Here is a 56,939-nt window from a genome sequence, read left to right on the forward strand (position 1 = left end):
GGCGTGCGTGGTCGTGGCGCTCCCGTGACGTAGCTGTCCCATACGGCTTCCTTCCATTCCAACGAAAGGATCGCACCATCAAACCGTGGGATCAAACACCTAGAAATAAGGGTCGGCGCGGACTGACTCGGCAAAGCCATTATGGCCGAGCCAGCTCAGATGGGTAGCTTGTCGTTAAAGATGCGGTGGGAGCATGGCAGCCGTAACGGACCAGCTGAACGAACGACCGCGATTATCGACTGCTCATTCCAAAGCGGTCAGGCAGCCTTCCACCATTATGCGACGCTTCGCTCGATACGTATCAATTCCCAAAACACGCGAAATAGTGTTTCTTCGATATCGGTCCGGAAATGGCTGATACAGCAACTCGCCAAGAAGAGGTACGATGACGGCCAGTATTATGCTATTGTCAACGGGAATTGGCGAAGAGCATATTCGAAGACGGCGACTGGATCGTGCAAGCGCACCACATACAGATTAGCAGCCAGCCAACTCCACAGCGTACCGCCGATGACACGTATTTGCGCTACGCCCCAACGGTGTGTTTGCAACGTTCTGCGCGCCAAGCCAGCCTCGCAGCATGGCTCTATCCCGCAAGCGACGCCGGCGCATCTCTCCCGGCTGGTCGCACGATCTCGATGACCTGCACGACTACATCCCGTCGGCCGTCCAGATGCGTGCATCGCGTCGGATACGTCCTGTCCCCGAACCGATCGTCGTTACCGACGACTGGCCGGAACAGGTTCCGATCACCGACACCGAACTTCGCATTATCGAAGGCCATCTTGCAGACGAGCTGGATGCCTCGTTCGGTCCGTTGCGATGAACTGAGGAGTAGCGCGTCATGACCACCACCCCGGCGCTGGACGAGGAGACGCTCATGCCGGCCACGGCTCGCGCCGCGCTCTACCTGCGGGTCTCGACCCCTCGCCAGGCGGATCATGACCTCTCGATCCCCGATCAGCGCCGCCAGCTCGAAGCCTATTGCCGCTCCCGCGGCTGGGAGGTGGTGGCCGCGTTCGTCGAGCCGGGCGTCTCCGGCACCGATGATCGCCGGCCGGCATTTCAGGACATGATCGACTCCGCGATGGAGAAGCCAGCGCCATTCGACATCATCGTCGTGCACAGCTTCTCCCGCTTCTTTCGCGACCAGTTCCAGTTCGAGTTTTATCTGCGCAAGTTGGTCAAGAACGGCGTGCAGCTCGTGTCGATCACTCAGGTGCTGGGTGACGATCCCGCGAGCGAGATGATGCGCAAGATCATGACGCTGTTCGACGAATATCAGTCGAAGAAGACCGCCAAGCACACGTTGCGCGCGATGAACGAGAATGCCCGCCAGGGCTTCTGGAACGGGGCCCGTCCGCCGATCGGCTACCGGGTTGTGGCCGCCGAGCAGCGCGGCACCAAGACCAAGAAGAAGCTGGAGATCGATCCGATCCACGCCGAGACCGTCCGGCGTATCTTCCGCCTTGCTCTGAATGGCGCCGACGGAAGAGGGCCTATGGGCGTGATGGCGATCGCATGCTGGCTCAACGAAAACAACATGCGCACTCGCTATGGCGGACGCTGGGGCAAGGGCATGGTCCACGAGGTGCTGACCCGCACCACCTATATCGGCCAGCACCGCTTCAACACCTATGATGCGGAGAAGAGGCGCCGCAAGCCGCCCGAAGAGCATGCGATCATGGAGGTGCCCCCGATCATCAGCGTCGCCGAGTTCGAGGCGGTCCAGCGTTCCTTGAAGGCGCGCAGCCCCAAGATGATGCCGCCGCGCGCGGTCGGGGGATCGACGCTGCTGACCGGCATCTGCTTCTGCGCCAGTTGCAATGGCGCCATGACGCTCCGGACGGGCACGAGCCGGAGTGGCCAGGAGTATCGATATTACACCTGCGCCACCAAGGCGACGAAGGGTGAGACCGGCTGCAAGGGCGTTTCAGTCCCCATGCACCAGCTCAATCAGGCGGTCGTCGAACATCTGGAAAAACGGCTGCTCGATCCTGCTCGTCTTGAGACGCTCATGGATCAGCTCCTGAACCGGCGTGACGATTGGGCGGCGGAACGCCGTCTGCATGTTGCCGAGATGGAGCGCCGCGCGACCGAGGCGGACGCAAAGCTGACGCGGCTCTACGAGGCCATCGAGAACGGCCTGGTGGATGTCGGTGACGCATCGCTCAAGTCGCGGATCACGGAACTGACCACCATCCGCGATCAGGCACGCGGCGATGCCGAGCGGGCGGTGACCCATATCGAGCGGATTGGCCCGCAGATCACCCCGCAGACGCTCGGCACGTTCGCCCGAGCCGTTCGCCGCAAGCTGCGGCACGAGGACGGTACCTATGCCCGAAATCAGATTCGCGCCGTCGCGCAGCGGGTGGAAGTGGTCAGCAAAACTGACGTTCGTATCCGCGGAAACCGCACCGAGTTGCTGCGGACCCTCACCGCCGCCTCTGACGTAGAGGCGGCGGCGCTAGGGCCTCGCGGTTTTGGACCGAAATGGTGCCGCTTACAGGACTCGAACCTGTGACCCCCGCATTACGAATGCGATGCTCTACCAACTGAGCTAAAGCGGCCCGGGCGCCGGAGCGCCGGATCGGAAGCGGGCGCATATCAGCAGGCGTGGGGGCTGGCAAGCGTCCTGTCGGCGTCCGGTGGCAGCTTTTTCGCGGGCCCCGCCCCGACTTTCGTCGGTCGACCCGCAATCGGGGCGTGCGGCGGCTTCACGCATCGTTTACCACGGAGGGCGTAGGGTAGCGATGGGCAGCGACGCCCGCGAAGGATCGGATATGGACAGGGCGCGCGGACCGGAGGAACAGCCGGAGCGGGAGGAGTTCGACCGCGAGGGGGTGGGCCAGGCGCCCGAGCCGCGGCTCGGCATCGGCGGCGACGAGCGGCGGATGCACGTGCGCGCCTACAATCACTGGGTGTCGATGCTCAACGGCCGCGCCTATCCCACGATCGAGGAGCTCGATCCCGCCAGCGTCGGCGACTTCGGCCCGCACGGCGTGCTGCTGGACTTCTCGAGCGACGAGGCAGACCCGCGCATCCGCTTCATCGGCCATGCGCTGCGCGAGCAGTGCGGCGTGTCGTCGGGTATCCGGCGGATCGCCGACGTGCCGCAGGAATCGCTGCTCGCCCGGCTCACCGAGCAATATCCGCGCATCCTCGCCAGCCGCGCACCGATCGTGTTCGAGGCCGAGTTCCAGTCGAAGCGCGGGCACCTCACCCTGTACCGCGGCATCCTGATGCCGTTCTCGTCCGACCAGCAGCGGATCAACTATCTCTACGGCGTGATCAACTGGAAGGAAGTCGCCGACCCGGAGATGCACGCGCGGCTCGCCGCGGAGATGGCCGACGCGCGCAGCGTCGTCGCCCCCCGCCCTACCCCCGTCGCGCCGATCTGGGCGGACGGGCCGAGCGCCGGTTTCGCAGATCCCGCTCCGGTGGCGGGCGCCGGCGAGACGCTGCTGCGCGCGGCGCCGTCGCTCGGCACGCTGGCGATCGATGCCGGCGACGCGCCGTTTGTCGTGCTGCTCGCCCGCGCTGCCGGCCCCGGCCAGGTCGAGGTCGTCGCGCAGCTTCGCGATCCGATGCTGACCGAAGAGGCGATCCGCCACGCCGGCGACCTCTGACGCGCTGCAACATCGTCTTCGCACCCGCCACAAGCCTTGAGCCGGCGGGTGGGCGGGCGCATATCCCCCGCCATGACCGATACGGATAAGGTGCCGCAGGCCATTGCGGCGAGGTTGTTCGAAGGCGCGCTTCCGGGCGAACTCGAAGGGCTCGGAACCGAGGAACGGGAGGCGGCGGTGCGGCTGGTGGCCGATGCGGCGCGTGTGCGTCCGCCCGGCACCGCCTCGATCGCGATCGACAGCGTTACCAGCGACGGCCGCCGTCGGATGCGGCTGGCGGTGGTCAACGACGACATGCCCTTCCTGGTCGATTCGATCGCGGCGACGATCACCGGCCACAACCTGCCGATCGAGCGGATCGTCCACCCGGTCCTTCCGGTCCTGCGCGACGAACGCGGCGCGATCCGCGGCATCGATGCCGGGGGCACGCCCGAATCGATGGTCTATGTCGAGATGGACCGCGTCGACGCCCGGCTGCGGCGCGAACTGCACGACGAGATCGAGCGCAACCTGGGCGACGTCCGCGCCGCCGTCGGCGACTGGCAGCCGATGCAGCAGGCGATGCGTGACGACGCCGAGCGCACGCCGGACGCGGAGACCCGCGCGTTGCTCGAATGGTTCCTGGATCGCAACTTCACCCTGCTGGGGCACCTGCGCTGGTTCGCGGGCGAAAGCGACCGCGACTGCCTGGGCATCGCGCGCCGGCCGATCCGCGAGCAGATCCTGGCCGAAAGCTCGCGCGAGCGGGCGCTCGCCTGGTTCCGCGACGGGCAGCAGCCGCTCCTGCTGCTCAAGTCCAACGCGCTCTCCACCGTCCATCGCCGCGCGCCGCTCGACCTGGTGGTACTGCCGATCCGCGACGGCGGAGACGTCGTCGGCCTGTCGATCCACGCCGGGCTGTGGACCAGCGCCGCGCTCCACGCAGCGCCGATCGACGTGCCCGTGCTGCGCCGCAATCTGTCGGAACTGGAGACGCAGTTCGGCTTCGATCCGACCGGCCATGCCGGCAAGTCGCTGGCACATGCGATGACCGCGCTGCCGCACGACCTTACCACCGCCTTTGCCGCCGACGCGCTGGAGACGCTGGCGCTCACCGCCATGTCGGTGGCGGACCGGCCGCGTTCGCGCGTGGTGCTGATCCGCAGCCCGCTCGGCCGCCACCTGTTCGCCTTCGTCTGGCTGCAGCGCGACGACCTGTCGACCGGGCGCCGCAGCGCCATCGGCGACCTGCTGTGCGAGGCGGCGCACGCGCGGCTGCTCAACTGGGCGATCGCGCTGGAAGGCGACGCCGCGCTGATCCGCTACATGCTCGACCTGCGCGGCGACGGCCGGATGCCCGATGCGGCCGAACTCGACGCCCGCGTCGAACGGATGGTGCGCGGCTGGAGCCCGGCGCTCGAATCGGCGCTGGGCGAGATCGCCCCCGCCGGCCATGCCGCACGGCTGGCGCTGCGCTTCGCCAACGCGCTGCCGGTCAACTATCGCAACGTCACCACCGCCGAGGAAGCGGCGCACGACGTGCTGCGGCTGGGCGCGCTCAGCGACACCGGCAGCCGCTCGGTGCGGATCCTTCCGTCTGCCGACGGCGGCACGCTGCGCATCAAGATCTATCGCCAGGGCGCGGCGCTGCCGCTGTCGGACGCGGTACCGGTGTTCGAGAACTTCGGCTTCCGCGTGGTGGAGGAAATCCCGACTCGGCTGACCGACGACGCGCACTCGTACATCCACGACTTCGCCGTCGAGCTGCCGGGACAGGACGCGCACGATTTCGACGTCGCGGTGGCTGAGGAGGCGATCGCGGCGGTACTGGAGCTGCGCGCCGAGAACGACGCATTCAACCGGCTGATCGTCGAGGCGGGGCTCGCCCCCTCCTCCGTCGTGCTGTTCCGCGCCTGGTTCCGCTATCTGCGCCAGGCGGGGCTCACCTATCCGTTGGGAACCGTCGTCGACGCGCTGCGCCGCGCCCCCGCCGTGGCGCGCACGCTGGTCGCCCGCTTCGCCGCCGTCCACGATCCCGCGAACGCCGACGGCGACCAGGCGGCGGAAGCGAACGACGCGATCGAGCGCGGGCTCGACGCGGTGTCGGGCATCGACGACGACCGCATCCTGCGCGCCTTCCGTGCGGTGGTCGACGCGACGCTGCGCACCAACGCCTTCGCTCCGGCCGCGGCCGAAGCGCTGGCGTTCAAGCTCGACAGCGCGAAGATCCCCGGCCTGCCCAAGCCGCTGCCGTGGCGCGAAATCTTCGTCTATTCGCCGCGCGTCGAGGGTATCCACCTGCGTGCCGGCCCGGTCGCCCGCGGCGGCCTGCGCTGGTCCGACCGACGCGACGATTTCCGCACCGAGATCCTGGGCCTGATGAAGGCGCAGCGCGTCAAGAACGCGGTGATCGTGCCGACCGGCGCCAAGGGCGGCTTCTATCCCAAGCAGCTCCCCGCCCCCGGCGATCGCGACGCCTGGCTGGCGGAGGGCACCGAAAGCTACCGCATCTTCATCCGCACGCTGCTGTCGATCACCGACAATCTGGTCGAGGACAAGGTGGTGCACCCGGAGGGAGTCGTCATCCTCGACGGCGACGATCCCTATTTCGTCGTCGCCGCCGACAAGGGCACCGCGACCTTCTCCGACGTGGCGAACGCGCTCGCGATGGAGCGCGGCTTCTGGCTGGGCGACGCCTTCGCCAGCGGCGGCAGCCACGGCTACGACCACAAGGCGATGGGGATCACCGCGCGCGGCGGCTGGGTCTCGGTCCAGCGCCACTTCCGCGAGATGGGCGTCGACGTGCAGGCCGATCCGGTCACCGTCGTCGGCTGCGGCGACATGTCGGGCGACGTGTTCGGCAACGGCATGCTGCTGTCGAAGACGATCCGCCTGCAGGCGGCGTTCGACCACCGCCACATCTTCCTCGATCCCGATCCCGACGCGGCGAAGAGCTGGGAGGAACGCCAGCGGCTGTTCGATCTGCCGCGCTCCAGCTGGGACGACTACGACAAGGCGCTGATCTCGGAGGGCGGCGGCGTGTTCCCGCGCACCGCCAAGACGATCCCCCTGTCCGAGCCGGTGCGCCGGATGCTGGGCACGGAGGAGACCGAACTCGATCCGTCCGCGCTGATCTCCGCGATCCTTCGCGCCCCGGCGGACCTGCTGTGGTTCGGCGGCATCGGCACCTATGTGAAGGCGGCGCAGGAAGCGCATTCGGAGGTCGGCGATCCCGCCAACGACCGCATCCGCGTCAATGCCGAGGCGCTGCGCGTCAAGGTGGTCGGCGAAGGCGCCAACCTGGGCGTCACGCAGGCGGCGCGCATCGCCTTCGCGGCGAACGGCGGGCGCATCAACACCGACTTCATCGACAATTCGGCCGGCGTCGACTGCTCGGACAACGAGGTCAACATCAAGATCGCGCTCAACCGGGAGATGCGCGAAGGCCGGCTCGCGTTCGAGGACCGCAACGCGCTGCTCGCCGAGATGACCGACGACGTCGCGAAGCTGGTGCTGGAGGACAACCGCCTGCAGACGCTGGCGCTGTCGTTCATGGAGAGCGACGGCGCGGTCGCGGTGCCGAGCTACGTCCGCGTGATCGAGGTGCTCGAGGGCGCCGGCCGGCTCGACCGCGCGGTCGAGGGGCTCGCCCCCAACGACGAGTTGCTGCGCCGGGCACAGGAAGGACAGGGCTTCACCCGCCCCGAGCTGGCGGTGCTGCTCGCCTCGGCCAAGCTCGCGCTGCAGGACGCGATCGAGGAGCGCGGCCTGGGCGCATTGCCCGAGCTGCTGCCCGACCTGTGCGGCGCCTTCCCCGCCGCGATGCAGGAGCGGTTCGGCGACGCCATCGAGCAGCACCGGCTGCGCGGCGAGATCGTCGCCACCAAGCTCTCCAACCGCGTCGTCAACCGGCTGGGCGTGCTCCACCCGTTCGAGCTGGTCGAGGAGGAAGGCGCCGCAGCCGGCGACCTGGCGGCGATGTTCGTCGTCGCCGAACGGCTGTTCGACCTGCCCGCGCTGTGGGCCGAGATCGAGGCGGCGGAGATCGGCGAGGAGGCGCGGCTCGCGCTGATCGACCAGGCCGCCGCCGCGACGCGCACCCACATCGCGGACCTGCTGCGCACCTGCCGCCCGGGGACCCACCCGGCCGACGCGATCGCCCGCCTGCGGCCGGCGATCGAGCGGCTCGCGTCGCAGACCGAGTCGCTGCTGCTGAGCGAAGCCAAGGCGCAGAGCGAGCGCATCCGCGAGCAGCTGACAGCGGCCGGCGCGCCCGAGCATCTCACCGCCAAGGTCGTGCGGCTGTTCGACCTCGACGGCGCGATCGGTCTGGCCGAGCTCGGCGCGCAGCGCGGCGTCGACGAGGTGACGCTCGCCCACGCCTTCACCCATCTGGGCGAGGCGCTGGGGCTCGACTGGGCGCATGCGGCGGCGGCGCGCATCAGCACCGGCGATCCGTGGGAACGGCTGATGATCGCCGGGCTGGCGCGCGATTTCGAGCAGCTTCGGCTCGATTTCCTCGCCCGCATCGGCGGCGACGATCCGCGCGCCGCGGTCGAGGCATGGATGGCCGACCACCAGCCGCGCGTCGCGCAGTTCGCCGCGCTGGTCGCGCGCGCCCGGCTCGCCCCGGCGCCGACCTCGGCGATCCTCGCGCAGATCGCCAGCCAGGCGCGGGTGCTGCTGGGCCGCTGACCGGCACGCTGCGGCGGCCCCACTCGGTCGCCGCAGCGCTGCCCTGCGTAACATTAGATTGCAATTGAGAATCGTTCGCGTATCGAGGGGCATCCTCCTCGAACAGCGAACCGCATGCCCGCAACCGCCCTTCGCCCCCGGCCCGATCCTCGCAAGAAGAGCCGCAAGGCGTTCTGGCTGCGTCAGCTCCACACCTGGCACTGGATGAGCTCGGCGCTGAGCCTGATCGGCCTGCTGCTGTTCGCCGTCACCGGCTTCACGCTCAACCACGCCGCCGACATCGAGGGCAGCCCCACGGTCGCCACTGCCGAGGCGACGCTGCCGACCGACCTGCTGCGGCTGGTGCGTCCCGACGGCGCGCCCGACGGCAAGCGGCCGCTGCCCGCGCCCGTAGCCGCCTGGATCGCCAAGACGCTGCCGCTCAGCCCGCATGGCGACGCCGAATGGTCGGCCGACGAAGTCTATCTGGGGCTGCCGCGTCCCGGCGGCGACGGCTGGGTCGCGATCGATCGCGCGACCGGCGCCGTCACCAGCGAGCGTACCGACCGCGGCTGGATCGCCTACCTCAACGACCTCCACAAGGGGCGCAACGCCGGCACCGCGTGGAGCTGGTTCCTCGACGTGTTCGTCGGTGCCTGCCTCGTCTTCTCGATCACCGGGCTGTTCCTGCTCCAGCTCCATGCCGCCAAGCGCCGCAGCACCTGGCCGTTGGTCGGCATGGGGCTGGTGATCCCCGCCCTCGTCGCCCTGTTCCTGATCCACTGAGCCCCGGAGCTTCGCCCATGCACGTCCGCCACCATCTCGTGCTCACCGGCCTGCCGCTCGTCGCGGTCGCGGGCGGCATCGCCGCGCCCGCCCAGGCGCAGACGCTCGACCTGTCGATCACCATCCCGCGGCTGTCGGTCGCCGAATACCACAAGCCCTATGTCGCGGTGTGGCTGGAGAAGGAGGGCGGCGGCGCCCGCACCCTCGCGGTCTGGTACGACCACGACATGAAGAACGGCGAGGGCACCAAGTGGCTGCGCGACGTGCGCCAGTGGTGGCGCGCCTCCGGCCGGTCGATGCAGTTCCCCGCCGACGGCGTGACGGGCGCGACGCGCGCGCCGGGCACGCACACGCTCCGCTTCGCCGCCGGCAAGGGGCCGCTCGGGCAGCTCGGGCCGGGCAAGTACACGCTGGTGGTGGAGGCCGCGCGCGAGGTCGGCGGCCGCGAGCTGCTGCGCCTGCCCTTCGCCTGGCCGCCCGTCGGCGGCGGCACCGCGCGCGCCGCGGGGACCAGCGAGCTCGGCGCGGTGACGCTCACCGTCCGCCGCTGACGCCATTCAACCGGGAGGGACCCACCATGCACCACAACCGCCTGCTCGCCGCCGCCGCGGCGCTCGCCCTGCTGCTCCCCGCCGCCGCGGGCGCGCACCGCCAATGGATGCTGCCGTCGACCACCGTCGTCTCGGGCGACGACGCCTGGGTAACGGTCGACGCCGCCATTTCCAACGACCTCTTCTACTTCGAGCATTTCCCGATGCGCACTCCGCCGGCGGTGATCCAGCCCGACGGCAGCGCCGGCAAGATCGAGAACTGGTCGACCAGCCGCTACCGCAGCACCTTCGACGTCCATCTGACGGAAAAGGGCACCTACAAGATCGCCGCCGTCTCGGACGGGGTGATGGGCAGCTACAAGCTGAACGGGAAGGAAGAACGGCTGCCGCGCGGGCTTACCGCCGACAAACTCGCCGGCGCGATCCCCGCCGGTGCGACCGACGTGCGCACCGCGACCAGCAGCAGCCGCAACGAGATCTTCGTCACCTCGGGCGCACCGACCACCACCGTGTTCCAGCCGACCGGCAAGGGGCTCGAACTCGTGCCGGTCACCCACCCCAACGACCTCGTCTCGGGCGAGGCGGCGACCTTCCAGTTCCTGCTCGACGGCAAGCCCGCCGCCGATCTGCCGGTGACGGTGATCCCCGGCGGCATCCGCTATCGCGACCAGCTCGGCCAGATCGACCTGAAGACCGGCGCCGACGGCAAGGTCGCGATCACCTGGCCAGAACCGGGCATGTACTGGCTCAACGTCACCACCGGCGGCGGGCGCCGCGGCTCCGAGGCCGGCGCTGCCGCAACGCCCGCCCCCACGCGCCGCGCCAGCTACATCGCGACTCTGGAGGTGCTCGCGCCCTGACGCCGGCGCGCGTCGCCATCCCCGCGCACGTGGACCCGGCGGCGTTCGCGCGCCGGGACCCGCACGCGCGCGTCGCCACGATCGGCGGCGAGACGATGGGCACCGTCTGGAGCGCAAAGATCGTCGGCGGCGATCCGCAAGCGACGCGGGCGCTCGCCGAACGGTTGCTCGCCCAGGTCGTCGCCGAGATGAGCCACTGGGCGCCGGACTCGGCGCTGTCGCGGCTCAACCGCGCGCCGATCGGCAGCTGGCAGCGACTGCCGCCCGCGCTCCTACGGGTGCTGGCTGCGGCCTGGGAGGTTGCCGGGGCGAGCAACGGCGCGTTCGATCCGACGACCGGCGCGCTGGTCGACCTGTGGGGCTTCGGCCCGGCTGGTCCGCGCAGCACCGTCCCGGACACCGCCGCGATCGACGCCGCGCACGCCGCCGCCGGCCTCGCCGCGTTCGAGCTCGACCCGCTGCTGCTGCGCGCCCGCCGGCGGCGCGACGCACGGCTCGACCTGTCGGGCATCGCCAAGGGGTATGCGGTCGATGCGCTCGCGGAGGCGTTGGCGGCGGCCGGCCATCGCGACGTGCTGGTCGAAATCGGTGGCGAGTTCGTCGGGCGTGGGCTGCGTCCCGATGGTCAGCCCTGGTGGATCGACGTCGAGCCGCTGCCGGACGCTGCCCTGCCCCCGCTGCGCATCGCCGCGCACGAGATCGCCGTTGCGACCTCGGGCGACTATCGCCGCCAGTTCGTCGCCGGCGGCACGCGCTATTCGCATACGCTCGACCCGCGCACCGGCCGCCCGATCGCCCACGGCACCGCCTCGGTGACGGTGCTCGGCTCCAGTTGCATGCTCGCCGACGCCCATGCGACGGTGCTCACCGTGCTGCCGCCCGAGCAGGCGCGGGCATGGGCGATCGAGCACGCGATCGCCGCGCGCCTCGTCGAGCGCTCGGGGCACCGCCTGGAGGAATGGCTCTCGCCCGCCCTCCAGGCGATGCTCGACGGACCGAGTTAGAAGTCGACCGACATCGATGCCTTGAACGTCCGCGGCATGCCCTGGAGCAGCGAAGAGTTGGACGAGTCGAACGCGCTCGCCCAATAGCGTTCGTTGGCGACGTTATCGACGTTGAAGCGGAAGGTGACCGGCCGCTGCGCGACGACCGCGACATAGCGCGCGCCCAGGTCGAAGCGCGTCCAGTCGCCGATCTCCAGCGTATTGGCGTCGTTCACCTGCTGCTCGCCCGTCTGCACGACGCGGCCGGTCAGCGTCAGCCCGGCGGCGAAGGGCAGATCCCATTCGACATTGGCGTTGACCGTATAGTCGGGGACGCCGCGCGCGGTGTTGCCGTCGAGCGCGCCCGCCTGCGTACGGCGCAGTTCGGCGTCGATGACCGTGCCGCCCGCGATCAGCCGCAGGCCGGGGGCTAGCTCGCCGTCGATGCCGATCTCGATCCCGCGGTGGCGCTGTTCGCCGTCGACGCCAATGGTGGCGCTGGCGCCGCCGGCATCGAGCGTGGCGATGGTGAAGGGGCGCGCGATCTGGAATGCGGCGATGCTGGCGTTGATGCGGCCGATCCCCAGCTTCGCGCCGACCTCGTACTGCACCGACTTGAACGGGTCGAAGATCTCGCCCGCGTTGCTCACGGGCACGTCGCCGACCCCAGGGTAGGTAACGCTGACGCCTGCTGTCGAGCCCGGCGCGAGCGATTCGATGCGATTGGCGTAGAGCGACACGCCATCGACCGGCTTCGCAACGATACCCACGACCGGCGTGACGGCATCGTCGGTCCGCGCGGACTGCAGGCTGCCGTCGCCGTAGGAATAGCCCTTGCTCGTGATGCTCTGCAGGCGGAGGCCGGCGGTCACCAGTACGCGGTCGTCGAGGAAGCCGATGGTGTCGGACGCGAACGCGCTGCCGAGCCGGCTGCGCGCGATCGGGAACGGATCGTCCAGGTCGCCGCCCGCGAACGTCACCGTGCCCGGAACCGCGAATTGCGGCGTGTCGTACAGGTTGGTGGGCGTGTTGCTGTAGAATTCATAGGCGGTGCGATTGACGCCCCAGATGTGGCTGCCGCCGACGTTGATCTGGTGGGTGATGCCACCGCTGGCGAGCCGCACGCGCAGACCGCCCTGCACCGACACGTTGGTGCTCGTGAACGGAATGAAGGACGCCCCCGCAAGGCCCGCGCCGGTTGCCGCGTCGTTCAGCGTGAAGCCGCTGTACCGGCCCTCTTCGTCGGTGTCGCGCGCGCCGCCCGTTACGTACAGCGTCGCGTCGTCGGCGACGTCGTACTCGACGCGGGCGCTGCCGAACACGTCGCGCAGGTCGGTGTAGGTGAAGGCCTGCCCGTAATTATGGTCCGCATCGGGCACGCGCGGGACGGCGGTGGAGACGATCACCTTGGGCCGCAGATTGCGCACCTCGTAGCGCTGGTAGGCGATATCGCCCGATACGCGCAGCGCCCCGCTCGACCAGTCGAGCGACGCGCCGATCACCGTGGCGCGACGGAACTCGTCGTCGACCGCGACGTCACCCGCGCGATAGGCACCGTTGATGCGGACGCCCAGCGCACGATCGGCGCCGAAGCGCCGCGACACGTCGAAGCTGCCGCCGAAATGCGCATCGCCGGCATAGTTGGCGGTGGCGCGGAACAGGTCCTCCTGCCCGGCACGCTTGGAGGTCAGGTTGACGTTGCCGCCGATGCCGGTCCCGCCCGGCGCGGCGCCGTTCAGGAAGGCGCTGGCGCCGTTCAGCACCTGCACCTGGTCATACAGTTCCGGCGCGATCAGCTGGCGCGGCGTGACGCCGTACAGGCCGTCCAGCGCGATGTCGTCGCCGAACAGCGGAAAGCCGCGTACGACGAACAGTTCGGCGGCGTTGCCGAAGCCATAGGTGGTGCGGAACGACGGATCGTTCTCCAGCACCTGGCCCAGCGTCTGCGGCTGCTGGTTGAGGATGAGGGCGCTGTTGTAGCTCTTGATGCTGAAGGGGACGTCCTCCGCCCGCTGATCGCCCAGCACGCCCACCCGCCCCTCGCGGGTCACCTGCGTCTCGTTGCGGCGCTGTGCGGTGACGACGACCTCGTCCTCAGTCACCGGCGTCTCGCTCGCGACATCCTGCGCGAAGGCTGGCAATGCGCCCGTCGCCAGCGCGAGCGCCAGACCCGAAGCCGCCGCGCGGTACCCCATCTTCCTCATCATACACCCCTTCTCGCGAGCCCCCCGGCCCGCATCTTCAAGAAACGTTTCAGCGGCGCTGCACCCGCATCGCCCAGCCGACCGCGGCGACCGGCACCGCCAGCGCGATCCACGACAGCAGGTCGCGTCCGCCATCGCCGGTCAGCGCGCTCAGCAGGCCGAGGATCGACAGCAGCGCGATCGCCACCGGCAGCGCAAAGGTCGACCGGATCATTCGGCCGGCACCAGCACGCCGCCGCTCTCCACCTCTCGCACGCGCTGCGGCAGCGGGGCGCGGCGCTTGCCGAGCCACAGGTAGAGGCCGGACCCCAGGATCACGATCGTGAAGCCGTCAAGCAGCGCCCACAGGATCTTGAGCGGCAGCGCGCCATAGTCGCCGAAGTGCAGCGGCCGCGACAGCGACAGCGCCTGGAAATACCAAGGCATCGGCCGCACGTCGGTCAACCGGCCGCTCTCCGCATCGATCAGCGCCGGCGTCAGCAGATGCTCGGTGAGCGGCGTGTCGCCTTGCAGGAACACCGCATAATGGTGCTTGCTGCTGTACGACCCGCCCGGGAAGGCGATGAACTGCGGATTGTTGCCCGGCCGCGCACGCCGCGCCGCCGCCATCGCCGCGTCGAGCGAGCCGTAGCGCGACGGCGGCAGCGCCTCGCGCCCGGCATAGGCCCGCGTCATCTCGGCCAGCTCGTCGCGCTGCCACAGCTGGGTGATCGGATCGGCCAGCGCGTTGACCACGCCGGTCAGCCCCACCACCGCCATCCAGGCGAGCGCGACGATGCCGAGCAGGTTGTGATAATCGAGCCACTTGATCCGCCGGCTGCGCGAGGTGCGCAGCGTGCCGAAGTCGAGCTTGCGCATGAACGGTGCGTAGAGGACCACGCCCGACACGATCGAGGCGACGAACACCACGCCCATCGCGCCCAGGAACAACATGCCCGGCAGCCCCAGGAACATGTCGGTGTGGAGTTGGAGCAGGAAGTGCATCACGCCGTCGTCGGAGGCGACCTCCGCCAGCTCGCCGGTGGCGCGGTTGTAGGTCTGCATCGTCATTTCCGACCCGGGCGCATCGGGGCGCGGGCCGGTGGTGATGGTCATCTGCGGGCGTTCGTTGTCGAACGCCATGAACAGCGGCACCTCGCCGGGACGTGCCGCCAGCGCCTTGGCGAGCATGGTGTCGAGCGGCAGCAGCCCGGGCCCCTCGCCCGACGACGGCAGTCCCGCCATGCCGGCGGCGACATCGGCGCCGCTCAGCCGGTCGATCTCGTCGTGGAAGATCAGCGGCAGCCCGGTGACGCACAGCATCAGCAGGAAGGCCGTGCAGACCAGGCTGGTCCACTTGTGCACCAGATACCAGGCGCGGACGGTGCCCCGCGTCATCGGTTCCTGCTTCCCGGGATCGTCGCCGCCGCCGCCCTCATGAGGCGGCGCTGTAGTCCAACCCGCATTTGCGAACAAGTCGCATTATTATTGAGATTGCGCCGTCACACCTCTGCCCAGCGCCGCAAGAGGTTGTGATAGACTCCCGTCAGCTCGATCACGGAGCGGTCGGCGTGACCAAGTTCGCCGGCAAGCCGCTGCACCGACTGGTCGAGTTCGAACAGGATGCGGCGCTCGCCGTCGTCGCGGACCATCGACTGCATCCAGAAAAAGGACGCGACCCGCCGCCCGCGCGTCACCGGCTCGACGCGGTGGAGGCTGGAGGCGGGATAGAGGATCAGGTGCCCGGCGGGCAGCTTGACGCTCTGCGCGCCGAACTGGCCCTCGATCAGCAGCTCGCCGCCGTCGTACGCGTCGGGGTCCTCCAGGAACAGCGTCGCCGACAGATCGCTGCGGATGCGGAAGTCGGTACCGCGCTGGATGCGCACGGCATTGTCGACGTGCGCGCCGAAGGTCTGGCCGACGCCGTAGCGGTTGAACAGCGGCGGGAACACCTTGGCCGGCAGCGCCGCCGCGACGAACAGCGGCGTGCGCCCCAGCGCGTCGAGGATCATGCCGCCCGCCTGCTTGGCGGCGGCAGAGCCTTCCGGCAGCTGTTCGTTGCGCTTGGCAAGCGCGGACTGGTGGCCGGAGGTGACGTTGCCGTCGACCCATTCGGCCGCATCGATGAGCCCGCGCAGCCGCTGGACGGCGTCGGCATCGAGCACATCGGGTATCGCGATCAGCATGGCACCCCCTCCCTTTTCGAACTGCGGCGCCGACACCGCGTGGCGATGCCGGCGCCGCCCCCCGGTTACATCCGGTAGCTGAGCGTCAGCACCGCCGAGCGTGCCTCGCCCGCGGTCGCCCAGCCGTTGTTGCGCACCCGCGTGTAATATTCGGTGTCGCCGACGTTCTTCACGTTGAGCTGCGCGGAGAAGTTGGGCGTGACGTCGTACGCCAGATAGGCGTTGTGGACGAGGTAGTCGTCGACCTTGAACAGCACCGTCTCCCGTGTGGGGCTGCTGTTGTTGAGGTGGAAGCTGCCCTGATAGGTCAGGCCATATCCCACGCTCAGCCCGAACGGCAGGCGATAGGTGGTGAACAGGCTGCCCGAATGTTCGGGCACGTTGGTGAGCGGATTGCCCGCCTGCGGGTCGAGCGTTCCCGGCGACGCGTTCTTGGCGATGCTGCGCAGCACCTCGCTGTCGAGATAGGTGTAGTTGGCCGTGATCGTCCACGCCGGGGTGATCCGCCCCACGGCGCCCAGTGCGATGCCGTCGACGCGCGACTTGCCGTCGAGCTGCTGCTCGGGAACCGTGGAGTCCGCGGTGGCGACCTTGTACTGGTCGCGCTCGTTGCGGAACGCCGCCGCGGTCAGCAGCAGCCGCCCGCCCGACAGCTCGGCCTTGGCGCCGATCTCATAGTTCTTGGCGCTTTCCGGCTTCACGTTGCAGGTGCTGGCGGTAGCGTTGTTCACGCCGGAGATCGTGCACGAACCGTTGACCGAGGTCTTCGACGGCGTCTTGGAGTTGCCGTAGGCAGCGTAGAGGCTCACCGCTTCGATCGGCTTGTAGACTGCGCCGATCCGGTACGAGAACAGGTCGTCCGAGTTGTCGACGCGGGTGCCCGGAGTCACCGTGCCGAGCGGCACCGCACCGGTGCTCGTCGCCTGCACGGTATCGGGGCGGAACCAGCCCTTGTTGTGCTCGTAGCGGACGCCGCCGTTGATCTCGAAATGGTCGGAGACCTTGGTCGCGTCGAACAGATAGGCGGCGTAGTTCTCCAGCTCGCCGCTCTGCTGTGCGGTCGGGATGAAGTTCACCGGCCCCGTGTAGACGTTGCTGCCATAGGTGAACCCGGCCGGGCCCGCGACGACGTCATTGGGGTTGGCGATCGAGATCAGCGGCAGGCTGGCGAACGGGTTGCTGCCGTCGGCGTTGCGCAGCGAGCTGCCGCTGCGCAGGAAGAACTTTTCCCAGCTGACGGCGGCGCCCAGCGTCACCGTGTGTTCGATGCCCCCGGTGTCGACCACTGCGCGCAGGTCGAGCTGGTTGAACGCCAGCTGGTTGCGCGTATCGCGCGTGTTCCCGCGCGGGCCGGAGGGCAGGTAATAGCCGGGCGGCGCGACCACCGCGCCAGTGCTGTTGATGCAGGGACCGCCTGCGGGAAGCACGGCATCCGCCAGGCAGTAGCTGCCCTGCGGCGGATCGACCAGCGTGAACTGGCGCACGTCCTGCCAGCGGGTCAGGTTGCGCAGGCTCAGCCGGTCGCTGAACTCATGCTCGAACGTCGCGGTCAGCTGATCGACGTTCGATTCCTGCGTGTCGATGTTGCGATAGCCATAATAGCTGCTGCGATCGACACCAGGGAGCGGCCCGTCATGGTCGGCGTTGACGTAGTAAGGCACGCCGTACTGCGGGATGTTCTCGTCCTCCTGGTGGAGGTACTGGAAGGTCAGCCGCGTCGGCCCCTCGATCCCGATCGTCACCGACGGCGCGACGCCCCAGCGGCGGTAGTTCTCGACGTCGCGGCCGGGCACGTCGTTCCGGTGCGCCATCGCGTTGAGCCGCACCGCGACGAGATCGTTGACCCGCACGTTGGTGTCGACGGTGCCGCGATAATAGTCGTCGGTGCCGATGCCGCCGGTCACCACCGTGCGATCGATGGAGAGCGGCCGCTTGGTGACCAGATTGATCGAGCCGCCGACCGAGCCCGACCCGGCGTAGACCGAGTTGGCGCCGTTCACGACCTCCAGCTGCTCGAGGTTGAACGAGTCCGTGCGGGTATATTGCGCGCTGTCGCGCACCCCGTCCTGAGCGATGTCGCTGTTGGCCGAATAGCCGCGCAAGTTGATCGAGTCGCCGTAGCCGCCGCCGCCCTCGCCCGCGCCGAAGGTGATGCCCGGCACCGTCGTCAGCACGTCGCGCAGCGTCAGCAGGTTCTGCTGCTCGATCGTCTCGTTGGTGATGACGGTGACGGTCTGCGGCGTGTCCCGGACCTTGCGGGTGTTCTTCGGGCTCTCCTGGCGCGGCGCATAGACCTGTCCGGTCACCACCACCTCGTCGGTACGGAGCAGCTGGTCGTCCGGATCGGCCGGCCGGTTCGCCGCTGCCGGATCGGCCATCTCGCCAGCGGTCGCCGGGCTCGACGCGATGAAACCGACGCAGGAAAGCGCCAGGAAAGGCGCGGCCGGAAGCCGCGGCGCGGTACGCTGTCGCATGGAAATCCCCCCAATGCAGAATGCTTGCGAGCACCTGCTATTGCGAGTCGTTCTCTACGTCAACGCTATTGCGAGCTATTCTCATTGCGATCGGTCAAAAAGGTGCCGAGCAACCATGATCGCAAGGCGCTTGCAAGGTTGGGCGGATCCTCGGCGTCGATGCGGGCGACGTCGATGCGCGCGATCAGGGCGTTGAGCGGCAGCGCGCGCGCGGCGGCTTCCTGCTCCAGCGCCTGCCAGAACAGCGGTTCGAGGCTGATCGAGGTCGAATGGCCGGCGATCGTCACCGATCGCTTGACCGGCCCGGCGAAGCCGCCGGGCGGCGGCTCCACCTCCTTCACGGCGTGTCGAACAGCGCCGCGAGCTGGTCGATCATCGTGCCGGCAAGCTGCTCGGCGTCCATGATCGTCACCGCGCGCGCGTACCAGCGCGTCACGTCGTGGCCGATGCCGATCGCCACCAGCTCGACGGGCGAGCGCCCTTCGATCCAGCCGATCACCTGCCGCAGGTGCCGCTCCAGATAGCTGCCCGAGTTCACCGACAGGGTGGAATCGTCGACCGGCGCACCGTCGGAAATGACCATCAACACCTTGCGATCCTCCGGCCGGGCGATCAGCCGCCCGTGCGCCCACAGCAGCGCCTCGCCGTCGATGTTCTCCTTGAGCAGCCCCTCGCGCATCATCAGGCCCAGCGCCTTCTTGGCACGGCGCCACGGCTCGTCGGCCTGCTTGTAGACGATGTGACGGACGTCGTTGAGCCGGCCCGGATGCGGCGGACGGCCTGCCGCCAGCCACGCCTCGCGCGACTGGCCGCCCTTCCACGCGCGGGTGGTGAAGCCCAGCACCTCGACCTTCACCCCCACCCGCTCCAGCGTGCGCGCGAGGATGTCGGCGCTGATCGCCGCGATCGAAATCGGCCGACCGCGCATCGACCCCGAATTGTCGATCAGCAGCGTGACGACCGTATCGCGGAACTCGGCCTCGCGCTCGATCTTGTACGACAGCGACTGGCCGGGGTTGAGGACGACGCGCGCCAGCCGCGCCGCGTCGAGCAGCCCTTCCTCCTGGTCGAAATCCCACGAGCGCGACTGCTGCGCCATCAGCCGCCGCTGCAGCCGGTTGGCGAGCTTGGTGACCACGCCCTGCAACTGCACCAGTTGCTGGTCGAGATAGGCACGCAGCCGGTCGAGCTCGTCGGAATCGCACAGCTCGGTCGCGGCGACCACCTCGTCGAACGCAGTGGTGAAGGCACGATAGTCGAACTGCGCAGGCTGATCGGACCAGTTGCGGTTCGGCCGGACCGGCATCATGCCGTCGCCTTCGTCACCCGGCTCGCCCTCGCCGTCCTCGGCCGCGTCGTCGGTGCGGTCCTCGCCTTCGCCCTCGCCCTGCTCGTCGCGGCGATCCTGCCCGCGCGCCTCGACCTCGCCCTCGCCGCCGGGCTGCTGCTCTGCCTCGCCCTCGTCGCCTGCGTCGTCCGGCTGGTCCTCGGTGCCGTCCTCCTCCTCACCGCCTTCGTCGCGGTCGTCGGGCTCGACCTCGCCCTGGACAAGCTCGAGCCCTTCCAGCAGGCGCGTCGTCCCGCGCGCGAACGCCGCCTGGTCGCCAACCGACGCCGCCAGCGTATCGAGCGCATCGCCGGCGCGCTCCTCGATCCAGTCCTGGACCAGCGCCATGCCAGGCGCGGCGGCAGCGGGCGGCAGCTTGCCGGTCAGCCGCTCGCGGATCATCAGCGCGACCGCAGTCGACAGCGGCACCTCGGCGCGGTTGCGGGCACGCGCGATCGGGTCCGAACGCAGCCGCATCGCCAGCGCCTGGTCGAGGTTGTCGGCGATGCCGGCATAGCCCTGCGACCCGAGCGCCTCGACCCGCGCGGTCTCGGCCGCATCGAACACCGCGCGCGCGACGGCGTCGGCCGGGGCGTTGCGCGCGTGCGTCGCGCCGTCGTGCAGCCGCAGCCGCAGCGCGAAGCCGTCGGCAAAACCGCGCGCCTCGGCGACCTGCTCCGGCGGCAGCGTGCGCGAGGGCATCGGCACCTTGATGTGCCGCCCGGACGCGGCCGGCGCATCGGCGGTGTAGCCGAGCTCCACCTCCGCATCGCCCGAAAGCGCGCGTGCCGTCCCCCGCAGCGCGTCGCGGAACTGGTCGAGAAGCGTGTCTGTCGCCATTACCAAAGCGTCTCGCATCCGAACGCCGCGAACTGCGGGTCCCTGGTGATCACGGTCAAGCCGTCGACGAGGCCCTGCGCCGCGATCATGCGATCGAACGGGTCGCGGTGGTCGCCGGCCATCAGCCCCGCCGTCCGGCAATGATCCTGGCGAAGCGGCAGGTGGATCATGCCATCCGCGATCACCGCCCCCTCGAACTGCTGCAGCGGCTCGAGCATCGCCGGCAACTGGCCGGACCGCACCTTGAGCGCGATCTCGAACGCGGAGACGGCGCTCACTGCCACGCGGTTGCCCCGCGCGCCGATCGCGGCGCGGGCAGGCGCCGACAGCTTCGGGTCGCCGAGCCACCACCAGATCAGAGCATGGGTGTCGAGCAGATAGGTCAAGCGTCAGAGATCCGCCAGCTTGCCTTCGAAGCGGTCGAGCTCGGCGTCGCCATATTCGGGCGCGAACCAGACGTCGCTCGGCACCGCTGCCCGCAGATGCGCGAACCGGCCGGGGCGCCGCGGTTCAGTCGTCGCCGGTGCGACCGGAACGAGCCGGGCGTAGGGCACGCCAGCCTTGGCGAGCACGATCTCCTCGCCCGCATGCGCACGGTCGATCAGCCGGGAGAAGTGGGTCTTCGCCTCGTGGACGTTATAGATCTTGTGCGGGTCGGCCTCGGCCATTGCGCGCCTCCACAGGGTGGACCAACCAATTAGTCCACCCCTGTTCCCGGTTCAACCCTTCTTCGCCACGCTTTCGGGCAGGTCCTTGCCGAACACGCGCTGGTAGTATTCGGCGACCAGCCCGCGCTCCGCCTCGTCGCACTTGTTGAGGAACGACAGGCGGAAGGCGAAGCCCACGTCCTTGAAGATCAGCGCGTTCTGCGCCCAGGTGATCACCGTGCGCGGGCTCATCACCGTCGAGATGTCGCCGTTGACGAAGCCGCGGCGGCTGAGCTCGGCGACGCGGACCATCTTCTCGACGGTCTCCTTGCCGCCGGCCTGGTCGTACTCGCCCGACTTGGCGAGGACGATGTTGGCCTCGGTCTCGGCGGGCAGATAGTTGAGCGTGACGACGATGTTCCAGCGGTCCATCTGGCCCTGGTTGATCTGCTGAGTGCCGTGATAGAGCCCGCTGGTGTCGCCCAGCCCGACCGTGTTGGCGGTTGCGAACAGGCGGAAATAGGGGTTCGGGCGGATCACGCGATTCTGGTCGAGCAGCGTCAGCTTGCCCTCGGTCTCCAGCACGCGCTGGATCACGAACATCACGTCGGGGCGGCCGGCGTCGTATTCGTCGAACACCAGCGCGGTCGGCGTCTGCAGCGCCCAGGGCAGCAGCCCCTCGCGGAACTCGGTGACCTGCTGGCCGTCCTTCAGCACGATCGCGTCGCGGCCGATCAGGTCGATGCGGCTGATGTGCGCGTCCAGGTTGATGCGGATCGACGGCCAGTTGAGCCGCGCCGCCACCTGCTCGATGTGGGTCGACTTGCCGGTGCCGTGATAGCCCTGCACCATCACCCGGCGGTTGTGTGCGAAGCCCGCCAGGATCGCGAGCGTCGTATCCGGATCGAACACATAGGCCGGATCGGCGTCGGGCACGCGCTCGTCGGCGACGCTGAACGCCGGCACCTCCATGTCGATGTCGATGCCGAAGACGTCGCGCACCTTCACGGTGCGGTCGGGCGCGTCGAGGACGGTGGTTTCGCTGCGGTCGGTCTGGAGGTCGGGGATGCTGGTCATGGAAGCCTTTCGTGCCCGCGGGGCTCGGGCACGCTTTAGGCGCAACGGGCCCGGTTACTCAACGGCCACCTTGTCCGGCAGAGCGAAGAGAGTGACGAACCGCTCGGCCGCCGCCCGGTTCCCCTCGACGCGCAGCATCCCCGCCGCCTCCGCCGCGGCCAGCGGCATGCCGCCGTAGACCACCGGCAGGAACGCAGAGGCGCCGCCGCTCAACACCGTGTCGGCGCCCTCGACGCTTCCCCGCGCGACCCGCAGCTCGCCGTCGCCGAGCCGCGCGACGAACGTCTCCTCGCCGACGCGAATGCCGACCGCGACCCGCCACGCCCCCACCCGCCCGGGCACCAGCAGCATCCGCAGCGACAGCAGCAGCGACACCGCCGAGAACGGCAGGCTCGGGTCGTGCGTCGGCGAGCGCAGCGCCCAGCGCGCGAGTGCCAGGATGACCGGCTCGCTCTCCCGCCCCCAGGCGGTGAGCTCATAGACCTGGACGTTGGCGGGCGACGGCAGCTTGTAGCGCCGGACGATGCCCGACGCTTCGAGCGAGGCGAGCCGCTGGGTCAGGATATTGGCGCTCAGCCCCGGCAGCCCGGCGCGCAGCTCGCCGAAGCGCCGCGGCCCCAGCAGCAGCTCGCGCATGATCAGCAGCGCCCAGCGTTCGCCGACGAATTCCATCCCCAACGCGGCACCGCAGGCATCATCATACCAGCGCTTTTCCACCTTAGTTATTTTTTGTGACTCCATAGTTGCCAAAGATAAGTACGGCGGGCATGCTGGTCAAACATCGAGTCGGGAGAGGGTTCGAACATGGCACGCGATATCTTCGTGAACCTGCCGGTGGCCGACGTGGCGCGGTCGACCGCCTTCTACGAAGCGATCGGCTTCGAGAAGAACCCGGACTTCTCCAACGAGCAGGCGTGGGCGATGCGCTGGACCGATGCCATCTACGTGATGCTGCTCGACAACGCCTTCTACGCCACCTTCACCGACAAGAAGATCCTCGACGCAAAGACGCACAGCGGCGCGCTGCTGGCGCTCGGGTTTGATAGTCGCGCGGATGTCGACGCGATCACCCAGGCCGCGCTCACTGCCGGGGGGCGCGAACTCCACGATCCGGAGGACTTAGGGTTCATGTACAGCCGCGCCTTCGAAGATCCCGACGGCCACGGCTGGGGCCCGTTCACGATGGATGTCGCGGCCGCGCCCGCCGCGCAGCCGGAGGAGGCGTGACATGTCGTTCCAGGCCTATCTCGACACGATCGAACGCACCACCGGCAAGACTCCGGCCGGCTTCACCGCCGACGGCGGCATCGCGCCGGGGGTGAAGGCGACCCGGATCACCGACTGGCTCAAGAGCGACTATGGGCTCGGCCACGGCCATGCGATGGCGATCTACGCGCTGCTGAAGGGCACCAAGCGGGAGGGCGACGCATGACCCGGCCCGTCATCACCGCCTACGACTGGGTGCCCGACTTCGCCAAGGGGCTGGTGCGCGACCTGCAGGTGCGCTGGGCGCTCGAAGAGGTCGGCCGATCCTATGACGTCCGCTACCTGTCGCAGGGCAGCCAGAAGGCGCCCGCGCATCGCGCGCAGCAGCCGTTCGGCCAGGTGCCGACCTATCAGCAGGGCGATCTGGTGCTGTTCGAATCCGGCGCGATCGTGCTCCACATCGCCCGGACCCACGCCGGGCTGCTGCCCGACGATCCGTCCGGGCGCGCCCGCGCGATCGAGTGGATGTTCGCCGCGCTCAACACCGTCGAGCCGCCGATCACCGACTATGGCGTCGCCGCGGTGCTCGAGCGCGACCAGCCCTGGTCGCAGCCGCGCATGCCGGCGGTGGTCGCGCGGATCGAGGAGCGGCTGGGCGACCTCGCCGCGCGGCTGGCCGACGCCGAGTGGCTCGACGGCAGCTTCTCGGCGGGCGACCTGATGATGGTCGGGGTGCTGCGCCAGTTGCGGGACAGCGGCTTGGTCGAGGCGCATCCGACGCTCGCGGCCTACGTCGACCGCGGCACCGCGAGGCCCGCGTTCCGGCGCGCGCTCGACGCGCAGATGCAGGGCTTCACCGGCAGCCCGCCGCCCGGCTTCGCGGCATGGCTGGAGAAGCAGGCGCAGGGCGCGGCGGCATGAGCGTGGACGGCCCGCGTATCGTCCGCAGCGGTTTTCTCCCGATCCTCGACGCATAGGAGCAGCGACATGCGCAATCCGCACGGCTTCCCGATCTGGTACGAGCTGACCACCCCCGACCCCGATGCCGCCGCCCGCTTCTACGAGGCGGCGATCGGCTGGCGGGTCGGCGGGCCGATGTCGGCGGAGATGGACTATCGGCTGATCGACGCCGGGAACGGCGAGGTCGGCGGGGTGATGCGGCTCACGCCCGAGTTGAAGGGCAAGGGCGCCGAGCCCGGCTGGCTGTTCTACCTGGGCGTCGACGACGTCGACGCGACCGCCGCCCGGATCGATCAGGCCGGCGGCAGCATCCATGTGCCGCCGCAGACGATCGAGGGCGTCGGCCGCTTCGCGATGGTCGCCGACCCGCAGGGCATTCCCTTCTATGTGATGCGCGGCGAAAGCGACGAGGCGAGCCGCGCCTGGGAGGTGAACGGCCAGGGCAAGTGCGGCTGGAACGAGCTGACCACCCCCGATCAGGCCGGTGCGCTCGACTTCTACGCCGAGATGTTCGGCTGGACCTACCCCGACCGCATGTCGATGGGAGAGGCCGGCGACTATATATTTGTGGAGTCGGGCGGCGAGACGATCGGCGCGATCATGCAGCGGCCGGCGGAGTCGCCCGTCACCGGCTGGCAATTCTATTTCCGCGCGCCCGACGTTGCGGCAGCCGCCGAGCAGGTGCGCAGCGGCGGCGGTACCGTGGCGATGGGGCCGATGGACGTGCCCGGCGACGAGCGGATCATCGTCGCGATCGATCCCCACGGCGCGCTGTTCGGCGTCGTCTCCGGCACCCGGACACAGCGATGAGCGCGGCACCCGGCATCGCCGCCTGCCTGTGGTACGACGGCCGCGCCGCGGACGCCGCGCGCTTCTACGCCGCGACTTTCCCCGACAGCCGCATCACCGCGGTCCGGCGCAGCCCGGTCGACTATCCGGCAGGCAAGGCCGACGACGTGCTGACGGTCGAGTTCACCATCCGGGGCATGGCGTTCGTGGCGCTCAACGGCGGCCCCGGCCACCCGCACAGCGATGCGGCCTCGTTCCAGATCTTCACCGAGGATCAGGCCGAGACCGACCGCATCTGGGCCGCGCTGATCGCCGACGGCGGTGCCGAGGTGGCGTGCAGCTGGTGCCGCGACCGCTGGGGCGTGTCGTGGCAGATCGTACCCCGCCAACTCACCGACGCGCTTGCCGACCCCGACCCGGCCGCCGCCGCACGCGCGATGCAGGCCATGATGGGCATGGTGAAGATCGACATCGCCGCGATCGAAGCGGCACGCAACGGAGGTTGACGATGCGCCACACGCTCGCGATCGACTATGTCATCGACGCACCCGTCGCCGCCGTGTGGCGAGCATGGCGCGATCACCTCGCCGAATGGTGGTGCCCCCTGCCCTGGCGGACCGAGGTCGAGACGCTCGACCTGCATGCCGGCGGCAAGTTCGTGGCGATCATGATCGAACCCGAAGGCGACCGCCACCGCGGCGAGAGCGTCTTCCTGGAGGTGGTGCCCGAACGTCGCGTCGTGTTCACCAACGCGCTCGCCGAAGGCTTCTGGCCGCATCAAGAGGAGCCGTTCGCGTTCGTCGGCGTGTTCGAGTTCGAGCCAGACGGAAACCGCACCCGCTACCGCGGCGAGGCACGCCACTGGAGCGCCGAAGACCGCGACAGGCACGCAAGCTTCGGCTTCGACGAGGGCTGGCGGGCGGTGGCCAAGCAGCTGGAGGCGGTGGCGCAGCGGATCGTGGCGTCGGAGGTGGCATAAAACCGTTCTCCCAGCGCAACCGTTCCCCGGCGAAGGCCGGGGCCCAGTTACGATTGGGTGCAGTAGCGCACCTCCCTCCGCGGCCTTCCCGACTGGGCCCCGGCCTCCGCCGGGGGAACGGAAGAAGAGGACTTTGTCGCTTGCCCGCTCAGCCCGCGAACGCAGGCGAGCCCTTGAGCTGCTGGTACGCCGCGATCACCTTCTGCAGCGCGGCCTCGTGGCTGCGGTCGCCACCGTTGCGGTCCGGATGATAGCGGCGCACCAGCTCGCTGTAGCGCTTGCGCAGCGCGTGGCGGTCGGCGTCGACCTCCAGCCCCAGCGCCTTGAGCGCCGAGCGATCGCCGGGCGTCAGCGGCCGACCGTCCTTGCGCTCCGCACGCACGCTCGCCTTGAACTTCGCGCCGATTGCGTCGAGCGGATCGGCGAAGTCGGCCCAACGCGGACCGCGGTCGGTGCCCGCGCCGGTGAAGGCGCGCGTCTCCCGCTCCCAGCCGGCCATCGGCCGCTGCGCGTCGTGGATCTCCTCCGCGGTCATGCCTGCGAAGAAGTTATAGCCGGCGTTGAAGGCACGGACATGCTCCAGGCAGAACCAGCGATAGCTACTCGGCCGGTCGCCGTTCTGCGGCGCACCCTCCAGCGGCGGCGCGCGGAACTCGCCCGCCTCCGCGCAGCCCGGCGCCTCGCAGGGGCGTCCACTTTCCACCCGGCCGTGGAACCTCGTGTTCGGCCGGTCCTTCCCGATCTTCTCGCGCGCCACGCGACTCCCTCGTGCAAACGCCGTATATAGGCGCGATGCACAACACCGCCACCGGCCCCGTCGCGTCCGAAATCGCCGCCCGCCTCACCGAAGCGCTCGAGCCCACCCATCTGGAGGTCGTCAACGACAGCGGGCGCCACGCCGGCCACAGCGGCGACAACGGCACCGGCGAATCGCATTTCACGGTCATCATCGAGAGCGGGGCCTTCGTCGGCCGCTCGCGCGTTGAGCGGCAGCGGCTGGTGAACCGGGCCCTTTCGGACCTGCTCGTCGAACGCGTCCACGCGCTGGCGATCCGCGCCCGTGCCCCGGGAGAAGAGAGCTGATGGACTATACGCTCTGGTACTGGCCGAGCATCCAGGGTCGCGGCGAGTTCGTCCGGCTCGCGCTGGAAGCCGCCGGGATCGCCTATCGCGACCGCGCGCGCGACGACGGTGCCGAAGCGCTGGTCGCCGACCTGGGGAGCGACCGCCCACGCCCGCCGTTCGCCCCGCCCTATCTGGAATGCGACGGGACAGTGATCGCGCAGACCGCCAATATCCTGCTCTATCTGGGTGAGCGCCATGACCTCGCCCCGTCGGGGCTCGCCGACCGACTGTGGCTGCACGAGATCCAGCTGACCGTCGCCGACATGGTTGCGGAAGCGCACAACGTCCATCATCCGGTCGCGGTCGGCGCCTATTACCACGAGCAGAAGGCCGAGGCGGCGCGCGCTGCCAAGCAGTTCCGCGCCGAGCGGATGCCCAAGTTCCTCGGCTATTTCGAGCGCGCGGCCGCGGCGAATCCGGGCGACTGGCTGATCGACGATCGCTGGACCTACGGCGACACGTCGCTGTTCCAGCTGGTCGAGGGGCTGCGCTACATGTTCCCCAAGCGCATGGCCGCGATCAAGGGCGACTATCCCGCGCTGATCGGCATCTGCCACCGGGTGAAGGCGCTGCCGGGCGTCGCCGCCTATCTCGCGAGCGAGCGACGCATTCCGTTCAACGAGGACGGCATCTTCCGCCACTATCCCGAACTCGACGGCGCGTGAGCGGGGTCGGCCGGTAGCGGCGGCGGAAATGCGCCGCCACGCGCCTCCCCGAACGCCACGCAGGCGCGCGTGTTGCGCCTGCGCCACGCGCCAAGTAAAGCCGCGCCGCTCATGACCGATCCGCTCATCCTCGCCGTCCCCAAGGGGCGCATCCTCGAAGAGGCGCTGCCGCTGCTCGCGGCCGTCGGCATCGTGCCCGAACCCGCCTTTTCGGACGAGGGCAGCCGCGCGCTGCGCTTCCGCACCAACACGCCCGCGGTCGACCTGATCCGCGTGCGCGCGTTCGACGTCGCGACCTTCGTCGCGCACGGCGCCGCCCAGCTCGGCATCGTCGGGTCGGACGTGCTCGCCGAGTTCGAATATTCGGAGCTCTACGCGCCGGTCGACCTGGGCATCGGCCATTGCCGCATCTCGGTAGCCGAGCCGGTCGGGATGGCCGAGCACGACGATCCGCGCGGCTGGAGCCACGTCCGCGTCGCCACCAAATATCCGCACGTCACCCGCGCGCATTTCGCGCGCCGCGGCGTCCAGGCCGAATGCGTCAAGCTGAACGGCGCGATGGAGCTCGCCCCCGTGCTGGGCCTCGCGCCGCGCATCGTCGACCTGGTCTCCTCGGGTCGCACGCTCAAGGAGAACGGGCTCGTCGAGGTGGAGGTGATCGCCGAGGTGAGCTCGCGCCTAGTCGCCAACCGCGCCGCGTTCAAGACCCGCGCCGACGTGGTTCCGCTGGTCGACAAGTTCCGCCGCGCGGTCGGCGCGCGTCCCCAGCCGAAGGAAGCCGCCGCATGCTGAGGCTCGACGCCAGCGATCCCGATTTCGATCGCGCCTTCGCCGAACTGGTCGATGCGCGGCGCGAGGCTGATGCCGACGTCGCGCGCGACGTGCGGGCGATCCTGGCCGCCGTGCGCGACGAGGGCGATGCCGCGCTCGGCGCCTTCACCCGCCGCTTCGACCGCCACGATCCGGAACAGACCGGCTGGCGCATCGAGCAGGCCGAATGCGTCGCCGCGCTCGAAGGGCTGTCGCCCGAGCTGCGCCAGGCGCTCGAACTCGCCCACGACCGCATCGTCGCCTATCATGCCAAGCAGCGCCCGACCGACAGCGACCACGTCGACGAGGCGGGCGTCCGGCTCGGTGCCCGCTGGCGCGCGGTCGAGGCGGCCGGCGTCTATGTGCCGGGCGGCCGCGCGGCCTATCCCTCCTCGGTGCTGATGAACGCGGTGCCCGCCAAGGTCGCCGGCGTCGAGCGGCTGGTGATGGTGACGCCGACCCCGGACGGCGAGACCAACCCGCTGGTGCTCGCCGCCGCCGCGCTCGCCGGCGTGGACGAGGTGTGGCGCGTCGGCGGTGCGCAGGCGATCGCCGCGCTCGCCTATGGAACCGGCCGGATCAAGCCGGTCGACGTCGTCACCGGCCCCGGCAACGCCTGGGTGGCGGAGGCCAAGCGCCAGCTCTACGGTGTCGTCGGCATCGACATGGTCGCCGGCCCGTCCGAGATCGTCGTCGTCGCGGACGGCGCCAACGATCCCGAATGGATCGCCGCCGACCTGCTCAGCCAGGCCGAGCACGACCCCACCAGCCAGTCGATCCTGTTCACCGACGACGCGCTGTTCGCCGACGCCGTCGCCGACGCGGTCGACCGCCAGATCGGCACGCTTGCCACCAAGGCGGTCGCGCGCGACAGCTGGGACGCCAACGGCGCGATCGTGCTGGTCGAACGCCTCGATCAGGCGATGCCGCTGGTCGACCGGCTCGCACCCGAGCATCTCGAGCTCGCGGTCGATGATCCGCAGCCGCTGTTTGACCGGGTGCGCAACGCCGGCTCCGTCTTCCTCGGCCGCCACACGCCCGAGGCGGTGGGCGATTACGTCGCCGGCCCCAACCACGTGCTGCCGACCGGGCGGCGCGCGCGCTTCGCCTCCGGGTTGTCGGTGCTCGACTATATGAAGCGCACCAGCTTCCTGGGGCTCGACGCCGCCGCGCTCGGCCGGATCGGCCCCGCGGCGGTGACGCTGGCCGAGGCGGAGGGGCTTCCCGCCCACGCCCGCTCGGTCGCGATCCGCCTTTCCTGACCCTCATGGCGCGCGCAGCGATGCGCCGCCCGCCAACGGACCTGTTGCCATGACCACCACGCCCCGCCCCCGCGCGATCCGCCAGGCCCGCGCCGCCGCGCGCCTCGCCGCCGTCCAGGCGCTCTACCAGCACGAGATGGAGGGCACCCCGATCCCGGCGCTGCTCCACGAGTTCCACCAGCACCGGCTGGGCGCGACGATCGAGGGCGTCGAATATGCCGAGGCCGACATCGCCTTCTTCGACGACCTCGTCCGCGGCGTCGACGCGCGGCGCGAGGAGATCGACCGCGCCGTTGCCGCCAGGCTTTCCGAAGGCTGGTCGCTCGACCGGCTCGACAAGCCGATGCGCCAGATCCTGCGCGCCGGCACCTACGAGCTGATCGCGCGCGTCGACGTCCCCGCCGCCGCCGTCATCAGCGAATATGTCGACGTCGCCGACGCCTTCTACGACCGGCGCGAGAAGGGCTTCGTCAACGGGCTGCTCGACGCGGTCGCCAAGACCGTGCGCGGCGGTTCGTCCGCAGCCGACGCACCGGCCGCACCGCCGAGGGCGTGACGCGCCGCCCCGCTTGGGGCAGAGCGGGGCGATGACCGAGGCCGATTTCCTCGCGGCGCTGCGCGCGCTCCCGCTCCATCCCGCCGCACGGCTGCTGGCCGACGACGCCGCGGTGATGCCCGCCGGCACCGTGCCGGCGACCGTGCTGACCACCGACCTGCTGGTCGAGGGCGTCCACTTCCTGCCCGACGACCCCGCCGGCGACGTCGCGTGGAAGCTGCTCGCCACCAACCTCTCCGACCTCGCCGCCAAGGGGGCCGCGCCGGCAGGCGTCCTGCTCGGCTATCCGCTCGGCGACGACGGCTGGGATCGCGCCTTCCTCGCCGGGCTGGGCGTCGCGCTCGACCGCTTCGGCTGCTGCCTGCTGGGCGGCGACACGGTGCGCCAGCCGGCCGGCGCGCCGCGCTTCCTGTCGCTGACCGCACTCGGCCACAGCGCCGTCGCCCCCGCCCGCGACGGTGCGCAGGTCGGCGACGCGCTGTGGGTGACCGGCACGATCGGCGATGCCGGCGCCGGCCTTGCCATCGCCCGTGGCGACGAGGGACCGGACGCGCTGCTCGACCGCTATCGCCGCCCCACCCCGCGGCTTGCCGAAGGCCGCGCGCTCGCGCCGGTGGTGCATGCGATGATGGACGTGTCCGACGGGCTGCTGCTCGACGCCGCGCGCATGGCCGCGGCGAGCGGGATCGGCGTCGCGATCGACCTCGCCGACGTGCCGCTCTCCGCCGAACTGCGCCGCCACGACGGCGACAGCCACGCGGCCCGGCTCGCCGCCGCCACCGCCGGCGACGACTACGAACTGCTGTTCGCATTGCCGACCGGCACCGCCCCGCCGGTGGCCGCGACATGCGTCGGGCGGTTCGTGGCGACACCCGGCTTAGCGCTTGCCGACGACGGCGCGCCCGTGCCGCTGCCCGCGCGGCTCGGCTTCGAGCATCACGGCCGCTGAGCGTCCGCGCGGGCTTGTGCTGCCCGCGCATCAGCATATGGTCGCGGCCGAGGGTTAGACCCGACACCAGACAGCCGGGCGGCCTTCTGACAAGGAGGGGCGTATGACGATCGTCTATGTTGCCATGCTCTGCGGCGTGCTCGCCGTACTCTACGGTCTGTTCACCGGCAGCCAGGTGCTGCGCGCGTCGCCCGGCGATGTCCGCATGCAGGCGATCGCCGCCGCCATCCAGGAAGGCGCCGGCGCCTATCTCGGCCGCCAGTATCGTGCGGTGGCGCTGGTCGGCGTGGTCGTCGCGGTGCTGCTCGTCCCCACGCTGGGGCTGCTGTCGGCGGGCGGCTTCGTGCTCGGCGCGCTGCTGTCGGGTGCGGCAGGGTATGTCGGCATGACGATCTCGGTCCGCGCCAACGTCCGCACCGCGGAAGCCGCGCGCCGCTCGCTGCAGGGCGGGCTCACCCTCGCCTTCCGTTCGGGCGCGATCACCGGGATGCTGGTCGCCGGGCTCGGCCTGCTCGCGATCGCCGGGGTGTTCTGGTACCTCGTCGCGGTCGCCGGCCACGCCCCCAACGATCGCGAGGTGGTCGAGGCGCTCACCGCGCTGGCGTTCGGCGCGTCGCTGATCTCGATTTTCGCGCGGCTGGGCGGCGGCATCTTCACCAAGGCGGCCGATGTCGGCGCCGACCTGGTCGGCAAGGTCGAGGCCGGCATCCCGGAAGACGATCCCCGCAACCCGGCGGTGATCGCCGACAACGTCGGCGACAACGTCGGCGACTGCGCGGGCATGGCCGCCGACCTGTTCGAGACCTATGTCGTCACCCTCGGCCTGACGATGGTGTCGATCGCGCTGCTGGTGCAGGCGTCCTCGGCCGAGCTGCTCGCGCTGATGGCGCTGCCGCTGGCGGTGGGCGGCGTGTGCATCCTCGCCTCGATCGCCGGCACCTACATGGTCCGGCTCGGCCGCGGCGAGTCGATCATGGGCGCACTCTACAAGGGGTTCTGGACGACGGTGCTCCTCGCGGTGCCGCTGATCTACGGCGCCTGTCGCTGGACGCTGGGCGACCTGAACACGGTGATCGGCGGCGCCGGCTTCCTCGACCCCGCCGACGACGCGCTGACGGTCGAGGCGGCGCTGGGCAGCGCGGCGACGCCCGGCACCCACTTCACCGGCATGGACCTGTTCTGGTGCATGATGATCGGGCTGGGCGTCACCGCGCTCCTGGTGTGGATCACCGAATATTACACCGGCACCCGCTATCGTCCGGTGCGCTCGATCGCCCGCGCCTCGGCGACCGGCCACGGCACCAACGTCATCCAGGGGCTGGCGATCGGGCTGGAATCCACCGCGCTGCCGACGCTGGTGATCGTCGTCGCGGTGGTCGCCTCCTACCAGCTCGCCGGGATCATCGGCGTCGCCTTCGCCGCGACCGCGCTGCTGGCGCTCGCCGGCATGGTCGTCGCGCTCGACGCCTATGGCCCCGTCACCGACAATGCAGGCGGCATCGCCGAGATGGCCGGGCTGTCCGACGACGTCCGCCAGCGCACCGATGCGCTCGACGCGGTCGGCAACACCACCAAGGCGGTGACCAAGGGCTATGCGATCGGCTCGGCCGCGCTGGCCGCCCTCGTGCTGTTCGGCGCCTACACCACCGACCTCAACCGCTTCTTCCCCGATCTTGCGGTCGATTTCTCGCTGTCCAACCCCTACGTCATCGTCGGGCTGCTGCTCGGCGCGTTGCTCCCCTATCTGTTCGGCGCGTTCGGCATGACCGCCGTCGGCCGCGCGGCGGGATCGGTGGTGGAGGACGTCCGCCGCCAGTTCCGCGACGATCCGGGCATCATGGCCGGCACCAGCCGCCCCAACTACGCCCACACCGTCGACATCGTCACCCGCGCCGCGATCCGCGAGATGATCGTCCCCTCGCTGCTGCCGGTATTGTCGCCGATCGTCGTCTACTTCCTGGTCGCCGCGGTCGCAGGCCAGGCGCAGGGCTTCGCGGCACTCGGCGCGATGCTGCTCGGCGTGATCGTCTCCGGACTGTTCGTCGCCATCTCGATGACGTCGGGCGGCGGCGCCTGGGACAATGCCAAGAAATACATCGAGGACGGAAACTATGGCGGCAAGGGTTCGGAGGCGCACATGGCCGCTGTCACCGGCGACACCGTCGGCGATCCGTACAAGGACACCGCCGGTCCCGCGGTCAATCCGATGATCAAGATCACCAACATCGTCGCGCTGCTGCTGCTCTCGGCCCTCGCCGGGGCGTGATCGACCCGCCCGAAGTCCCGCATGCGTGGACTTCGGGCAACATCCTCCCCATATCCGCGCCTGCCGGCGTGCGGCGGTCCGTGTCGGAACCGCGCCCGGCTTTCCTTTTTGCGGCGCCGGGAGTAAGGCACCGCGACTTTTCAGCCCTGCGAGGATTTTTTGGCTAAAGAAGAACTTCTGGAAATGCGCGGTCAGGTGGTGGAGCTTCTGCCCAACGCCATGTTCCGCGTCCGGCTCGAGAACGACCACGAGATCCTCGGCCACACCGCGGGCAAGATGCGCAAGAACCGCATCCGCGTGCTGGTCGGCGACGAGGTGCTCGTCGAGCTGACTCCGTACGACCTCACCAAGGGCCGCATCACCTACCGCTTCAAGTGAGCGGGGCTGCGCAGACGCTGCGCCTGGTGCTGGCGTCCAGTTCGCCGCGCCGGCAGGACCTGCTTGCCCGTATCGGCGCGTCGCCCGACCGGCTCGCCGCCCCCGACATCGACGAGACGCCGCGCAAGGACGAAAGCCCGCGCGCCTATGTCGTCCGGCTCGCCCGTGAAAAGGCGCTCGCCGTGTCGCGCGAAGCGGGCGAGATCGTGCTCGCCGGCGACACCACCGTCGCGGTCGGCCGCCGCATCCTCGGCAAGCCGGAGGACGAGGCCGATCTGCGCCGCATGCTCGCGCTGCTCTCCGGCCGTCGCCACCACTGCTATTCGGGCGTCTGCGTCGTCGATGGCGAAGGACGCGCTCGCGTCCGCCACTCCGACACCGTCGTCGCCTTCAAGCGGCTGAGCGACGCCGAGATCGACCGCTACGTGGCCTCCGGTGAGGGCATGGGCAAGGCCGGCGGCTACGCCATCCAGGGCCTGGCCGAGGCGTTTGTCCGTCACCTCTCTGGCAGCCATTCGGGCGTCGTCGGCCTGCCCGTGTTCGAGACGCGCGCGCTGCTGGAAGCCAGCGGCTACCGCTTCGCCTGAGCCATGCCGCGCTGGATCGTCGAGCGCGGGATCGGCGAGACCCGCGCCGCGCTGGTCGACGGCGACACCATCCTCGAAGCCTGCATCGAGCCCGACGACGGCCTGCGCGCCGGCACCGTGCTCGCCGCGCGGCTCGTCAAGCGCCTGCCCCAGCGCAACGAGGGGATCGTCGCCTGGGACGGCGGCGAGGCGATGCTCGCCCCCCTGCCCCGCGCGCTGCCCGAGGGCGGCACGCTGCTGGTCGAGATCACCCGCCCGTCGCTTCCCGAGCCCGGCAAGCCCAAGCGCGCCCGCGCCCGCCCCGCCGCCGACGGCGCGGTGCCCGGCAACGGCCCCGACCTGCTCGCCCGCCTGCCCGATGCGACGCTGCTCGGCCGCTTCCACGCCGATTTACTGGAGGCGGTCGGCTGGTCGATGCTGCTCGAGGAGGCGGTCACCGGCCAAGTCACGTTCGCGCAAGGCGCGCTCACCCTGTCGCTCACCCCGGCGATGACGCTGATCGACGTCGACGGCGAGCTTGCCCCGGCCACGCTCGCGGTCGCCGGCGCCGCTGCGGCGGCGCGCGCGGTGCGGCGCCTCGACATGGGGGGCTCGATCGGCATCGACCTGCCCGACGCGGGAGACAAGGGCGCGCGCCAGGCCGCCGCCGCCGCGATCGACGCGGCGCTGCCCCAGCCGTTCGAGCGCACCGCGGTCAACGGCTTCGGCTTCGTCCAGATCGTCCGCCGCCGCGCCCGCGTCTCAATCCCCGAGCTCTACGCGCACGATCCCGTCGCGGCGCACGCGCGCGCGCTGCTGCGCCGCGCCGAGCGCACCGGCGGCGCCGGCGAGCGTACGCTGACCGCCCACCCCGCCCTGGTCGCCTGGCTCGCCGATCGTCCCGGCTGGCTCGCCGAGCTCGAACAGCGCGTCGGCGCGCCCGTCGCCTTGCGGGCGGAACCCGGCCTCGCCATATCCGCCGGCCATGTCCAAGCGCGCTTCCCGTAACCTCTGCCCGCTGTGCGATGCCCCCGCCGTCGCCGCGCACGCTCCCTTCTGCAGCCAGGGCTGCCGCGACCGCGACCTGCTCGCCTGGCTCGGCGAAGGCTATCGCCTCCCCGGTCCGCACGCGTCCGACACACAAATTTCGCGGGACGGGCTGGACAGCGGGGAAAGTGCCGACTAACAGGCGCGCTCCGACCGGTTCCGGACGGAATGCCCAGGTAGCTCAGTTGGTAGAGCATGCGACTGAAAATCGCAGTGTCGGCGGTTCGATCCCGTCCCTGGGCACCATCTCACAACACTCCGACAAATCGCTGATCAGTCGCCGGCCCCGGCTGGTGCATTGCGTATCCGCGCCCGACTGACGGAGTGGCGTGCACGTCGTGCTAACGGTGCGACGGCCGGCATGTTGCCCGCCGGCCACAGTCCGGCTTCTCCACCAAAAATTGCATCGCGCCACTTGCGTAACGGCGGCAGTCGGCGCTGTAATGTCTGAACAATACGAGTGGAGAAAATCCGCCGTGTTCGACAGGGACTTAGGGGAGGATGCAATGAATCACGCAAGGCGCCTGTGCGTCACCACGTCTGCGTTCGCACTGCTCATGGGCGGGACCAGCGCCTGGGCGCAGGACGTGCAGGTTCCGCCGGCAGGCGAAACCGTCGAGACCGGCACACCTGCCGCCGATCAGGCGACCATCGCCGAGCCGACGCAGGGCGATGGGGACGCGATCGTCGTCACCGGACTGCGCCGCAGCCTGGCGACCGCCGCCGCGATCAAGCGCAACTCCGAAGGCATCGTCGATGCTATCGTGGCCGAGGATATCGGCAAGCTGCCCGACACCTTTGCGTCTTCCGCCCTGCAGCGCGTCGCGGGCGTGAACGTCACCCGCGGCGGCGGCGAGGCCGCCGGCGTTACCGTTCGCGGCTTGCCCAACCTCACCACCACGTACAACGGCCGTCAGATCTTCACGGCAGAGGGCCGGTACGTCGCCATCCAGGACTTCCCCGCCGGAACGGTCGCGGCGCTGGAGGTATACAAGTCGGGCCTCGCCCCCCAGATCGAAGGCGGCATCGCCGGCGCGATCAACGTACGCGGACGCAAGCCGTTCGATTTCAAGGGGTTCGAGCTGTCCGGCTCGCTTAACGGCGTGCTGTCGCAGCAGTCCGAAAACATCGTCCCCAACGGCAACCTGTTGATCAGCAATCGCTGGGACACCGGCATCGGCGAGATGGGCGTGCTGGTGAACGCCTCCTATGTGGGCATCAACTTCCTCGATTCGACGCGCGAGCAGTCGCTGGTCATCGCCTCCACCAACGTCACCAATCCGGACGGCACCATCTCGAACCGGGCACCGGGTGCGCCTGCCGGCCTCCGCTTCCCCGACGCGCAGGGCAACTTCCTGGGCTATGGCGACCGTTATCGCCCATCCGCCAATGCCGCCTTCCAGTGGAAGCCGACGTCGGAGCTCGAAATCTACGCCGACGGGCTGTACCAGGGCTACCGCTCCAAGGACTATAACCGCTGGATGTTCATCCCCATCTTCGGGGATCTTACGCTCACGAACGTCGAAACGATCCCCGGCACCAACCAGGTCGGGCGTGCGACGGTGACGGGCGCATCGCGACCGGACGGCTATACCGGCTCGTTCAACGGCAAGACCGATACCTATCAGGCCGGCGCCGGCGCGATCTGGACGAAGGACCGGCTGCGCCTGTCCGCCGACGTTGCCTATACCGACAGCCAGTACAGCACGAGCGTCATCAACGTCGACTATGCGATGGCGAGCTCGCCGGTTCGCGACGTGCAGTTCGAGGCGGGCTCCAACGGCGGGCCGACCCAGACCTTCGTCGATTTCGACATCACCGATCCGGCCAACTACATCAGCCGCGGCCTGTGGCAGGAGCGTCTGGTCGTGTCCGGCAAGGACTGGCAGACGCGCGCCGACCTGTCCTACGATCTCGACCTCGGCTTTCTGAAGCGGGTGGACGTCGGCGTCCGCTACTCCAACCGCAAGGCCGGGCGCGACCTCGGAAATCTCTACATCAACAACGAGCCCGCTAGGGTCCCGCTGAACTCGCTGCCGGGGCTGGACATCCGGACGATGCTTCCGGGCTTCACCTATGACCGGGTGCAGCCGAACGTCTTCTTCGCCGCGCCCACGCGCGACAGCATCCGCGCCTCGATCGTCGACCTGCGCAGCTTCTTTGGTGCACCCGAAGGGGTGCCGGCCTTCAACCCGGCCGAAAACTTCCGCGCGAACGAGAAATCCTACGCCGCCTACGCCCAGGTGAAATACGGCTTCGACCTCGGCTCGACCGTCATCGACGGCGTCGTGGGCCTGCGAGCCGTGAAGACCAAGACGAAGATCGACGGATTCTCGCGGGTCGTGGAGGGCCTCAATCCGGACAATAGCGAGATCATCTCGTACCCCGCTATCAGCGCGGGCAACGAGTATACCGACTATCTGCCCAACGCGAGCGCCCGCGTCGGCCTGACGGACGAGCTGCAGCTTCGTCTCGCCTATACCCAGACCCGCACCCAGCCGAACTTCTTCGATCTCCGTCCCAACCTGTCGCTGGGGCAGCCGGTCGTGCTCGCGCCCGATGATCTCTGCCGCCAAGATCCCACGACGGCGACCTGCGTCGAGCGCCTGCGCCGCGGCGGATCGGCGGGCAACCCGAACCTGAAGCCGCTGACCTCGGACAATTACGACGCCAGCCTGGAATATTATTTCTCGCGCACCGGATCGTTCACCGCGGCGATCTTCCGCCACGATGCCGAAGGCTTCCTGGCGACGGTCGACGATCGCTCGGTCGACGGCCTGCGCATCGCGCGTCCGGTCAACCTCGGCAAGACGCGGCTGCAGGGGGCGGAAGTCACCTTCACCAGCTTCCTCGACTTCGAAGGGCTGCCGGACTGGGCCAAGGGTTTCGGCGTCCAGGCCAACGGCACCTACATCGATGCCAAGGGCGATCTCCTGCCGAACTTCGCCGCCACGCGGGATGATAATCAGGCGGCGTTCCCTGGCGTATCGCGCTGGGCCTACAATCTGGTCGGCCTCTACGAGCGCAAGCAGTTTTCCGCACGCCTCGCCTACAACTACCGCTCCAAGTTCGTCTCCTACTACAGCATCGAGCCGTTGGACCCGACGGTGCATGCCGTCATGGAGCGCGGCCGTGGACAGCTGGACTTCTCGTCTTCGGTTACCCCGATCGAGAATGTCACCATTGCCTTCGACATCATCAACCTGCTCGGAAACCCGATCCGGCGCACCCGCGAATACAACGACGTAGGCGACGCCTACACGCGCCAGGTCTTCTACCTGGAGCGCGCCTATTCGCTCGGGATCCGCTTCCGCTTCTGAGCGGCGCCCTTATCAACCACCGAGACAAGCGGGGGGCGTGGTTCATCGAACCGCGCCCCCCGCGCGTTCGGGACGGCCAATCGTCGCTCCGCCGAGCACAGAGCTCGGGGTGTGCCATCATGGGCGGCAGGAAACCCACGAGCATGCCATCCGCCTCTACACCGAATATTCGGCCCTTTTCCGATCGTTAGGCCTGCAGCGCGTTTGTTTTGCCGCAAGAACCGGTAAGGTGGGTCGGATGTATGGGAACAGACTGACCTGGATGGCGCTGATCGCCCTCCTCATGCTGTCGGCATGCGGCACGGAGCAGGAGCCGGAGGCTGCCGAGCCGCCGGTCCGCGTGGTCGCGCAAAAGCTCGACATGCTGAGCGAGCGTGCCCGGCTCGAGGCGGTCGGCTCTGCCCGGGCGATCGTCTCGGCCCAGCTCTATCCCGAAGCGGCCGGGCTGGTCTCCGCGGTCGAGTTCACGGCCGGGGAACGCGTGGCCAAGGGCGCCCCGCTGGTGCGGCTGGACGATCGGCGCGAGCGACTGGCGGTCCGCCTGGCGCAGGTTTCGGTGGCGGAGGCGGAGCAGTTGCTCGGCCGCTATCACCGGATCGAGGATACCGGCGCCCTGTCCGCCAGCCAGATCGAGGCGGGCGAGACGGCGCTCCAGTCCGCGCGCATCGAACTGGAGCAGGCGCAGGTGGCGCTTGCCGACCGCACGGTGCGGGCGCCGTTCGCCGGCCACATGGGCATTCCGCAGATCGACCGCGGCGACCGCATCACCCCGACGACGCTGATCGGCACGATCGACGATCGTTCCAGCCTGTTCGTCGACTTTCCTGCGCCGGAGGCCGTGTTCGATCGGCTCGATCGCGGCGCCACCGTCGAGCTGGTGCCCTATGCCGATCCTAGTCGGACGATCGAGGCGCGCGTGCAGGCGGTCGACAGTTCGGTGGCGGAGGAAACCCGCAACTTCACCGTCCGCAGCGTGATCGCCAATCCCGACGACGCCTTCCGCCCCGGAATGAGCTTCCGCGCCAACTTCGCCGCCGCCGGGCGATCTCGCCCCGCGGTGCCCGAGAGCGCAGTCGTATGGGGCAGCGACGGATCCTATCTGTGGACGATCCGCGATGGCGTGGCGCGGCAGGTGCCGGTCACCATCGCCGCCCGGCGCGAGGGCATGGTGCTGGTGTCGGGCGCGCTGCGTCCCGACGAACGCATCATCGTCGAAGGCACGCAGAAGGTGCGCCAGGGACAACAGGTCCAAGTGGTAGCCCCCGCCCGGCCGGAGCCGCAGCGCGCCACCGTCCGCCAGCCCGCGCCGACACGCGCGACGCCGTGAAGCAGCGCGACGATCTGGCGATGGTGGCGGTCAAACGACCGCTGCTGATCTCGGTGCTCAACCTGCTGATCGTCGTCGCGGGGCTGGCGGCGCTGTTCGGCGTGGAGATCCGCGAGTTGCCGAACATCGACCGCCCGGTGGTGTCGGTCAACGCGAACTATCCCGGCGCGTCGCCCCAGACCATCGATTCCGAAGTGACGAGCGTGCTGGAGGATGCCGCCGCCCGCGTCAGCGGCGTGCGTCGCATCCGGTCGTCGAGCGAGGAGAACAACAGCCGGGTGCGGGTCGAGTTTGCGCCCGGCGTCGACCTCGACACCGCCGCCTCCGACGTGCGTGAGGCGGTGAGCCGCGTCACAGGCAACCTGCCCGATCGCGTCGAGCAGGTGCGCGTGGTCAAGGCCGACGAGGACGCCCAGGCCATCCTCCAGCTTGCCGTCTCCAGCCGGCGCTACGATCAGGCCGAGCTGACCACGCTGATCGACAACGACATCCTGCCCGAACTGCTCTCGGCAGAGGGGGTCGCGAGCATCAGCCAGTTCGGCGCGCGACCGCAGCAGATGCGCGTCGCCGTCGATCCGGCGCGTCTCAACCGCTTCGGCCTGACGGTCGGCGATGTCGCCGACGCGCTGCGGCAGGCGCCGTTCGACGTGCCCGCCGGCAACTTCCGCTCGGAGGCGCAGGAACTGGTCGTGCGCGCCCAGGCCACCGCCGCCACACCAGCGCTGGTCCGCGACCTCATCGTGCGCGGCACCACCCACATCAGCGACGTCGCGGAGGTCTACCTCGCGCCGGCAGATGCGACCAGCTTCGTCCGGCTGAACGGACGGCCGATCATCGGCCTGGGCGTCATCCGCCAGGCCGGCTCCAACACCATCCAGATCTCGGACGCGATCGCAGCGGCGGTGGAGCGGGTGAACCGCCGCTTCCCCGACGTGTCGATGACCGTCATCTCCGACGATGCCGAGTTCATCCGCGTGTCGGTGGAGGAGGTGCTGATCACGCTGGGCTTCACCATCCTGGTGGTGATCGGCACGATCCTGCTGTTCTTCCGCTCGTGGCGCGCCACGATCATCCCGGCCACCACCATCCCCATCGCGCTCACCGGTGTGTTCGCGGGAATCTGGCTGGCGGGCTTCTCGATCAACCTGCTGACGCTCCTGGCGCTGGTGCTCGCCACCGGGCTGATCGTCGACGACGCGATCGTCGTGCTGGAGAATGCACAGCGGCTGCAGAACGAGGGCCTGGGGCGCAAGGCGGCGGCGGTGCTGGGCACGCGCCAGGTGTTCTTCGCGGTGATCGCGACGACGGCGGTGCTGATCTCGGTCTTCGTCCCGATCTCGTTCCTGTCTTCCGAAGTGGGGCGTCTGTTCCGCGAATTCGGCTTCGTCCTGGCGCTCTCGGTCGCGATCTCGGCCTTCGTCGCCCTGTCGCTGGTGCCGGCGCTGTCGGCCAAGCTGCACCTCGCGACCGCCACCCCCGTCGAAGACGCGGGCGAGGAAGCGTCCGAGGGGCGGCTGGCCCGGTTCGGCCAGTCGCTGAACGACCGCTATGCCAAGGGCATGCGCTGGTCGCTCGACCATCCGCGGCTGGTCGTTCTCGCCTCCGTCGTCGCGGCCGTCGCCGCGGGGCTGCTGTACCCGAGCCTGCGCAACGAGGTGGTGCCCGAGGGCGACCGCGGCGTGGCGGAGGTCTATGCCGTCGGCCCCGACGGCGTCGGCATCGCCTTCATGGACCGGCAGCTCGACGCGGTCGAGCGAGTGCTGGCGCCGCTGGAACGCTCCGGCGAGATCCAGTCCACCTTCTCCGTCGTCGGCCAGTGGGACCCCAACCGCGTCCAGGTGACCGCGCGGCTCGCCGACTGGGGAGAGCGCGAGCGGACGCAGAGCGAGATCGTCGACGCGCTTCGCGAGCCGCTCGGCCGCATCCCCGGCTCGCGTGCCGGCGCCTATGGCCGCGGCACGCTCAACGTGGGCGGCGGTGGCGGCGACCGGATCGAGGTGGCGCTGACCGGCACCGACTATGACGAGATCTACGCGCGCGCCCGCAAGCTGGCCGACGCGATCGATCGATCGGACATGCTGGAGAACCCCGACATCTCGTACAAGCCTACCCAGCCGCAGATCGCCTTGCAGGTCGACCGTCGCCGCGCCGCCGCGCTGGGCGTGGACCTCGAACAGCTCTCGCTGACCCTGCGCGCGATGGTGGGCGGCGAGGAGGTGGTCGACCTCAACGTCGCCGACCGCGCACTGCCGATCCTGCTCACCTCGCGCACCACCGCGATCACTAGCCCGTCGGACCTCAGCAACCTCTATGTGCGCACGACCGCAGGCGCGCTGGTGCCGCTGTCCACCATCACCTCGATCCGCGAGGAAGGCGTGGCAACCGAGCTGGAACGCGTCGCCCAGCGCCGCGCCATCGAACTGAGCGCCGACATCACCTCGGGCACGATCGGCGAGGCGGTGACGGAGATCCGCCGCCTGGTCGACGAGACGGGCGGCGACACGTCGGAGCTGATCCTGCGCGGGGAGGCGGAGACGCTGGAGGAGACCTCCAACGCGCTGCTCCTCACCTTCGCCTTCGCGCTGTTCATCGTCTTCCTGGTGCTGATCGCCCAGTTCGAGAGCTTCACCAGCGCGCTGGTCGTGCTGCTCACCGTGCCGTTCGCCCTGGCGGCGGCGGTGCTGTCGCTGTTCCTGTCGGGCATCTCGCTCAACATCTATTCGCAGATCGGCCTCGTCATGCTGATCGGGCTGATGGCGAAGAACGGCATTCTGATCGTCGAGTTCGCCGACCAGTTGCGCAACGAGGGCAAGTCGGTGCGCGAGGCGACCGAGGAAGCCGCCACCCTGCGCCTCCGGCCGATCATGATGACGCTGATCTCGACCGTGGTCGGCGCGGTGCCGCTGATCCTCGCCACCGGCGCAGGCGCGGAGGCGCGCGAGTCGATCGGCTGGGTGATCTTCGGCGGCCTCGGCCTCGCCAGCCTGTTCACGCTGTTCCTGACGCCGGTGCTCTATTCGGTGATCGCGCATTGGGGGAAACCGCGCACCGCCGACCTGTCGCGGCTGAACCGCGAGCTGGACGCCGCGGCCGAGGCCGAGCCGGCGTGAGCGGTCGATCGATCCTGCGGCCTTCGCTCGCCCTGCTGGCGTCCGCCGCGCTGCTCGCCGGCTGCGCGGCCGGACCGGACTATGCGCCGCCGGGTGCGGTTCCCGCGCTGGCGCCGGCCTATCTCACCGACTACCGCCCGCCCGTCGGCGGCACGGACGTCTGGTGGGAGGGCTTCGGCGATCCCGAACTGAACGCCGCCGTCGAGCGGGCGCTGGCCGGCAATCTGACGCTCAGCGCCGCGCGGGACCGGCTGGCGGCCGCGCGTGCGGCGGTGCTGGCCGAGAGGTCCGACCGCCGTCCCGCGCTCGACCTGCAGGGCGGCCTGGAGGCGAGCGGCGACACCGGCGGCGGCTCCGTGCTCGGCGGTACCGGAAGCGGCGGCGTCCTGTTCAACCCGGACCTCAACGGCCGCCTGTCGCGGGAGATCGCGGCAGCGGCGGCGCGCGCGCGGGCGAGCGACTATGTGGTCGCCGATACGCGCCGGCTGGTGGCGGCGACGGTGGCGCAGCAGGTCATCGAGATTCGCCGCTCGGAAGCGCGCCTCGCCCTGCTGGAAGAGTCGACCGATCTTCAGGAGCGTACGTTGCGCATCGTCGAGCTGCGCTTCGAGGCGGGCTTGTCGGCGAACCTGGACGTGCGTCGCGCCGCCGCCGATCTGGCGCAGACGGAGGCGCAGCGCGGCGTCCTGCTGCTCCAGCGCGCGCAGGCGGTTCGCGCCCTGTCGGTGCTGCTCGGCGAGACGCCGCAGCCGCTACCAGAAGTGGCGGACAAGCCCGTCATCCCGCGCTTCGCCGGTGGCGCACCGACCGGGATTCCCGCCGACCTGCTGCGCCGTCGCCCCGACATCCTCGTCGCCGAGGCCAACCTCGCGGAGGCCGCGGCGCTGGTCGGCGCGGAACAGGCGGACCTGCTGCCCGCCCTGGCCCTGTCGGGCACGCTGTCCGCCGGCGATCGCCTCGCCGCCGGGCTGATCGGCGACGTGTTCGGCGCGATCGGCGTGATCCTCGACGTGCCGATCCTCGACGGCGGACGACGGCGCGCCGAGATCGCAGCCGCGCGCGCAGAGGCGGACGCGCGTTTCCGCGAGTATCAGCAGACCGTCCTCGAAGCACTCCGCGACGTCGAGAACGCGCTCGTCGCGATCGCCAGCTACTCCGACCGCTCGGCGCGGCTGCGCGACGCCATCCGCCAGAGCGAGGCGGCCTTCGTCCAGTCCAACGCGCTGTACCGCGAGGGCCTGACCTCGCTGTTCGACGTGCTGGACGCCCAGCGGCAGCTGATCGGCAGCCGCCAGTCGCTGATCGACAGCGACGCCGCGATCGCCGCCTCCGTCATCGACCTGTACGCCGCGATCGGCGCACCGACCGATCGGATCTGATCGGCAGCAAACCCCGATCCCTGACCGCTGAGATTCCTTCCACGTGCCGACGCTCTCAGTCGCCCGCCAGCTCAGCGTCTAAACGGGAGTCATGATGGCGGTGGTATTGATCTGACAATTTGATTGCACCCTTTCACGATAGGCCGTAGCGTCTGCAAGCCGAATGGAAAGCCATCGGCGTAAAAGGGAGGGGAGCTTATGAAGCGGCAGCGTCTGTTTCTGACGACGTGTCTCGGCACCGGGACGATCCTGTTCACTGCACCGGCACAGGGTGCGGTCCAACCAACTTCGATAGCGGCATCCGCGCCGTTGCAAGAGGCAGACACCTCGCAGCGCGGATCGGATGAGAGCGACCCGCTAGCTCAACAGGCGCCGATGCCGACGACCGCGTCCGATCAGTCGGCAAGTCCGGTATTGCCAGCCGACGCCGAGCAGCAGGCCGGCGGCGCGGACGACGGCGAAATCGTCGTGACCGGCCTGCGCCGCAGTCTCGAGTCGGCAGCGTCGATCAAGCGCAATTCGGACGGCATCGTAGACGCCATCGTTGCCGAGGATATCGGCAAGCTTCCCGACACCTTCGCTTCGGCGGCCTTGGCGCGCGTCAGCGGCATCACGGTGACCCGCGGCGCAGGCGAAGCGACCGGCGTGCGCGTCCGGGGCCTTCCCGATCTCAGCACCACCTACAACGGGCGCGAGATTTTCACCGCCGAGGGCCGTTCGGTCGCGATTCAGGACTTTCCGGCCGGCAGCGTCGCCGCGCTGGAGGTCTACAAGTCTTCCACCGCCAACCTCATCGAAGGGGGGATCGGCGGCCAGGTGAACGTGCGCGGTCGTCGGCCGTTCGACTTCAAGGGCTTCCAGCTGTCGGGGTCGCTGAACGGCGTCGCCTGGGAACAGTCGGGTGGCACGACGTGGAACGGCAACATCCTGGTGAGCGATCGCTGGAAAACCGGCATCGGAGAGATGGGTCTGCTCGTCAACGTCTCCTATGTCGGGCTGAACTACCTCGATGCCACGCGGGAGCAGTCGGTTGTGCTGCCACGGTCGACGGCGGCGCAGACGCCGGGCCAGGCTGCTGGCTTGCGCTATCCGGATGCGCAGGGCATGTTCCTCGCCTACGCCGAACGCTGGCGGCCGTCCGCGAACGCCGCCTTTCAGTGGCGGCCGTCGAGCGATCTGGAAATCTACGCCGACGGGCTTTTCCAGGGCTATCGATCGCACAGCAACGATCGGTACATGTTCTTCCCGATCTTCGGCGCCGGTTTGCAGCTTACCGACGTGACGCTGCGCGAGGGCTCCACGAATCTCATCGAGAGCGCCACCGTCACCGGGGGCAGCGTGCCCAACGGCAACTGGCGTGCGGGCATGGGAAAGACCGACACCTACCAGGGGGGCGCCGGCTTCATCTGGAGCCCGGGAAGCTTCCGCCTCTCGGGTGACGTCGCCTACACCGACAGCACCTTCGAGGTTCAGGCCACGAACATCGATTTCGCGCTCGCGACCACGCCGGTTCGAAACGTCGTGTTCGGCACGTCGGACGGTGACGGACCGACCTGGAACCTGCCGAACTACGATCTGACCAACCCGGCGAACTACATCGACCGCGGCCTCTTCCAGGAGCGGCTGCTGGTCAGCGGGAAGGACATTCAGAGCCGGCTGGACGCCCAGTACGAGTTCGAGGAAGGGCTCATTCGCCGTCTGCAGCTAGGCATACGCTACAACGATCGCGACGCCAGCCGCGATCGCGGCGCGCCGTACATCAACTCGATCGGCGGCGTTCCTCTCACGACGCTGCGGATCCCGGTCACCGCGCTCCCGGTGCAGTTCTCCCCTTCGCCATCCGCCTTCGACTTCGACAACGTCTTTCCGATCCGCACCTTCGCCGGCCTGACCTACGACGCCATCCGCGACAATGTGGCGGAACTGCGTGCGTTCCACGGTGCGCCGGAAGGACTGCCGGCGTTCAGCCCGACGGAGAACTTCCGCGCCAACGAAAAGGCCTACGCGATCTACGCACAGGCCAAATACCAGATCGACCTCAACGACACGATGTCGATCGACGGCGTGGTCGGTCTGCGCGCGGTCCGCACCAAGACCAGGGTGAGCGGGTTCGATCGCGTGACGGCGGTTGCAGGGCAGCCGGCGGTGGATACCCCCGTGTCGGTAGCGCGCGAGTACGACGACTATCTGCCGAATGCCAGCGCGCGCATCCGCTTCACGCCCGAACTGCAGATGCGGCTTGCCTATACGCAGACGCGGACACGCCCCGGCTTCTTCGACCTCAACCCCGGGCTGACCGTCAATGCACCGCCTGTCGTCGACCCCAACAACCCGCCCAATCCCAACAACCCGAACAGCAATCTGCGCACCGCGACCGGCGGCAACCCGGACCTCGTCCCGCTGACGTCCAACAACTACGACATCGGCCTCGAATGGTATTTCTCGCGGTCCGGATCGCTGACAGGCTCGCTGTTCCGCCGCGACGCAAAGGGCTTCATCGCCCGCATCCCGACCAACATCGAGGATCCGACCTATGGCCTGATCCGGGTGACTCGGCCGGAGAACATCAGCGAAACCCGCTTCCAAGGTTTCGAGGTCGCGTTCACGAGCTTCCTCGACATCGAAGCACTGCCGACCTGGGCGCGGAGCTTCGGCGTCCAGGCCAACGTCACCTACCTGGACGCCTCCGGTCCCCTGGCGGGTTCGATCGCCGACTCCGTCAACGTCGCAGGCCAGAGCCTGCCGTTCGGCGGCACGTCGGACTGGATCTACAACCTGGTCGCGCTGTACGAACGTCCGACGTTCTCCGCGCGTCTCGCCTATAATTACCGGTCGGAGTTCGTCACCGGCTACTCGATCGAGGCTCAGGACACGAACGCGGCCGGTCAGGCGTTGACCAACGCCACGCTGGAGCGCGGTCGCGGAACGCTGGACATGTCCGCGACGGTGTCGCCGATCCCCAACGTGACCTTGGCGTTCGACGTCAACAACCTCCTGGCCAATCCCATCCGCCGCTATCGTCGCTTCGGCGACGCAGGCGACGAATATGCACGCCAGTTCATCTACAACGACCGCGTCTATTCGTTGGGCGTGCGCTTCCGGTTCTGACGACGGAAACGACCGGCCGGATCTCTCCGGCCGGTCGTCGACGCGCATGCGTGGCATCCATTCCGCCCTCCGTCCGTTTGGCTCGCGAGGAGAGTGCTCATGGAGACCATCAAGCTCGCACCTGGCGAAATGGCGCCCGACGAAACCGATTGCATCAAGATCAACGAGACGCCCGAAGGCACGTTCACCCTCGTCGCATCCGCGCTGATGGCGTGCGGAGACGGAGACGACTCGGAATCGGTCGCGCTGGTCAGCAGCGATCCCTACCCCTCCTACGAAGCGGCCGAGAGCGCCGGGCTCGCCTGGGCGCAGGAACATTGCGTCGCCAAGCTGTACATCGAGACCGACGGCGGGCCCGAGCCCGTCCGGACGCCGCGCCCGGACTTTGCGCCCTCGGCGTAACGACGGCGCCGCGGCAAGGCGTGCGGGTTCCTGGGCACGTCTCAGTCCGCCGTGTGGCGCGTGGCGCTGGTCGCGTCGCCGGGAACCGCATGTTTTCGACCTAGGTTCGGTCGGGCATGACACACGGTCGTACACGCCACCCGCTCGCCCTCTCCGCTCTGGCGGCAGCGCTCGCGCTCGCCGCCTGTTCGCCCGCTCCGACGACCGAAAGTCAGGCCGTCGAAAACGGCGAGGCGCCAGCGGTGACCGGCGGCGACGCGGCACCGGCTGCCGCGCCCACACCGCTGCCTTCGTCCCCCTCGGCAACCGCTGCTGACGCGGGCGCGACCACCGGCGGCGACGGATCGGATATCCGCCTGTCTGCACTGTCAACGAGCGACATCTCCGGCGCGAAGCTCGACGGCGAACTGGCGTGCAGCTTCGCCGGACGCGACGGCGCCGCGCTGCTCCACGCCGCGGGCAACGTGGGCTCGTCCGAGCGCGCCTTCGGGGTCGTGAAGCTGGGCGACACCGTCGAGTCGGTCAGCGCACCGGGTGGGTACGACGGCATGCTCCGCGGCACGACCTTTTCGGGACGCGGCAAGACCCTCCGCATCGGCTTGGGTTCGGAAGAGTCCAAGCAGGGCGGCGAATCCCCGCCCCGTGCCGCCACGCTCACCTTCCAGCGGATGGACCGTGCCAGCCGCAGCTACCCTGGAACCTGGACGTGCGGCCCGTGAGGCCGGGCGCGCCCGTCCCTCACCCCGCTCGCGCGACGATCCGTGCGAGCGCACGATCGTCGAGCCGCTCCAGCGCCAGCACGGCTTGGTACGGATCGCCGGCAAGGCCGAGCGCGGCGGCGAACGCCGGTTCGGTCTTGAGCCCGTCCTCGCGCAGAGCGCGCACGGTGCGCGCGAACGGCGCGCCGCCGATTGAGAGTAGGCGCCGCTCCACCACGAAGTGACGCCAGCCGAGCTGCGCCGCCACCGGGCGTGCCTGCCCGAAGAGTTCGAAGATCCAGCCGGCGCCCTCGAAGCGCGCGATCACCGGCCGGTCGCCTCCCTGCCACTGCCACATCGCGAAGCCCTGGCAGCCGCCGAACGCCTGCCACACCGCGGAGGCGAAACAGTCCGGGTCGGGTGCATGGCACAGCACGTCGATGTCGCTGCCCGCAAGCGCCAGACCGAGCGGCGGCGTGCCCGCGACATGCGGATCGAACGCCGCGAGCCGCGCCAGCACGTCCATGCGCGTGAGCGCGTCGCGATAGTCGGGCCTGCCCATACGCCCCCTCTATCCGGCTGCGTCCGGCCCGGACAAACGAAAGGGCGGGGCCGGCATCGCCGACCCCGCCCTTCCGGTACGCAGTTACGCGGTCGCGCTTAGAAGTGCGCGACCAGACCCGCCATCGGGCGGAGGCTGTGGGCGTCGCCGAAGGTGCTGACTTCGCCACGCAGACGGATGCCGGCGTTGCCGGTGATGCCGCCGAGGCCGATGTCCTTCGGACCGACTTCGAAGCCGAGACCGTAGGTCATGGCGTGATAGTCGGGGCTGTCCTTGCCGAACGCGTCGAAGTTCACCCACTGGTAGCCGACCTTGCCGTAGATCAGGCCGCTCTCACCGGCGCGCACACCGGCGCGGCCCGCAACGCCATACTCCCAGTCGATGTCGCCCGAGATGCCCTTGGTCGCGTTGCCTTCGGCACCGACGAACACGGGGCCCAGCGGAACGTTGAAGCCGACGACGCCCTGCACCAGGCTGCCGTCGAGGCGCGCGTCGCGGTTGGCCGACTGCGGGATGCCCGCCGAGTTCGGCTCGTTGTCGAACTGCTCCCAGCCGCCCATGACGGCGACATAGGGGTCGATGCCGAACGCGCGCGTGCCGTCGGGCGCCTCGTCCTGCGCATACGCCGGCAGGGCGACGAAGGCGGCAGCAGCGGCAGCGGCCGCGAGCGTGAACTTACGCATAATCTATACCTCTGTTACTCGTGGATCCGGTGTCATTGGTGCGCCGGCTATCCGAGGCTCCGTTAACCGGTAAGCGTCGGGAATGTTGCAGTGCGATCGTTTCGAGATGACACTCGATCGGCAACCGTGGCGTTTGCGCAACAGTTTCTTGCCGCCAGATGAACGAGCGCGTGAAACTGCGGCGGCTCCGGTGCCGAAAGGTGGCGGGGATGTGGCAACAACGCACTGCCGCTTGGCAACCCCCTCCAACTCGACTCGTCGCGGCTTCGCCCCGGCCGACGGCGTGATTCGGAACCGCCGGCCATCGCAACCGGTTGGCCGCCCCGCATTCCATGGAGGAGAGCCGTCATGTCCAAGACCATCCTGGCCCTTGCCGCCGCCGGCACGCTGCTCGCCAGCCCCGCGCTTGCGGGCGATCGCAACCGGGCGCCCGTCTACTCGGACGCGAACCCGCACTACCTCGACTACAAGACCGACCTCAGCGAGGCGCAGCGCGAACTGCGCAAGGACCTCGCCCGCGCCAACGATCCCGCCGACCGCGAGGACGCCTGGGCCGAGTACCGCCGGGAGGTCGCTGATGCGAAGCACGACTTCCGCAAGGAAATGGCCGAGGAAGGTCGCCCGATCCGTCGCATTCCGCGCGTCACCGTCGAATAGGCGCCCCGCCCGATATACGAAGGGCCCGCCTGCCCCAAGTCGGCAGACGGGCCCTTGTCGTTTGGCCGAGCGGCGATCCGCTTCAGGCCGTACGCGTCCCGGTCATTGGGAAGCTGCCGAACGCGCCGGCGCCGACCTCGCCGGTGATGCTGTCGCCCTCGACCCGCGCGGTGCAGTCGAGCGTCAGCGGCATCGGCACGGTGACCGACACCTTCCAGCTGAGCGTGTCGCCCTCGACATGGCCTTCCTCGATGTCGACCGAGCCCATCGCCCCCGAATAGCTGCCGACCAGGCTGCTGCCTTCCTGCCGGATGGTCAGCGTCGCCCGCTGGTCGCCCAGCGGGGTCTTGGTCACGGTATCCCAGCTGCCGTCGACGTCGCCCATGTCCAGTCCTTCTCTCACTTGCCGCCCGGCGTGGTGCCGACGGACGGTGCCGCGACCACCTCGACGGGCATGCCCAGGCTGTCAAGCTGCGGGCGCACGACCGAGGCATCGCCGACGACGACGTACACGAACTTGTTCGGATCGAGCGCCTTGCGCGCCGCGGCGTTGAGCTGCGGCAGCTGGAAGCCGCGATAGCGATCGGTGATCGTCGCGTAATAATCGTCCGGCCGGCCGAGCAAATCGTTGGTGATCATCGCATCGAGCACCGCGTCCGACGTCTCGAACCGGCCGGTCAGCTCGCGCGTCTCGCCGGTGATCGTGCGGTCGAACTCCTGCTGGGTCATGCCGTTGGTGGTGAGGAACTCGCGCACGTCCTTCTGCACCGCCGCGATCGAATCCCCGGTGCGATCCGCCTGCACCGGCGCGACGATCGCATAGCTCACCGCATGGGGCAGCTGGGTGACCGAGCCGTGCGCGCCGTAGGACCAGTGCTTCTCCTCGCGCAGGTCCATGTTGATCCGCGACAAGAAGTTGCCGCCCAGCGCGTCGTTCGCCGTGTTCAGCGCGAGCAGGTCGTCCGTTCCCTTCTCCGGCGTGAGCTGCGCGCCGTAGATCAGCGACTGCGGCGAGTCCGGCCGGTCGATCAGCACGATGCGCGGGCTCGCCTGCTCGGGCGCCTTGCCGAAGTCCTTCACGCCCGCCTGTCCGGTGGCCCGCCAGTCGCCGAAGCCCTTCTCCAGCGCCGCCTGCACCTCGGCCAGCGGCCGGTCGCTGGTGATGAAGATCTTCGCCTTGTCCGGACGCAGCCAGGCACGGTGGAAGGCGGCGAGATCGGTGCGGGTCAGCGCCTTCACCGCTTCCGGATCGCCGCTGCCCGCCGCCAGCTTCGCATAGGGCGACTGCGTACCGTAGAGCAGCGGCGGCACCGCGCGCATCGCGAGCCCGCTCGGGCTGGTCATCTCCTGCGCGATCCGGGCGAGCTGCACCGCCTTCAGCCGCTCGACCTCGGCAGGCGCGAAGGCGGGGTTGCGCACCACGTCGGCGAGCAGCGCCACGCTGCTCCCCAGATTGGCGCTCGGCCCGCCGAGCCCGACATAGGTGACGTCGGGCGTGCTCGACGAGAAGATCCTGCTGCCGAGCCGCTCCTGCTCCTCCGCCAGCGCGACGGAATCGCGGCTGGTGGTGCCTTCGTCCATCAGCGCGAGCGTCAGCGCCTGGGTGCCGAGCTTGCCCGCCGGATCGGCCGCCGCACCGGCATCGAAGCGCACCGCGACCTGGGTCACGGGCACCGCGGTGCGCTGCGCGTAGACGAGCTCGATGCCGTTCGACAGGCGGCTGCGCTGGATCGCCGGGAAGCTCAGATCCTCGACCTGGCCCACTGCGGGCAGCTGGCCCCGCGTGCCCTTGGCCGGCCCCTCGGCAGCGGCCGGCGTCGGCGCGACCGGCGCTTCGGCGACCTTGGGGGCTGCCTGGGCTTCCTCATACGCATCGCGCGCGCCCGGCTCGACCGTCAGCGCATAGACCGGGCGCGACAGCCACTTGGTCGCCGCCGCCTTGGCGCTCGCCGGCGTCGTCGCCGCGAGCTGCTGGAGCTGCTTCTTGAAGAAATCGGGATCGCCCATGTAGAGCTCGCCCTGCGCCAGCGCGACGGCCTTGCCGCCGAAGCCGCCGACCGACTCCAGCCCCTTCACCGTGCCCGACACGCTCACCGTCGCGACGCGCGCCACCTCCTCGGCGGTCGGCCCGGTTCGCAGGAAGTCGGCCACCACCTGGTCGAGCCGCTGTGCCGCGACCTTGGGGTCGACACCCGGCCGCACGTCCATGCTGATCACGAACATGCCCGCCTGCGCCAGCGTCTGGTTGGACGCGGAGACCGACACCGCCAGCTTCTCCTGCCGCACCAGCACGTTGTCGAGCCGCGAGCTGTCGAGCCCGCCGAGCGCGCCGGCCGCCACGTCCAGCGCGGTCGCATCCGGGCTGTCCATCCCCGGCACCGCCCACATCCGCATCACCCGCGTCGCCGCGACGCGATCCTTCATCACCTCCGCCTTGGCGCTGGCGAGCGTCGGCACCGCGATCTTGGGCCGCAGCGATTCCGGCCCCTTGGGGATCTTGCCGAAATACTTCTGCACCAGCGGCCGTGCCTCGGCCGCGGTGATGTCCCCGGCCAGCACCAGCACCGCGTTGTTCGGGCCATAGTGGCTGCGGAACCAGGTCTTGACGTCCTCCAGGCTCGCCGCGTCCAGGTCCGCCATCGAGCCGATCACCGAATGGTGGTACGGGCTTCCTTCCGGGAACAGCCCCTCGGTCATCTTATAGCGCACCAGACCATAGGGCTGGTTGTCGCCCTGCCGCTTCTCGTTCTGGACGACGCCGCGCTGCTCGTCGAGCACGCCCTGGGTGATCGCGCCGAGCAGATAGCCCATGCGGTCGCTTTCCAGGAACAGCGCCCGCTCGAGCGCCGCCTTGGGCACCGTCTCAAAATAGTTGGTGCGGTCGAACGAAGTGGTGCCGTTGAAGTCGGTCGCCCCCACCTCGCGCAGCGGCGCGAAGAAGTCGCCCGGCGCGTTTTCCGAGCCGTTGAACATCAGATGCTCGAACAGATGCGCGAAGCCCGTCTTGCCGGTGGGCTCGTGCTTCGAACCGACGTCGTACCAGGTCGACACCGCGACGATCGGCGCCTTGCGGTCGGTGTGGACGATCACCGTCAGCCCGTTCGGCATGACGAACTTCTCGAACGGGATGTCCACCGGGCGGATCAGTTCGGCGAGTGGCGCAGCCGGTAACGGTGTCGTGCGCGCCTGTGCGGCGACCGGCGCCGCGCCCGGAGCGGCAACGGCGACCGAACCGGTCGCGAGCGCGGTGGAAGCCGCGAGAAGCAGGGCAAAGGAACGGAGCATGGAACCTCGACGATCCGGAGGGGAAAGCCGAAGCCTATGGGGTGGCGGAGACGCTGACAAAGGAAAAAGTACAGCCTCCCCTAGCTGCTGCGCACGCTCACAAGATGCTGGCTGCCACCGTGCCCCCGCACCCGGCGCACGCGATGGCTGGCTCCTGCCGGCCGTCACCGATAGTTATATACGACGGGCACGATAACTCCGGTACCGTCCACCGCCTTTCCGTTGACCTTCGGCGGATAGACGCGAAAGCCGGGCGATGCCGCCACCGCCGCCGCCCCAAAGCCGCTGCCGGCCGGCGTCTCCTTGACCACCACGCAATCGCGCACGTGCGTGTTCAACAACACCCAGCAGGCGAGATAGACCTTCGCGGAGATGCGCTGCTTACGAAGCGCCGGCGGAACATGCACGTCCAACTCGCGCGGGGTGGGCTCGCGCACCCAGCGAACGGCGGTGACCTTCACCCGTCCGCCGCCGCTGCCGGACCCGACCCCATCCCCGCGGCCAGAGCCTTGCCCTGCCCCGGCAGCGCCGACGCCGCTGCCTTGCGCCTGGCCGGTCGAGGGCGATCCCGCCGGCAACGGCATCGGCTGCATAGGTTGAAGCACTGTCGTCACGTCGATCGCCGGCGAGGGCACGGCGACCTGCGGCGCCGCGATCGGCACCGGCACCGGCGGATTTCCCGCATCGCCACCGCCGCGCGTCGATGTCGGCGGACGCTCGGGCGGCGGTTCGGAGGGTGGCTCGGGCGCCTCGGGAACGGGCGGCGGCGGTGGTGGTGGTGGTGCCACGTCCCAGAGGGTAAGCGCCGGCGCCTCCGGCGGTTGGGGTGGGGGCGGCTGCCGATAGAACCACAGCAGAAGCAGCAGCAAGAGGTGAAGTACCACCGCAGCGCACATCCCGGAGAACCGCTCCCGGGCCGATGTTGTGGGCCGCCGCCCGACGGTCGCTGCATAATTCACGTAAAGGAGTTTAGTCAGCCACGCAGTCCGGTCGCAAGTCATTGCGACAGGAATAGTACGATGTGGAGCACGCCGCGTGTGCTGCCGGCCGACTACACTGCTCCCGCTCCTGCGAAGCGATCGGCCGCTTCGCTCCCGTCGATTCCTCGCCTTCGCACGCCATCGTCTCTAAGAGGCCGCATGCTTCGCCTGCCGCCCCGCCAACTCGCCTATCTGATGCTCGCGGTCGTGATGCTGCTGTGGGCGGGCAATTCGATCGTCGCCCGCGCGGTGCGCGGCGAGATCCCGCCGCTCACACTGGCCTTCTTGCGCTGGTCGCTCGGCTCGCTGGTGTTCCTGCCCTTCTCGCTGCCGCACGTCCTGCGCGAACGGCGCGCGATCCTCGCCGCGTGGAAGCCGATCCTGCTGCTCGGGCTGCTCGGCGTCGCCGCGTTCAACGCCTTCCTCTATTCGGGGCTGCGCCACACCAGCGCGAGCAACGGGCTGCTCCTCCAGGCGGCGATCCCGGCGCTGGTGCTGGCGTTCAACCGGCTGCTGTTCCGCGTCCGGCCGGAGCGCGGCGACCTGATCGGCGTCGCGCTGGCGGTCCTCGGCGTCGCCGTCATAATGTTTCGCGGCGATCTGGCGGCGATCGCCGGACTGGCGTTCGGGCGCGGCGACCTGCTGGTGCTGTGCGCGGTGGTCGCCTGGGCGCTCTACACCACGCTGCTCCGGCTCCGCCCGGCGATCCATCCGGCAAGCTTCCTCGCGGTGACCTTCCTGATCGGCGCGGCGACGATGGGCGTGCTCGCGATCACCGAATGGCAGGAAGTCGTGGCGATCCGCTGGACGCCGGCGACGCTCGCCGCGGTCGGCTATGTCGCGATCTTCCCCTCGGTGATCGCCTATGCGCTGTTCAATGCCGCGGTGCAGACGCTGGGCGCCGGCAAGGCGGGCCAGGCGATCACGCTGATGCCGCTGTTCGGCGCCTTTCTCGCCGCCGCGACGCTCGGCGAGGCGCTGCTGCCGTTCCACTGGGTCGGCATGGCCTGCATCCTGGGCGGCATCCTGGTGTCGGCGGTCAGCCTTCCCCGCCGGGGGTGACGGCCAGCGCCGAGACGCTCAGTCCCCTTCCACGCCCGAGAAAGCCTCGTTTTCGACGAAGCCGATCGGGAAGCGCTCCCCCGCCCCGGCGGCGCCCAGGATCTTGAGCACCGCCTGCATGCAGGCCGGGTCGGCCTTGGCATCGGGCTCGAAGCGCACTTCGCGGTGGGTCGCCGCCCATTGCCCGGTGGCGGTGCGCAACGTCTCGAGCGTCCCCGCCGCGCCGTCGATCGCCGGCTGGCACGGTCCCGCCGGCACGACCAGCTTGACCGGCTCGGCTGGCGCGGCATCCTGCGCCGCGAGCAGCATCATCAACGCGAACGTCCACATAGCACACCTCTTGTGTTGCACATTGGCAACACCATCTTGCTTCCCGAAAGTAACAGGGATTCGTCATGAACCTAGAGAAATTCACCGATCGCGCGAAGGGCTTCCTCCAGGCCGCGCAGACCGTCGCCATCCGCCTCAACCACCAGCGCATCGCGCCCGAACATCTGTTGAAGGCGCTGCTCGACGACGATCAGGGCATGGCCGCCGGGCTGATCCAGAAGGCCGGCGGCGACGCCCGCCGTGCCGTTGCCGATACCGACGCCGCGCTCGCGAAGGTCCCGG

53 protein-coding genes and 2 tRNA genes (1 of these 55 running past the window's edge) are annotated in these 56,939 nt (G+C 69.5%); 36 read left to right on the forward strand and 19 right to left on the reverse strand.

Translation table 11 applies throughout. The annotated features are described in order from the left end of the window. Positions 1-580: 580 nt before the first annotated feature. Positions 581-826, forward strand: a complete 246-nt coding sequence (locus tag ACBY01_RS08295) for a hypothetical protein (RefSeq protein ID WP_416460335.1) — start codon at positions 581-583, stop codon at positions 824-826. A gap of 18 nt (positions 827-844) precedes the next feature. Then, positions 845-2,524, forward strand: a complete 1,680-nt coding sequence (locus tag ACBY01_RS08300) for a recombinase family protein (protein ID WP_416460336.1) — start codon at positions 845-847, stop codon at positions 2,522-2,524. Here the strand turns inward: ACBY01_RS08300 and ACBY01_RS08305 are convergent. Further along, a tRNA-Thr gene (locus tag ACBY01_RS08305) sits at positions 2,495-2,570 on the reverse strand. The genes ACBY01_RS08300 and ACBY01_RS08305 overlap by 30 nt on opposite strands. A gap of 213 nt (positions 2,571-2,783) precedes the next feature. On the opposite strand from ACBY01_RS08305, the gene ACBY01_RS08310 reads away from it, so the two are divergent. The 6 genes from ACBY01_RS08310 to ACBY01_RS08335 all read left to right on the forward strand — a co-directional run bounded on the left by ACBY01_RS08310 (position 2,784) and on the right by ACBY01_RS08335 (position 11,483). Next, positions 2,784-3,629, forward strand: a complete 846-nt coding sequence (locus tag ACBY01_RS08310) for a PAS domain-containing protein (RefSeq protein ID WP_416460337.1) — start codon at positions 2,784-2,786, stop codon at positions 3,627-3,629. 72 nt (positions 3,630-3,701) lie between these two features. Further along, entirely contained in the window at positions 3,702-8,303 is a 4,602-nt protein-coding gene (locus ACBY01_RS08315) for an NAD-glutamate dehydrogenase (RefSeq protein WP_416460338.1), read from the forward strand. Positions 8,304-8,417: 114 nt separating this feature from the next. Then, positions 8,418-9,068 carry a PepSY-associated TM helix domain-containing protein gene (locus ACBY01_RS08320; protein ID WP_416460339.1) on the forward strand — a complete coding sequence of 217 codons (651 nt, stop codon included), beginning with the start codon at positions 8,418-8,420 and terminating at the stop codon, positions 9,066-9,068. A gap of 17 nt (positions 9,069-9,085) precedes the next feature. Continuing rightward, positions 9,086-9,619, forward strand: a complete 534-nt coding sequence (locus tag ACBY01_RS08325) for a DUF2271 domain-containing protein (protein WP_416460340.1) — start codon at positions 9,086-9,088, stop codon at positions 9,617-9,619. Between the two features lie 26 nt (positions 9,620-9,645). After that, positions 9,646-10,479 carry a DUF4198 domain-containing protein gene (locus tag ACBY01_RS08330; RefSeq protein ID WP_416460341.1) on the forward strand — a complete coding sequence of 278 codons (834 nt, stop codon included), beginning with the start codon at positions 9,646-9,648 and terminating at the stop codon, positions 10,477-10,479. A gap of 29 nt (positions 10,480-10,508) precedes the next feature. Continuing rightward, positions 10,509-11,483, forward strand: coding sequence for an FAD:protein FMN transferase (locus ACBY01_RS08335; protein WP_416460342.1), 975 nt, complete (start codon positions 10,509-10,511; stop codon positions 11,481-11,483). Here the strand turns inward: ACBY01_RS08335 and ACBY01_RS08340 are convergent. From ACBY01_RS08340 to ACBY01_RS08390, 11 genes are all read right to left on the reverse strand, one after another. Further along, positions 11,480-13,666: a TonB-dependent receptor gene (locus tag ACBY01_RS08340; protein WP_416460343.1), complete on the reverse strand. Its 2,187-nt coding sequence runs from the start codon at positions 13,664-13,666 to the stop codon at positions 11,480-11,482. The two genes, ACBY01_RS08335 and ACBY01_RS08340, sit on opposite strands and share 4 nt — an antisense overlap. Positions 13,667-13,715: 49 nt before the next feature. Then, complete coding sequence (locus ACBY01_RS08345; protein WP_416460344.1) at positions 13,716-13,880, reverse strand: hypothetical protein; 165 nt, start codon at positions 13,878-13,880, stop codon at positions 13,716-13,718. After that, a complete protein-coding gene (locus ACBY01_RS08350) occupies positions 13,877-15,043 on the reverse strand; it encodes a PepSY-associated TM helix domain-containing protein (protein WP_416460345.1) in 1,167 nt (388 codons plus the stop codon). Before ACBY01_RS08350 ends, ACBY01_RS08345 begins: the two co-directional genes overlap by 4 nt. A 104-nt stretch (positions 15,044-15,147) precedes the next feature. Beyond that, positions 15,148-15,831 carry a Fe2+-dependent dioxygenase gene (locus ACBY01_RS08355; protein WP_416460346.1) on the reverse strand — a complete coding sequence of 228 codons (684 nt, stop codon included), beginning with the start codon at positions 15,829-15,831 and terminating at the stop codon, positions 15,148-15,150. A 65-nt stretch (positions 15,832-15,896) separates the two neighbouring features. Further along, positions 15,897-18,305: a TonB-dependent receptor gene (locus ACBY01_RS08360; RefSeq protein WP_416460347.1), complete on the reverse strand. Its 2,409-nt coding sequence runs from the start codon at positions 18,303-18,305 to the stop codon at positions 15,897-15,899. 65 nt (positions 18,306-18,370) lie between these two features. Further along, the gene (locus ACBY01_RS08365; RefSeq protein ID WP_416460348.1) at positions 18,371-18,646 is read right to left on the reverse strand and encodes a ribbon-helix-helix domain-containing protein; all 276 of its coding nucleotides are present in this window, start codon (positions 18,644-18,646) and stop codon (positions 18,371-18,373) included. After that, complete coding sequence (gene cobT / locus ACBY01_RS08370; protein ID WP_416460349.1) at positions 18,643-20,472, reverse strand: cobaltochelatase subunit CobT; 1,830 nt, start codon at positions 20,470-20,472, stop codon at positions 18,643-18,645. Before cobT ends, ACBY01_RS08365 begins: the two co-directional genes overlap by 4 nt. Next, the gene (locus ACBY01_RS08375; RefSeq protein ID WP_416460350.1) at positions 20,472-20,858 is read right to left on the reverse strand and encodes a type II toxin-antitoxin system VapC family toxin; all 387 of its coding nucleotides are present in this window, start codon (positions 20,856-20,858) and stop codon (positions 20,472-20,474) included. The genes cobT and ACBY01_RS08375 overlap by 1 nt, the downstream gene beginning before the upstream one ends. 3 nt (positions 20,859-20,861) lie before the next feature. Next, positions 20,862-21,140: a type II toxin-antitoxin system Phd/YefM family antitoxin gene (locus ACBY01_RS08380; protein WP_416460351.1), complete on the reverse strand. Its 279-nt coding sequence runs from the start codon at positions 21,138-21,140 to the stop codon at positions 20,862-20,864. 51 nt (positions 21,141-21,191) lie between these two features. After that, positions 21,192-22,196, reverse strand: a complete 1,005-nt coding sequence (gene cobS, locus ACBY01_RS08385) for a cobaltochelatase subunit CobS (protein WP_416460352.1) — start codon at positions 22,194-22,196, stop codon at positions 21,192-21,194. A gap of 54 nt (positions 22,197-22,250) precedes the next feature. Continuing rightward, positions 22,251-22,913: a winged helix-turn-helix transcriptional regulator gene (locus ACBY01_RS08390; RefSeq protein ID WP_416460353.1), complete on the reverse strand. Its 663-nt coding sequence runs from the start codon at positions 22,911-22,913 to the stop codon at positions 22,251-22,253. An 87-nt stretch (positions 22,914-23,000) separates the two neighbouring features. Between ACBY01_RS08390 and ACBY01_RS08395 the strand changes: the two genes are divergently transcribed. The 6 genes from ACBY01_RS08395 (at position 23,001) to ACBY01_RS08420 (ending at position 26,130) form a co-directional block, all read left to right on the forward strand. Next, entirely contained in the window at positions 23,001-23,423 is a 423-nt protein-coding gene (locus ACBY01_RS08395) for a VOC family protein (protein WP_416460354.1), read from the forward strand. A 1-nt stretch (position 23,424) separates the two neighbouring features. Next, positions 23,425-23,628: a DUF4287 domain-containing protein gene (locus tag ACBY01_RS08400; protein ID WP_416460355.1), complete on the forward strand. Its 204-nt coding sequence runs from the start codon at positions 23,425-23,427 to the stop codon at positions 23,626-23,628. Next, a complete protein-coding gene (locus tag ACBY01_RS08405) occupies positions 23,625-24,323 on the forward strand; it encodes a glutathione S-transferase family protein (protein ID WP_416460356.1) in 699 nt (232 codons plus the stop codon). Before ACBY01_RS08400 ends, ACBY01_RS08405 begins: the two co-directional genes overlap by 4 nt. 66 nt (positions 24,324-24,389) lie before the next feature. Then, complete coding sequence (locus tag ACBY01_RS08410) at positions 24,390-25,172, forward strand: VOC family protein (RefSeq protein WP_416460357.1); 783 nt, start codon at positions 24,390-24,392, stop codon at positions 25,170-25,172. Next, on the forward strand, positions 25,169-25,657 hold the full coding sequence (locus tag ACBY01_RS08415) for a VOC family protein (protein ID WP_416460358.1): 489 nt from the start codon (positions 25,169-25,171) through the stop codon (positions 25,655-25,657). Before ACBY01_RS08410 ends, ACBY01_RS08415 begins: the two co-directional genes overlap by 4 nt. A gap of 2 nt (positions 25,658-25,659) precedes the next feature. Then, the gene (locus ACBY01_RS08420) at positions 25,660-26,130 is read left to right on the forward strand and encodes an SRPBCC domain-containing protein (RefSeq protein WP_416460359.1); all 471 of its coding nucleotides are present in this window, start codon (positions 25,660-25,662) and stop codon (positions 26,128-26,130) included. Between the two features lie 148 nt (positions 26,131-26,278). On the opposite strand, the gene ACBY01_RS08425 is transcribed toward ACBY01_RS08420, so the two are convergent. Continuing rightward, positions 26,279-26,887 (reverse strand): J domain-containing protein, encoded by a 609-nt coding sequence (locus tag ACBY01_RS08425; RefSeq protein WP_416460360.1) that lies wholly within the window; start codon positions 26,885-26,887, stop codon positions 26,279-26,281. 35 nt (positions 26,888-26,922) lie between these two features. On the opposite strand from ACBY01_RS08425, the gene ACBY01_RS08430 reads away from it, so the two are divergent. The 19 genes from ACBY01_RS08430 (at position 26,923) to ACBY01_RS08520 (ending at position 49,119) form a co-directional block, all read left to right on the forward strand. Beyond that, complete coding sequence (locus ACBY01_RS08430) at positions 26,923-27,213, forward strand: BolA family protein (protein WP_416460361.1); 291 nt, start codon at positions 26,923-26,925, stop codon at positions 27,211-27,213. Beyond that, entirely contained in the window at positions 27,213-27,920 is a 708-nt protein-coding gene (locus ACBY01_RS08435; RefSeq protein ID WP_416460362.1) for a glutathione S-transferase, read from the forward strand. Before ACBY01_RS08430 ends, ACBY01_RS08435 begins: the two co-directional genes overlap by 1 nt. Positions 27,921-28,031: 111 nt before the next feature. Continuing rightward, positions 28,032-28,712 (forward strand): ATP phosphoribosyltransferase, encoded by a 681-nt coding sequence (hisG, locus tag ACBY01_RS08440; RefSeq protein WP_416460363.1) that lies wholly within the window; start codon positions 28,032-28,034, stop codon positions 28,710-28,712. Next, on the forward strand, positions 28,706-29,992 hold the full coding sequence (gene hisD / locus ACBY01_RS08445; RefSeq protein ID WP_416460364.1) for a histidinol dehydrogenase: 1,287 nt from the start codon (positions 28,706-28,708) through the stop codon (positions 29,990-29,992). Before hisG ends, hisD begins: the two co-directional genes overlap by 7 nt. A 49-nt stretch (positions 29,993-30,041) precedes the next feature. Further along, positions 30,042-30,548 carry a transcription antitermination factor NusB gene (gene nusB, locus ACBY01_RS08450; RefSeq protein ID WP_416460365.1) on the forward strand — a complete coding sequence of 169 codons (507 nt, stop codon included), beginning with the start codon at positions 30,042-30,044 and terminating at the stop codon, positions 30,546-30,548. A gap of 31 nt (positions 30,549-30,579) precedes the next feature. After that, complete coding sequence (thiL, locus tag ACBY01_RS08455) at positions 30,580-31,497, forward strand: thiamine-phosphate kinase (RefSeq protein ID WP_416460366.1); 918 nt, start codon at positions 30,580-30,582, stop codon at positions 31,495-31,497. A 103-nt stretch (positions 31,498-31,600) separates the two neighbouring features. Continuing rightward, positions 31,601-33,763: a sodium-translocating pyrophosphatase gene (locus ACBY01_RS08460; protein ID WP_416460367.1), complete on the forward strand. Its 2,163-nt coding sequence runs from the start codon at positions 31,601-31,603 to the stop codon at positions 33,761-33,763. Between the two features lie 159 nt (positions 33,764-33,922). Continuing rightward, positions 33,923-34,141, forward strand: a complete 219-nt coding sequence (infA, locus tag ACBY01_RS08465) for a translation initiation factor IF-1 (RefSeq protein ID WP_003049127.1) — start codon at positions 33,923-33,925, stop codon at positions 34,139-34,141. Between the two features lie 17 nt (positions 34,142-34,158). Beyond that, on the forward strand, positions 34,159-34,728 hold the full coding sequence (locus tag ACBY01_RS08470) for a Maf family protein (protein ID WP_416460416.1): 570 nt from the start codon (positions 34,159-34,161) through the stop codon (positions 34,726-34,728). Positions 34,729-34,731: 3 nt separating this feature from the next. After that, the gene (locus tag ACBY01_RS08475) at positions 34,732-35,715 is read left to right on the forward strand and encodes a ribonuclease (protein ID WP_416460368.1); all 984 of its coding nucleotides are present in this window, start codon (positions 34,732-34,734) and stop codon (positions 35,713-35,715) included. Beyond that, entirely contained in the window at positions 35,693-35,893 is a 201-nt protein-coding gene (locus ACBY01_RS08480; protein WP_416460369.1) for a DNA gyrase inhibitor YacG, read from the forward strand. Before ACBY01_RS08475 ends, ACBY01_RS08480 begins: the two co-directional genes overlap by 23 nt. Positions 35,894-35,924: 31 nt before the next feature. Beyond that, positions 35,925-36,000: transfer RNA gene (locus tag ACBY01_RS08485), tRNA-Phe, on the forward strand. A 260-nt stretch (positions 36,001-36,260) separates the two neighbouring features. Continuing rightward, positions 36,261-39,074 (forward strand): TonB-dependent receptor, encoded by a 2,814-nt coding sequence (locus ACBY01_RS08490; protein ID WP_416460370.1) that lies wholly within the window; start codon positions 36,261-36,263, stop codon positions 39,072-39,074. Positions 39,075-39,336: 262 nt separating this feature from the next. Next, positions 39,337-40,401: an efflux RND transporter periplasmic adaptor subunit gene (locus tag ACBY01_RS08495; RefSeq protein ID WP_416460371.1), complete on the forward strand. Its 1,065-nt coding sequence runs from the start codon at positions 39,337-39,339 to the stop codon at positions 40,399-40,401. Further along, positions 40,398-43,511 (forward strand): efflux RND transporter permease subunit, encoded by a 3,114-nt coding sequence (locus tag ACBY01_RS08500; protein ID WP_416460372.1) that lies wholly within the window; start codon positions 40,398-40,400, stop codon positions 43,509-43,511. The genes ACBY01_RS08495 and ACBY01_RS08500 overlap by 4 nt, the downstream gene beginning before the upstream one ends. Next, complete coding sequence (locus ACBY01_RS08505) at positions 43,508-44,890, forward strand: TolC family protein (RefSeq protein WP_416460373.1); 1,383 nt, start codon at positions 43,508-43,510, stop codon at positions 44,888-44,890. The genes ACBY01_RS08500 and ACBY01_RS08505 overlap by 4 nt, the downstream gene beginning before the upstream one ends. 375 nt (positions 44,891-45,265) lie before the next feature. Beyond that, a complete protein-coding gene (locus tag ACBY01_RS08510; RefSeq protein WP_416460374.1) occupies positions 45,266-47,998 on the forward strand; it encodes a TonB-dependent receptor in 2,733 nt (910 codons plus the stop codon). 99 nt (positions 47,999-48,097) lie between these two features. Next, a complete protein-coding gene (locus ACBY01_RS08515; protein WP_416460375.1) occupies positions 48,098-48,400 on the forward strand; it encodes a hypothetical protein in 303 nt (100 codons plus the stop codon). Positions 48,401-48,516: 116 nt separating this feature from the next. Next, entirely contained in the window at positions 48,517-49,119 is a 603-nt protein-coding gene (locus ACBY01_RS08520) for a hypothetical protein (protein ID WP_416460376.1), read from the forward strand. A 19-nt stretch (positions 49,120-49,138) separates the two neighbouring features. Here the strand turns inward: ACBY01_RS08520 and ACBY01_RS08525 are convergent, their stop codons facing one another. Together ACBY01_RS08525 and ACBY01_RS08530 are read right to left on the reverse strand one after the other, a co-directional pair. Further along, the gene (locus ACBY01_RS08525; protein ID WP_416460377.1) at positions 49,139-49,660 is read right to left on the reverse strand and encodes a DUF4269 domain-containing protein; all 522 of its coding nucleotides are present in this window, start codon (positions 49,658-49,660) and stop codon (positions 49,139-49,141) included. A gap of 98 nt (positions 49,661-49,758) precedes the next feature. Further along, entirely contained in the window at positions 49,759-50,343 is a 585-nt protein-coding gene (locus tag ACBY01_RS08530; protein ID WP_416460378.1) for an outer membrane protein, read from the reverse strand. A 348-nt stretch (positions 50,344-50,691) separates the two neighbouring features. Between ACBY01_RS08530 and ACBY01_RS08535 the strand changes: the two genes are divergently transcribed. Beyond that, a complete protein-coding gene (locus tag ACBY01_RS08535; RefSeq protein ID WP_416460379.1) occupies positions 50,692-51,000 on the forward strand; it encodes a hypothetical protein in 309 nt (102 codons plus the stop codon). 82 nt (positions 51,001-51,082) lie between these two features. Here ACBY01_RS08535 and ACBY01_RS08540 read toward each other — a convergent pair whose 3' ends face one another. From ACBY01_RS08540 to ACBY01_RS08550, 3 genes are all read right to left on the reverse strand, one after another. Beyond that, on the reverse strand, positions 51,083-51,385 hold the full coding sequence (locus tag ACBY01_RS08540) for a hypothetical protein (protein WP_416460380.1): 303 nt from the start codon (positions 51,383-51,385) through the stop codon (positions 51,083-51,085). 14 nt (positions 51,386-51,399) lie between these two features. Beyond that, complete coding sequence (locus ACBY01_RS08545) at positions 51,400-54,285, reverse strand: M16 family metallopeptidase (protein ID WP_416460381.1); 2,886 nt, start codon at positions 54,283-54,285, stop codon at positions 51,400-51,402. 164 nt (positions 54,286-54,449) lie between these two features. Continuing rightward, positions 54,450-55,154 (reverse strand): energy transducer TonB, encoded by a 705-nt coding sequence (locus tag ACBY01_RS08550; RefSeq protein WP_416460382.1) that lies wholly within the window; start codon positions 55,152-55,154, stop codon positions 54,450-54,452. Positions 55,155-55,424: 270 nt separating this feature from the next. Between ACBY01_RS08550 and ACBY01_RS08555 the strand changes: the two genes are divergently transcribed. Further along, a complete protein-coding gene (locus ACBY01_RS08555; RefSeq protein ID WP_416460383.1) occupies positions 55,425-56,327 on the forward strand; it encodes a DMT family transporter in 903 nt (300 codons plus the stop codon). A gap of 18 nt (positions 56,328-56,345) precedes the next feature. Here the strand turns inward: ACBY01_RS08555 and ACBY01_RS08560 are convergent, their stop codons facing one another. Beyond that, the gene (locus ACBY01_RS08560; RefSeq protein WP_416460384.1) at positions 56,346-56,657 is read right to left on the reverse strand and encodes a hypothetical protein; all 312 of its coding nucleotides are present in this window, start codon (positions 56,655-56,657) and stop codon (positions 56,346-56,348) included. A 65-nt stretch (positions 56,658-56,722) separates the two neighbouring features. Here ACBY01_RS08560 and clpB point away from each other — a divergent pair, with 65 nt between their 5' ends. Beyond that, a protein-coding gene (clpB, locus tag ACBY01_RS08565) for an ATP-dependent chaperone ClpB (RefSeq protein ID WP_416460385.1) crosses the window boundary here: on the forward strand, positions 56,723-56,939 show its 5' portion. 2,363 nt of this gene lie beyond the right edge of the window; the window shows 217 of its 2,580 coding nt (coding positions 1-217); it begins with the start codon at positions 56,723-56,725; its stop codon lies off the right edge, out of view.

Origin of the sequence: Sphingomonas mangrovi (assembly GCF_047975845.1) — a bacterium.
GTDB lineage: Bacteria > Pseudomonadota > Alphaproteobacteria > Sphingomonadales > Sphingomonadaceae > Sphingomonas.

Excerpts from the sequence above, each read along its gene's own strand:
- ACBY01_RS08295 (WP_416460335.1), top strand. The coding sequence starts at position 581 with ATGGCTCTATCCCGCAAGCGACGCCGGCGCATCTCTCCCGGCTGGTCG.
- ACBY01_RS08300 (WP_416460336.1), top strand. The coding sequence starts at position 845 with ATGACCACCACCCCGGCGCTGGACGAGGAGACGCTCATGCCGGCCACG.
- ACBY01_RS08310 (WP_416460337.1), top strand. The coding sequence starts at position 2,784 with ATGGACAGGGCGCGCGGACCGGAGGAACAGCCGGAGCGGGAGGAGTTC.
- ACBY01_RS08315 (WP_416460338.1), top strand. The coding sequence starts at position 3,702 with ATGACCGATACGGATAAGGTGCCGCAGGCCATTGCGGCGAGGTTGTTC.
- ACBY01_RS08320 (WP_416460339.1), top strand. The coding sequence starts at position 8,418 with ATGCCCGCAACCGCCCTTCGCCCCCGGCCCGATCCTCGCAAGAAGAGC.
- ACBY01_RS08325 (WP_416460340.1), top strand. The coding sequence starts at position 9,086 with ATGCACGTCCGCCACCATCTCGTGCTCACCGGCCTGCCGCTCGTCGCG.
- ACBY01_RS08330 (WP_416460341.1), top strand. The coding sequence starts at position 9,646 with ATGCACCACAACCGCCTGCTCGCCGCCGCCGCGGCGCTCGCCCTGCTG.
- ACBY01_RS08340 (WP_416460343.1), bottom strand. The coding sequence starts at position 13,666 with ATGAGGAAGATGGGGTACCGCGCGGCGGCTTCGGGTCTGGCGCTCGCG.
- ACBY01_RS08345 (WP_416460344.1), bottom strand. The coding sequence starts at position 13,880 with ATGATCCGGTCGACCTTTGCGCTGCCGGTGGCGATCGCGCTGCTGTCG.
- ACBY01_RS08350 (WP_416460345.1), bottom strand. The coding sequence starts at position 15,043 with ATGACGCGGGGCACCGTCCGCGCCTGGTATCTGGTGCACAAGTGGACC.
- ACBY01_RS08355 (WP_416460346.1), bottom strand. The coding sequence starts at position 15,831 with ATGCTGATCGCGATACCCGATGTGCTCGATGCCGACGCCGTCCAGCGG.
- ACBY01_RS08360 (WP_416460347.1), bottom strand. The coding sequence starts at position 18,305 with ATGCGACAGCGTACCGCGCCGCGGCTTCCGGCCGCGCCTTTCCTGGCG.
- cobT (WP_416460349.1), bottom strand. The coding sequence starts at position 20,472 with ATGGCGACAGACACGCTTCTCGACCAGTTCCGCGACGCGCTGCGGGGG.
- ACBY01_RS08380 (WP_416460351.1), bottom strand. The coding sequence starts at position 21,140 with ATGGCCGAGGCCGACCCGCACAAGATCTATAACGTCCACGAGGCGAAG.
- cobS (WP_416460352.1), bottom strand. The coding sequence starts at position 22,196 with ATGACCAGCATCCCCGACCTCCAGACCGACCGCAGCGAAACCACCGTC.
- ACBY01_RS08395 (WP_416460354.1), top strand. The coding sequence starts at position 23,001 with ATGGCACGCGATATCTTCGTGAACCTGCCGGTGGCCGACGTGGCGCGG.
- ACBY01_RS08400 (WP_416460355.1), top strand. The coding sequence starts at position 23,425 with ATGTCGTTCCAGGCCTATCTCGACACGATCGAACGCACCACCGGCAAG.
- ACBY01_RS08405 (WP_416460356.1), top strand. The coding sequence starts at position 23,625 with ATGACCCGGCCCGTCATCACCGCCTACGACTGGGTGCCCGACTTCGCC.
- ACBY01_RS08410 (WP_416460357.1), top strand. The coding sequence starts at position 24,390 with ATGCGCAATCCGCACGGCTTCCCGATCTGGTACGAGCTGACCACCCCC.
- ACBY01_RS08415 (WP_416460358.1), top strand. The coding sequence starts at position 25,169 with ATGAGCGCGGCACCCGGCATCGCCGCCTGCCTGTGGTACGACGGCCGC.
- ACBY01_RS08420 (WP_416460359.1), top strand. The coding sequence starts at position 25,660 with ATGCGCCACACGCTCGCGATCGACTATGTCATCGACGCACCCGTCGCC.
- ACBY01_RS08430 (WP_416460361.1), top strand. The coding sequence starts at position 26,923 with ATGCACAACACCGCCACCGGCCCCGTCGCGTCCGAAATCGCCGCCCGC.
- ACBY01_RS08435 (WP_416460362.1), top strand. The coding sequence starts at position 27,213 with ATGGACTATACGCTCTGGTACTGGCCGAGCATCCAGGGTCGCGGCGAG.
- hisG (WP_416460363.1), top strand. The coding sequence starts at position 28,032 with ATGACCGATCCGCTCATCCTCGCCGTCCCCAAGGGGCGCATCCTCGAA.
- hisD (WP_416460364.1), top strand. The coding sequence starts at position 28,706 with ATGCTGAGGCTCGACGCCAGCGATCCCGATTTCGATCGCGCCTTCGCC.
- nusB (WP_416460365.1), top strand. The coding sequence starts at position 30,042 with ATGACCACCACGCCCCGCCCCCGCGCGATCCGCCAGGCCCGCGCCGCC.
- thiL (WP_416460366.1), top strand. The coding sequence starts at position 30,580 with ATGACCGAGGCCGATTTCCTCGCGGCGCTGCGCGCGCTCCCGCTCCAT.
- ACBY01_RS08460 (WP_416460367.1), top strand. The coding sequence starts at position 31,601 with ATGACGATCGTCTATGTTGCCATGCTCTGCGGCGTGCTCGCCGTACTC.
- ACBY01_RS08475 (WP_416460368.1), top strand. The coding sequence starts at position 34,732 with ATGCCGCGCTGGATCGTCGAGCGCGGGATCGGCGAGACCCGCGCCGCG.
- ACBY01_RS08480 (WP_416460369.1), top strand. The coding sequence starts at position 35,693 with ATGTCCAAGCGCGCTTCCCGTAACCTCTGCCCGCTGTGCGATGCCCCC.
- ACBY01_RS08490 (WP_416460370.1), top strand. The coding sequence starts at position 36,261 with ATGAATCACGCAAGGCGCCTGTGCGTCACCACGTCTGCGTTCGCACTG.
- ACBY01_RS08495 (WP_416460371.1), top strand. The coding sequence starts at position 39,337 with ATGGCGCTGATCGCCCTCCTCATGCTGTCGGCATGCGGCACGGAGCAG.
- ACBY01_RS08510 (WP_416460374.1), top strand. The coding sequence starts at position 45,266 with ATGCCGACGACCGCGTCCGATCAGTCGGCAAGTCCGGTATTGCCAGCC.
- ACBY01_RS08515 (WP_416460375.1), top strand. The coding sequence starts at position 48,098 with ATGGAGACCATCAAGCTCGCACCTGGCGAAATGGCGCCCGACGAAACC.
- ACBY01_RS08520 (WP_416460376.1), top strand. The coding sequence starts at position 48,517 with ATGACACACGGTCGTACACGCCACCCGCTCGCCCTCTCCGCTCTGGCG.
- ACBY01_RS08525 (WP_416460377.1), bottom strand. The coding sequence starts at position 49,660 with ATGGGCAGGCCCGACTATCGCGACGCGCTCACGCGCATGGACGTGCTG.
- ACBY01_RS08530 (WP_416460378.1), bottom strand. The coding sequence starts at position 50,343 with ATGCGTAAGTTCACGCTCGCGGCCGCTGCCGCTGCTGCCGCCTTCGTC.
- ACBY01_RS08535 (WP_416460379.1), top strand. The coding sequence starts at position 50,692 with ATGTCCAAGACCATCCTGGCCCTTGCCGCCGCCGGCACGCTGCTCGCC.
- ACBY01_RS08540 (WP_416460380.1), bottom strand. The coding sequence starts at position 51,385 with ATGGGCGACGTCGACGGCAGCTGGGATACCGTGACCAAGACCCCGCTG.
- ACBY01_RS08545 (WP_416460381.1), bottom strand. The coding sequence starts at position 54,285 with ATGCTCCGTTCCTTTGCCCTGCTTCTCGCGGCTTCCACCGCGCTCGCG.
- ACBY01_RS08555 (WP_416460383.1), top strand. The coding sequence starts at position 55,425 with ATGCTTCGCCTGCCGCCCCGCCAACTCGCCTATCTGATGCTCGCGGTC.
- ACBY01_RS08560 (WP_416460384.1), bottom strand. The coding sequence starts at position 56,657 with ATGTGGACGTTCGCGTTGATGATGCTGCTCGCGGCGCAGGATGCCGCG.